Source organism: Rhodococcus kronopolitis, from assembly GCF_042654025.1.
GTDB lineage: Bacteria > Actinomycetota > Actinomycetes > Mycobacteriales > Mycobacteriaceae > Rhodococcus_G > Rhodococcus_G kronopolitis.
Map to the genome: position 1 here is coordinate 627,469 of NZ_JBHSFO010000001.1, position 56,379 is coordinate 683,847.

Consider the following 56,379-nt stretch of genomic DNA (forward strand, 5'->3'; position numbering starts at 1 on the left):
TCGTAGGTCAGGCCCGCGGCGTCGAACTCCGCCTTGAACTCTTCCTCGTAGATCCGCTGGAACTCATCCTTGAACATGCCGTCGTAGGCCTTGAGGATGGTGTTCTTCGTGGAGAGGTACACCGGGTAGTTCTGCTGCAGGCCGTAGGCCAGCGAGGCCCGGGCGAAGTCCTGGATCGACTTCTTGTAGTTGTACATGCCCATCACGACGCCGCCGTCTTCCGGCATCTGGCACACCTCGTGCTGGATCGGCTCGCTGCCGTCCTCCGGGGTGAAGGTGATGGTGACGGTGCCCGGTCCGCCGACCTTGAAGTCGGTGGCGCGGTACTGGTCGCCGAAGGCGTGACGCCCGACGATCACCGGCTTGGTCCACCCGGGGACCAGACGCGGGACGTTCGAGATCAGGATCGGCGCCCGGAAGATGGTGCCGCCGAGGATGTTGCGGATGGTGCCGTTGGGCGACCGCCACATCTTCTTCAGGCCGAACTCCTCGACGCGCGCCTCGTCGGGGGTGATGGTCGCGCACTTGACGCCGACGCCGTGCTTCTTGATGGCGTTCGCGGAGTCGATGGTGACCTGGTCGTCGGTAGCGTCCCGGTGCTCGATGCCCAGGTCGTAGTACTCGAGGTTCACATCCAGGTACGGATGGATCAGCTTGTCCTTGATGAACTGCCAGATGATGCGGGTCATCTCGTCGCCGTCAAGTTCGACGACGGTTCCCTCAACCTTGATCTTGGACATGTGGTGTTCGCGTCCTCCTAGGAAGTATTCCCTGGTCACACGGCGCGAGGCCCGCTTCGTGAGCGAGGCCCCGGGCGACTAAATCAGTAAACCAATTACACGGCGCGCCTACTCGACTCGGCCCGCCAAACATGACAAGCGTACTGCTAGCGCACCGAAGCGCAACCCCCGGGCCCGCCCGCGCGAAACCCTACTGGCGAGTAACTTTCCGCTGGTCAGCACCGATCTCACCGGACCAGCCGACCGACCGTGCGGTGCAGCGCCCAGGACACCGGCACCGAGATTGCGACCGTCACCGCGAACACCAGCAGCGTCGATCCCTCGAAGGTCCGGTAGCCGAGCGCCGCGAACACCAGCTCCAGCACCAGCAGGTGCACCAGGAACAGCTCGTAGGAGATCTCACCGAGCCAGACCACCGGCGCCGACGCGCACAGGCGCCCCAGCGGCCCGGCGTCGTCGCCGACCACCAACGGCGCCACCAGGCACACCGCCGCCAGCAGGTACAGCATCGACTTGGCCACCGCGTCACTCGCGGCAGCCGGCACGATCGTCGCCTCGCCTGCCAGCGGCGTGCAGGCCAGCGCGAAGAAGTAGAGGGCCAACGCGCCCGCCGCGTACGGGTTGCACCGGCGCACCGTCACCGCCGCGAGGGCGAGCAGCATGCCACCCGCGAACCACGCCACGAAGCCCGGCAGCCACAGCCTCGCGACATAGGGCAGACCGGCGTCGCCGTGCGTGAACACCGTCCACAGCGGGGTGACCGCGACGATCCCCGTCAGCGCCGCCGCGATCCGCCCCGGCCGCCACTGGCCCCGGCAGATCACCGAGACGATCAGCCAGCCGAGGACCGGCAGCACCAGGTAGAAGCTGACCTCCACGGCCAGGCTCCACATCTGGGTCAGACCGACGTGCAGGTCCCCGGCCCGGTAGATCTGGGTGAGCGTCAGGTTGCGCGCGAACCCCGACCAGCCGAGCCCGGTGACACCCGGGTCACGGAACAGGTACACCGCGTAGACCGCGATCACCGCGATCCAGTACGCGGGCAGGATCCGGCGGGCCCGGTGCCACAGGTAGTCCCGCGTCGTCGGGAGCTCGCGCTCCCCCGCGGCCGCCCGAAGCCAGGGCCGGAACAGCAGGAAGCCGGAGAGCACGAAGAAGACCGTGACCCCGATCTCGAGCCGCGCGTAGACCGCCCCGATCAGGTCGTCGGTGTAGCGACCGGTCCAGAACCCGACGTGGGTACCCACCACCAGCAGCGCCGCCACGGCTCGCAGCCCGGTCAGCGCGCCGATTCGCGTCACCGGCCGCGGGGCCGCGACCAGGTCCACACTCACTGCCACCGCGTCACTCCCGGATCCGACGGACCCGCGCGTCGTCGGGCCGGCCGAAGGGTTCTCGACCGGGCGAGAACACTAGCCGCACCGCCGTCGGCCCGGCACTGGCCCCGGCGCCGCCGACGGGGTGTGATGGTGAGGATGCGCAGCGCCTCAGCGGAGAAGGAGCCGACGATGACCGATCTCCCGCCATCGGCCCGGGTCGGTCCCCGCGGCGCCCGACCGGAGGGCACGCCATGGCGCCGAAACGCATCCTGATCCTCGGCGGCGGCTTCGCCGGCCTCTGGAGCGCGGCGGGCGCCGTCCGCAAGCTCGACAAACTCGGCCTCGGTCCCGACGTGGCCAGGGTGACCCTGGTCAACCGCGACGGATTCCACGGCATCCGGGTCCGCAACTACGAGCCCGACATCGCGTCGGCCCGCGTCCCGCTCGCCGGGGTACTGGACCCGATCGGTGTCGATCTGGTGCAGGGCGAGGTGACCGCGATCGACACGTCCGGGCGGTGCGTCACGGTCGCGTCGGCGTCGGGGCCCCGGATCCTGACCTACGACCGGATGGTCTTCGCGCTCGGCAGCGAACTCGCCCGCCCGCCCGTCCCCGGGCTCGCCGAGCACGCCTTCGACGTCGACACCTACGACCACGCCGTCCGGCTGACCGCGCACCTCGACTCGCTGGCCGACGCGGAGCGGTACCCGGGTCAGTTCACCGCAGTGGTGGTCGGCGCCGGGTTGACGGGTATCGAGACCGCGACCGAACTGCCCGGCCGGCTCCGGCGGGTCCTGGACCGGGCGGGGCGGACCGACCCCGTCCGGGTGATCCTGGCGGACCACAACCCCCGACTCGGCTCGGACATGGGCGAGTCGGCACGGCCGGCCATCGACGGCGCGCTGGCCGAACTCGGGATCGAGGCGTGGCCGGGCACCGAGATCACCTCGATCGGTCCGACCGGCGTCCGGCTCGGCACCGGCACCGTGGTGCCCGCGGGCACGGTGATCTGGTGTGCGGGCATGCGCGCCAGCCCGCTCACGCGGTTGTTCGCGGTCGAACTGGACAGCGTGGGACGCCTGCCCGTCGACGAGTTCCTCCGACTACCCGGGCGGCCCGGCGTCCTCGCGGCGGGCGACGCGGCACGCGCGACGGTCGACGCAGGCAGGCCCTCGGTGATGTCGTGCCAGCACGGGCGGCCGATGGGACGCATCGCCGGGCACAACGTGGTGGCCGACCTGTTCGGAGTGCCGATGATCGCCCTGCGCATCGCGTGGTACGTCACGGTTCTGGACCTGGGACCCGCAGGCGCCGTCTACACCGAGGGCTGGGATCGGCGGGTGGTGACCACCGGCGCGGCCGCCAAGGCGACGAAACAGACCATCAACCGCAGGCGCATCTATCCGCCGCCCGGCGGTGACCGCGCCGCGATCCTCGCGGCCGCCGCGCCGCTCGTTCAGGAACCACCCACCGCCTGAGCGCCTCGGCTTGCGGTCAGGGCAGTGGGGCCGACTCCGGCGCCGGTTCCACGGCCGGCCGTCGCGCCACGAACACCCGGTAGGCGATCGTGAGCAGCACCAGCCACACCAGCCCGACGACCAGTGCCACCCGGGTGTCCGCGACCACGGCCAGCACCACGATGACGAACACCAGGAAGCCGAACGCCACCAGCTGCCCGTACGGCCAGAACGGCACCGGGAAGCGCAACTCGGCCACCTCGTCGGCACTCATCTGCCGCCGCGACGCGTACTGCGAGAGCAGGATCATCAGCCACACGAAGATCGTCGCGAACGTCGCGATCGACGCGATGACCAGGAACACCCGGTCCGGGATCAGGTAGTTCAGCACCACCGCGAGCAGCAACGCGGCGGTCATCACCACCACCGTCATCCAGGGCACGCCGCTGCGCGAGACCCGCTTCATCACGGCCGGCGCCTGCCCCCGCTGGGCCATCCCGTACATCATCCGGCCCGCGCCGAAGACGTCGCTGTTGATCGCGGACAGCGCCGCGGTGATCACCACGACGTTGAGCACCGTCGCCGCCGGACCGATGCCGAGCCCGGCGAAGATCTGCACGAACGGGCTGCCCTCTGAGCCGATCTCCTGCCAGGGGTTCAGCGCCATGATCACCGCGAGGGTGAGCACGTAGAACAGCACGATCCGGACCGGCACGGTGTTGACCGCGCGCGGGATGGTGCGCGCGGGGTCCTCCGCCTCGCCCGCGGTGATGCCGATGATCTCGGTGCCCCCGAAGGCGAACATCACGATCGCGAAGCAGGCGATGAAGCCGCCGAACCCGGTGGCGAAGAAGCCTCCGTCGGTCCACAGGTTGCTCACCCCGACGTCGGTGTCGTGGATCCCGAACCCGAAGATCAGAATGGCCGCCCCACCGACGATCATCGCGATGATGGCGGTGACCTTCACCAGCGTGAACCAGAACTCCATCTCGCCGAACACCTTGACGCTGAGCAGGTTCACCGCACCGATGAAGAACACGATGGACAGCACCCAGATCCACCGCGGCACGTCCGGGAACCAGAAGCCCATGTAGACGCCGAACGCGGTGACGTCCGCCAGGCAGACCACGACCATCTCGAAGGTGTAAGTCCAGCCGGTCATGAATCCGGCCAGCGGGCCCAGGTGCTTGCTGGCGTACTCGCCGAACGACCCGGACACCGGGTTGCTCACCGCCATCTCGCCGAGCGCACGCAACACGATGTACACCGCCGCGCCACCGATCAGGTAGGCGAGCAGTACGGACGGTCCGGCACGGTGGATCGCCTCGGCCGAGCCGTAGAACAGTCCGGTGCCGATGGCCGAGCCCAGGGCGATGAACCTGATGTGGCGGGCGGTCAGACCCCGGGTCAGCGCCGTGGCGGCGTCTTTCACTGTGGGTCTCCCAGCCGGGTGATCGAACGTTCGAGGTGCGCCGAGCAGTTTAGCCCTGTAACGCAGGTCACCCGAGGTCGCGCGGCATGTCGGCGTCTCACGGGGGTTCGACGCCGGGACCAGATTGCCTCCCGTGTGACGGGTGCCGCTAAGATCGGCGACAGGTCAAGAGTGCCAGCAGAAAGCCCCGGCTCGCTGGTCGGCAACCCTCCATCCGCGGCGGGGTGCCCCGGGTGATGACCTGGTTTTTCGACGAAGGTGTCGAACGACAAGCGCGGGTCCGTCGGGACGGACCCACAGACCGGGCCACGACCCACCGGAGGTTCACCGTGTGTTGCTCTCGCTGACAGTCCCCGTGTGCCCTCCGGCGCGCTGACCGTGCCACGCCCGCGGCACGCAGCCTGCGCCGGTCTTCCCTCAGATCTTCCTTGGAGACCCACATGAGCGAGAACACCCCCGCACTCGACCCGACCGCAGCCTGGAGCTTCGAGACCAAGCAGATCCATGCCGGCGCGTCGGCCGACGGCTCCACCAACGCCCGCGCCCTGCCGATCTACCAGACCACGTCGTTCACCTTCGACAGCACCGACCACGCCGCCGCCCTCTTCGGACTCGCGGAACCGGGAAACATCTACACCCGGATCATGAACCCCACGCAGGACGCCGTCGAGCAGCGGATCGCCGCGCTCGAGGGTGGAGTGGCCGCGCTGCTGCTGTCCTCGGGCCAGGCCGCCTCCACCACCGCCGTGCTGAACATCGCCGAGTCCGGTGACCACATCGTGTCCAGCCCGCGGCTCTACGGCGGCACCTACAACCTGTTCCGCTACACGCTCGCGAAGCTCGGTGTCACCGTCAGCTTCGTCGACGACCCCGACGACCTCGACCAGTGGCGCGCGGCAATCCGGCCGAACACGAAGGCGTTCTTCGGCGAGACCATCTCCAACCCGATGAACGACGTGCTCGACCTTCCGGGCATCTCGGCGGTCGCGCACGAGAACGGCCTGCCGCTGATCGTCGACAACACGGTCGCGTCCCCGTACCTGCTGCAGCCGCTCGCGCACGGCGCCGACATCGTCGTGCACTCGGCGACGAAGTACCTCGGCGGCCACGGCACCGCGATCGCCGGCGTCATCGTCGACGGCGGCACCTTCGACTGGACCCAGGGCCGGCACACCAACTTCACCACCGCGGACCCCAGCTATCACGGCGTGGTGTTCGCCGACCTCGGCGCGCCGGCCTACGCGCTCAAGGCGCGGGTGCAGTTGCTGCGCGACATGGGTCCGGCGGTGTCTCCGTTCAACGCGTTCCTGATCGGCCAGGGCCTCGAGACGCTGAGCCTGCGGATGGAACGGCACGTGGCCAATGCGCAGCGGGTCGCCGAGTTCCTGCAGGCCAGGCCCGAGGTCACCGCTGTCGCCTATGCCGGCCTGCCGTCCTCTGCCTGGCACGAGCGCGCGCGGCAGCTCACCCCGCGGGGCCCCGGCGCCATCGTCGCGTTCGAGCTGGCCGGCGGTGTCGATGCGGGCAAGAAGTTCGTCAATGCCCTCTCCCTGCACAGCCACGTAGCTAACATCGGTGACGTGCGATCCCTCGTCATCCACCCCGCGTCCACCACCCACTCGCAGCTCAGCGAGGCGGAGAGGTTGGCAGCCGGGGTGACTCCGGGCCTGGTCCGGCTCGCGGTCGGCATCGAGGGCATCGAGGACATCCTGGCCGACCTCGAGACCGGATTCGCGGCGGTGGCGTCTTGACAGTCAGCTCCGTTTCGGGTGCCCGTCCCGACACCCAGTCCCCCACATCGCCGCGGCTCGACTTCCCGCCGTCGGACGGTCGGCTCACGCGCATCGACATCGGCGAGCTCGCGCTCGAGAGCGGGGCCGTCCTGCCCGCGGTCACCCTCGCCGTGCAGGCCTGGGGCATGCCCAACGCCGCGCTCGACAACGTGGTGCTGGTCGAGCACGCACTGACCGGCGACTCGCACGTCACCGGGCCCGTCGACGACGAGCATCCGTCGCCCGGGTGGTGGGACGGCATGGTCGGCCCCGGTGCGCCGATCGACACCGACGAGTGGTGCGTACTGGCCACCAACGTCCTCGGCGGCTGCCGCGGCACCACCGGACCGACGACGGTGGCCCCGGACGGCCGCCCGTGGGGCTCACGCTTCCCCGGAACCTCCATCCGCGACCAGGTGGCAGCGGAGGCGGCGCTCGCGGACCTCCTCGGCATCGAGCGGTTCGCGGCGGTGCTGGGCGGATCGATGGGCGGTATGCGCGCCCTCGAATGGACCGTCGGACACCCCGACCGGGTGGCGTCCGCGCTGATCCTGGCCGTCGGAGCCCGGACCAGCGCCGACCAGATCGGTACCCAGACCACCCAGATCGCCGCGATCACCGCGGACCCGGACTGGCAGGGCGGCGACTACCACGGGACCGGCCGGGCGCCACGCGCCGGGCTCGCCATCGCCCGCCGAATCGCGCATCTCACCTACCGCACCGAGCACGAGCTCGACACCCGGTTCGGCAATGCCCCGCAACCCGGCGAGGACCCGTGGCACGGCGGCCGCTACTCGGTGCAGAGCTACCTCGAGCACCAGGCCGCGAAGCTGGTCAATCGATTCGATCCCGGCACCTACGTGACGCTCACCGACGCGATGAACCGGCACGACGTGGGCCGCGGACGGGGCGGCATCGAGGCCGCACTGGCTGGCTGTACCGTCCCGGTCATCGTGGGCGGCGTCGACTCCGACCGGCTCTACCCGCTGCGTCAGCAGGAGGAACTCGCCGAGCACCTGGGCGGGTGCGAGGGGCTTCGGGTGGTGAACTCCAAGGACGGTCACGACGGCTTCCTCACCGAGGCCGAGTGGGTCACCGAACTGCTCGGCGAGACCATGGCGCTGGCGCGGGCCGGTCGCACAGACCGGGCGTCCGGGTAGCACCCGACCAAACTTGCCGCACTCGTCACACAGTGTTTAGCGGAGAACGGTTCGAAACTCCTCATCCCGTGTGCCAGATCACTAACATGAATCCGTGCGCTCATCTGTGATTCCCTCCCTCTCCACGCCCGACTCACCGCCCGCCGGGTTTGTGGTGTTTCCACCGTCGGACGGACGACTGACCAGTGTCGACATCGGTCCGCTGCAGCTCGAGAGCGGTGCGGTGCTGCCGGACGTGACAGTTGCACTGCAGTGCTGGGGAACCCCGAGCCCGGAACTCGACAACATCGTGCTGATCGAGCACGCGCTGACCGGCGACTCACACGTCACCGGCCCGGCCGGTCCCGACCACATCACCCCCGGCTGGTGGAACGGCATGGTCGGCCCGGGAGCGCCGATCGACACCGACGAGTGGTGCGTGCTCGTCACCAACGTGCTCGGCAGCTGCCGCGGTACCACCGGACCCGGCTCGACGGCCCCGGACGGCAAGGCCTGGGGCTCACGCTTCCCCGCAATCTCCGTCCGCGACCAGGTCGAAGCGGAGCGCGCGCTGGCGGACGTCCTGGGGATCGCGCAGTTCGCCACCGTCATCGGTGGTTCGTTGGGGGGCATGCGCGCCCTCGAATGGATGATCGGCCACCCCGATCGGATCCGCTCGGCCCTGCTCCTCGCGGTCAGCCCCCGAGCGACCGCAGACCAGATCGGCGGGCACACCGCCCAGATCGACGTCATCGCCGCAGACCCACACTGGCACGGCGGCGACTACTACGGCACCGGCACCTCGCCGGACAACGGCCTGAACATCGCCCGCCGGTTCGCTCACCTGACGTACCGCGGCGCGGCGGCCCTGGACGACCAGTTCGCGAATTCCTCGCAGGACGGCGAGGACATCTGGAACGGCGGCCGCTACGCCGTCCACAGCTATCTCGACTACTGCGCGAACAAGCTGGTGGCGACCTTCGACGCCGGCTCCTTCGTCGCCCTCACGCACTGCGCCAACAAGCACGATGTCGGTCGGGGTCGCGGTGGCATCGAGGCTGCCCTGACCTCCACCCCGGTTCCGGTGGTCGTCGGCGCCATCGACTCGGACCGGATCATGCCGCTGCACCAGATCGAGGCGATGGCGGAAATGCTGCCGGGTTGTGACGGCATTCGAGTGGTGCACTCACCGGCCGGGCACGACGGCTTCCTGACCGAGGTCGAATGGGTTACCGGGCTGGTCGGTGAGACTTTGGCGCTGGCCAAGGCCGGTCGCAGCGGCCCCGATTCTGCCCTGCGCTGACCGGAACCACACCATTTTCCGGATTCTCGCGATTGCCCTCGTCGGGCATCTCATATCGATAACATCGCCGCTGTGAGTGCGACGGCGATCAACCCAGCGACCCCCGTCGAGCAGCTTCCGACCGAGGCCTTCACGATCGTCGTGCCGGAGCAGGACCTGCGCGGGGCCGCCGCATTTCCCCCTACCGACGGGCGGCTGACCCGGATCAGCATCGGTTCGCTTCAGCTCGAGTGCGGTGACGTCCTACCGGACGTCACCGTCGCCGTGCAGTGCTGGGGTACGCCGAGCCCGACCATGGACAACATCGTGCTCGTCGAGCACGCCCTGACCGGCGACTCACACGTCACCGGCCCGGCAGACGACGAACACGTCACGCCCGGCTGGTGGAACGGCATGGTTGGCCCGGGAGCCCCGCTCGACACCGGCGAGTGGTGCGTGCTGGCCACCAACGTGCTCGGCGGCTGCGCAGGCACCACCGGACCGAGCTCGCCGGCCCCGGACGGCAACGCCTGGGGCTCGCGGTTCCCGCTGATCTCGGTCCGCGACCAGGTCGAGGCTGAACGCGCGGTGGCCGACGCGCTGGGAATCAGCCGGTTCGCATCCGTCGTCGGCGGTTCGATGGGCGGAATGCGCGTCCTCGAGTGGATGGTCAGCCATCCGGGCCGGGTCGACTCAGCCCTGGTCCTGGCGGTCGGACCCCGTACCACCGCAGATCAGATCGGCGGCCAGACCACCCAGATCGACGCCATCGCCTCCGATCCGAACTGGCAGGGCGGGGACTACTACGGCACCGGCAGGACACCGAGCATGGGATTGAGCATCGCCCGCAGGTTCGCGCACCTGTCGTACCGCGGCGAGGCCGCGCTGGACGACCAGTTCTCGAACGCCGGACAGGACGGCGAGGACATCTGGCGCGACGGCCGCTTCGCGGTGCAGAGCTACCTCGAGTACTGCGCGGACAAGCTGATCGCGATCTTCGATCCCGGCAGCTACGTGGCCCTGAGCAAGGCCGTCAACCGATTCGACGTCGGCCGCGGCCGCGGCGGGATCGAGGCCGCGCTGCAGGCGACGCACGTCCCGGTGATCGTCGGCGCCATCGACTCGGACCGGATCATGCCGCTGCGCCAGCTCCAGCACATGGCCGAGCATCTGCCGGGCTGTGACGGCCTGCGGGTGGCGCACTCACCGGCAGGTCACGACGGCTTCCTCACCGAGGTCGAGTGGGTCACCGGGCTGGTCGGCGAGACGCTGGCGCTGGCCAGGGCGGGGCGGGGCGACTCCTAGCCGAGCCGAGACGGGTGCTGCCGCCGTCGCCGGCGGCAGCACCCAGTAGCTCACCTCGAGAACCGGTGGCCGAAGGCGCTCAGCCGGTCCCGAGCGGATCGATGGACACCGACAGCCAGACGATTGCGACGCCCACCGCGGTCATCGCGGCCACGTCGAACCCCTGGCCGCGAACGGCGAGCACACCGACGTCCTCGGGGTCCAGGCACAGCCGGAAGCCCGCGGCCAGCAGGGTCGCGATGCCGAACACGAAGGTGCCGCGCCGCCACCGGTCGGCCAGCACGAAGCCGATGGCAACGAGCACCACGGCCAGCACCACCAGCAGCGGCGCGTTCCGTCGGGCCGTCCGCAGCCAGCGGTTCGTGGTCGACATCGGGGCGGCAGTCACCGGGGCTACGCCGTACCGGCGGCGAGCTGCTCGGCGCGCTCGACGACGTTGCTCAGCAGGAACGCCCGGGTCAGCGGACCGACACCACCCGGGTTCGGGGAGATGAATCCGGCGACCTCGCGGACGTCGTCGGCGACGTCCCCGCGCAGGCCGTCGGCGGTGCGGCTGACGCCGACGTCGAGCACCGCGGCGCCCGGCTTGACCATGTCCGCGGTGATCAGGCCCGCGACGCCGGCGGCGGCGACGACGATGTCCGCGCGGCGGACCTCGGCGGCCAGGTCCTTGGTGCCGGTGTGGCACAGGGTGACGGTCGCGTTCTCGCTGCGACGGGTCAGCAGCAGCCCGATCGGGCGGCCGATGGTGACGCCGCGGCCGACGACGGTGACGTGGGCGCCGTCGATCGGCACGTCGTAGCGACGCAGCAGGTGCACCACGCCGCGCGGGGTGCAGGGCAGGGTGGCCTCCTTGCCCAGCACGAGGCGGCCGAGGTTCACCGGGTGCAGGCCGTCGGCATCCTTGTCCGGGTCGATCCGCTCGAGCGCGGCGTTCTCGTCCAGGTGCTTGGGCAGCGGCAGCTGCACGATGTACCCGGTGCACTCGGGGTTGGCGTTGAGCTCGTCGATGGTGGCCTCGAGCTCGGCCTGGGTGACGTCCGCGGGCAGGTCGCGTCGGATCGAGGTGATCCCGACCTTCGCGCAGTCGCTGTGCTTGCCGCGCACGTAGGACGCCGATCCGGGATCGTCACCCACCAACACGGTGCCCAGGCCGGGGGTGATACCCCGCGCCCGCAGGGCGTCGACCCTGGCCTTCAGGTCGATGAAGATCTCGTCTCGGGTTGCCTTGCCATCCAGGATCGTCGCAGTCACGGACGCCATTGTTTCAGGTAATACTGAGAGCATGGCATCGACTCCTGAAGTTGCCCCCGAACTCCGCGGACCGCGGGTCGTCTTGACGCCGGTGCGACCCGAGCACCGCGACCGACTGCGCGAGATCCACCGGCTGCCCGAGGTACGCAAGTGGTGGCAGATGCCCGACGACGACTGGCCCGAGGCGCAGGTCCCGAACACCGTCAAGTACACGGTGCTCGAGGACGATCGGGTCGTCGGGTTCGCCCAGTGGTACTTCGAACCGGACCCGGACTACCGGCACGCCGGCCTGGACCTGTTCCTCGACCCTGCGACCCAGGGCCGCGGCCTCGGCACGGAAGTGGTGCGGGTGCTGTGTGCGCACCTGATCGACGACCACCGCTACCACCGGCTGGTCATCGACCCGAAGGTCGCCAACACCCCCGCGATCGCCTGCTATCGCAAGGTCGGATTCAAGGACGTCGGGGTGATGCGCGAGTACGAGATGAACCACGACGGCAGCTGGGCCGACGGCCTGCTGATGGACCTGCTGGCGCGTGAGTTCGTGCGCTGACCGGCCCCGTCACGGCTCGACGACCAGGCCGAGCGCGGTCGCCATCGCGATCGCCTGGGTGAGCTCGATCCGCGCCTGCTCCAGCTTGGCGCTGGTCCACAGGGCCGCGTCGACGCGCGCGCCGCGCAGGTCCGCCCCCTCGAGCCGCAGGCCCGCGGTGCGGGCGCCGTTCAGGTCAGCCGACGCCAGCACCGCCTTGCGCAGGTCCGCCTCGACCAGGTTCGCCTCCCGCAGGCGGCAGTCGGTCAGATCCACCCCACGCAGGTCCGCACGGCCGAGCGAGGCCAGCGTGAAGTCCACGTCCTGGAACACGATGGGCCGCAGCCGGCAGTCCACGAAGGTGGACCCGAGCAGGGTCGAGGACCGGAAGGTGCTGTGCCAGAGCCTGGTCCGGGTGAAGGCGCAGGACCGGAAGGCGCTCGACTCGTGGTGTGAGCCGGTCAGGTCGGCGCCGGTGAAATCGCAGTCGGTGAAGACCACCCGCTCGGTACGCAGCTCGCTCAGGTCGGCGTCGCGGAAGTTGCAACCGGTGTAGTGCCGGTCCTGCCAGTGCTGGCGCGGCAACCGCGCGTCCGAGTAGTCCTCGCCGACGATCTGCTCGGGTTCCTGTGCCATGCCCCGATCCTCCCCTGGGCCCCGGCCGGGTGTGTGCCTGGGAGGTGCCCCGGGGCCCGGCAACCATCTGCTACTCGGGGCCGGTCGACCAGGCCCCGAACGGACTCAGCCCTGGACGATTGCGCAGAGGATCCACACCGGCAGCCAGAGCCCGCAGGTCACCAGGGTGAGAATCAGATGCAGCGTGTGGTTGCATCCCGACTTGGCGTTGTTCACCACCACCGTCTGATTCACCACCGGCACCGGCTGCTGGTACATCGGGTATGCCTGCTGCGGAGGCGGCGGGTATCCCTGGGACTCCTGGCGCGCATAGTGGTCAGCCCAGGCCTGCTGCCTACGCTGCTCCTCCAACATTGCCTCGTGTTGAATCTGCTCGGGAGTGGGCTGAGGTACCGGCTCGATCGGGTACTCCTGCGGGCCGTACACGGGTGGCATTGCGCACCTTTCGGTTCTGAGGTCTGGGGAAGGTTACCGCTCGTGTCAGACAGCGAGCCGGGTTCGCCGACATCACATCCGGCCTGTGTCGATACCGCCGGGCGGCCCTGGCAAGCTGGCCCGTGTGTTCCGAGTGATGTTCCACGAGCCCAAGATCCCGCCCAACACCGGCAATGCCATCCGGATGGTGGCCGGCACCGGTTGTGAGCTGCACCTGGTCGGCCCGCTCGGCTTCGACCTGTCCGAGCCGAAACTGCGTCGAGCCGGGCTCGACTACCACGACCTGGCCTCGGTGACGGTGCACGAGAACCTGGAGGCCGCGTGGACCGCACTGGCTCCGGAGCGGGTGTACGCGTTCACCGCGCACGGGCAGACCTCGTTCGCGGACGTCGCCTACCAGCCGGGCGACGTGCTGCTGTTCGGCCCCGAGCCGACCGGCCTGTCCGAGGAGGTCCTCGCCGACCCGCACGTCACGGCGCAGGTCCGGATCCCGATGGTCCCGGGCCGGCGGTCGCTGAACCTCTCCAACGCCGCCGCCGTCGTGGTCTACGAGGCGTGGCGCCAACACGGGTTCGCGGGCGGCAGCTAGCCGGTCCCTACCGCGGCGGCGCGCTCACCCCACCGCGATGTCGAGGAACTCGCGGGCCGCGCCGCGCAGCTCCCGGCCGACCGGCCACACCGCCAGCAGACGCCGCGGCAACCGCAGACCCTCGACCTCCACGGACACCAGCCGGCCGTCGGTCAGGTCGGCCGCCACCGCGAGCGAGGACACCACCGCCGGCGCGTTGCCGGCCACCACGGCCGCCTTGACTGCCGTGCAGGAGGTGAGCTCGAGCAGCGGGTCGACGCAGCCGGGTACCGCCTTCTCCAGCGTCGTGCGGGTGCCGGAGCCGAATTCGCGCTGGATCAGCGGGGTACGCGCCAGCTCGGCTCGGGCGATCGGCCCGGCACTCGACCACCGGTGTCCGGGCGGCACGATCACCACCAGCTCGTCGCGGGCCACCTCGCGGGCGTGCAGCCCGTCCGGGACCTCCGGCCCCTCGACGAACCCGAGGTCCGCCTCCCCCGCGAGCACCCGGGCCGCCACGTCGGTGGAGTTCAGCAGCCGCACCGAGGTGACCACCGTCGGGTTCTTGCGGCGCATGGTCACCGTCCAGCCCGGCACCAGATACTCGGCGATGGTCATGCTCGCCGCGACGGTGAGGTTGGCCTCGCGTTCGTCGCGCAGCGCCGAGATGCCCGATGCCAGCTCCTCGGCTGCGGCCAGCGTGCCGCTCGCCCACTCGAGCACCAGCCCGCCCTCGTAGGTCGGCGTGACGCCGGTGGGTGCCCGGTCGAACACCCGGATGCCGAGCTGGCGTTCGGCGGAGCGCACCCGGGCGCTGACGGCCTGCTGGCTGAGTCCGTGCTCGCGGCCCGCCGCCCCCATGCTGCCCAGGCGCGCGACGGAGACCAGCACATCGAGGGCGGCCAGTTCGGGGACACGGGGCGAGAGCGGCATGCCCTCAACAGTAGTGCGTCACAAGTATCCGTTGTGGCCAGTCAAGGAGAAGCCGTCTACCAGCAGCGACCGGGTTCGCGCACGCTGGATGCATGGCCACCACCACCCTCACCGCGGTTCGCGTCCCCACCGTCGCGACCGACTCGACCCCGTTCCTGGCTCGGCTCACCCCGAACTGGTTCGCCGTGGTGATGGGCACCGGGATCGTCGCGGTGGGCGCGGCGGCGCTGCCGGTGCACCTGCCCGGCCATCTGGTGGTCGCCCGCACCTTCTGGCTGCTGGCCGCCGCGGCGCTGCTGGTCCTCTCCGTCGCGACGGGCGCGCTGTGGCTGCTGCACCGCGAACACGCACTCGCGCACGCCCGCAACGCCGCCACCGCCCCGTTCTTCGGTGCCGTCGCGATGGGGATCCTCACCGTCGGCGCGGGCACCCTGGCGGCCGGTGCCGACCTGATCGGGGACCGGCCCGCCGCCGCGATCGCGATGACCCTGTGGCTGATCGGGACGGCCGTCGGCGTGGTGGTGGCGGCGGTGATCCCGGCGCGCATGGTGACGGGCACCCCGACCCCCGCGTGGCTGATGCCGGTGGTGGCCCCGATGGTCTCCGCCTCGACCGGCGCCGCACTGCTCTCGCACCTGCCCTCCGGCCCGGCCCGGCTCGCCCTGCTCGTCGCCTGCTACGCGCTGTTCGTCTTCGCCCTGACCGCGGCGAGCGCGGTACTGGTCACGGTGATCGGACACACCCGCTCGCACGGGCTGCCCGCGCTCGCCGCCATGCCGACGGTGTGGATCCCGCTCGGGGTCATCGGCCAGTCCGTCGCCGCGGCGAACCTGCTGGGCCGCTACGCCGGCGACGCCGTGGGCCCCGCCGTCGCCGCCGACCTGCACGCGTTCGGCGTCGGCTACGGCCGAGTGGTCGGCGGCCTCGGGGTCCTGGCGTTCGGCCTCGCCTGCGTGCTGACGGTCCACGCCGCAAACCGCGGACTGCGCTTCACCATGAGCTGGTGGAGCTTCACCTTCCCGATCGGCACCTGCGCGGTCGGCGCAGGCGCGCTCAGTGTGGCCACCGGTTCGATGGCCACCGCATGGTTGTCGGCCGCCCTGCTCGCCCTGCTGGTCACCGTCTGGTGCCTGGTCGCCGCGCAAACCGCGCGGGGGCTGTGGACGGGAACCCTGCTCGGGTCGGCGAGCGTGCCGCCGGTCCCGCCGCGCTAGAGCAACAGCACCGCGGCGCCGACGAGGGCGAGCAACACGATCACCACGAGGGCAACGACGAGGACCCGTGTCCGGCCACCCGCGGCAGGCGCGGGCTCGGCCGGGTCACCGCCCGAGTTCGCGCCACCGCGGCGCTCGGGGTCGGCCGCCTCCTCGTCGGCCGCCACCATCGCCGCGGCCACCGACCGCTCCCCGACGACAGCCAGCTCGCCGCTCGGGTGGCTGGGGATCGTGGCGAACACCTCCGTCACGTCGTAGGACGGGGGCAGGCCGATCGGCCGCTTGGGCTGGACTGCGGGGCTGAAGCCGGCCGCGAGCACCGCGGCGCCCAGCGCGGCTGCCTGTTCGGGACCGGGACCGACGACGCAGTGCACACCGAACTTCTGGGCCATTGCGGTGGCCACGCCGCGCAACGCGTCGGCGTCGCGGGCCACCAGTCCGTCGCCGGTCACCACCACGGCGTCGAGGTTCGACGGGAGCCAGCCGAACGCGCCCAGCGCGGTGGAGAGCTGCGCCGTCGGCGAGGATCCGCTGCCGGCCGGGAAGCGGAACGAACGCCCGACGACGCTGCCCGCGCGCACCAGCGTCAGCGTGGAACCGCCGTCGTCGACGTGATAGGTACCGATGAGTTGGCCGGGACGCTCGGCGACCTCGGACGCGAACCAGGCACTGGTCGCCTCGGCATCACACACCAACGAGACCTGTTGCATCCCCGCGTAGTCCAGGGCCTCCCGCAGCTCTGCGACGATCTCGGCGTCCCATCGCGACGGGTAGGCCGCCACCACCTCCGGGGGCCCGCCTGCGCGGCCGCCGTGGGACGGCAGCGGCTCGCACTCGCGAAGCAGGCTCCGCAACGCACTGGCTACGACGTCCTCGGCCCGGTACCTGGTCCCGTCACTGCCCGAGACACCGGCCGAGTCCCCAACCCGCGCCAGGAAGCCCGACACCGTGCTGGTGTGCTCGACGTCCTCGTCGTGCGCCTCCGCGCCGCCCAGGACCGTGCCGCCGTCCGGATACACGTAGAGCACGGTGTCACGGGCGATGACCACCGGGTCGGGAGTGCCCGCGTCGTTCGACGCGACCACCGTCGTCGACACGATGCTGCCTACCCTGAGCCCAATTCCCACGGACATGCACTTAACCCCGTTCGGTGACAACCACATTGAGACAACCGCGGCCGAACCGATCACGCCCCGCCACGGTGTTGCATACTGCTACCCGCTACATACTGCTCCCCGGGCTTCCGAGCCCGCAGGTCAGCCCGCGAGAGCGGCAATCGCCGAGCGCAACAGAGCGGTCGCGTCGTCGGCCACCGCCCGCAGCCCCGGATCACCGGAGACCTGAACCATCAGTTCCGGATTCATCGCCTCCACCACCACGTCGCCGCCGCCGTCCTCGCGAACCACGACGTTACAGGGCAGCAGCAGTCCGATCTGACGGTTGGCACCGACCGCGCGGTGGGCGAGTTTCGGGTTGCAGGCGCCGAGGATCAGGTACCGGCCGATGTCCTCGCCGATCTTCGCCTGCAGTGTGGCCTGCATGTCGATCTCCGTCAGCACCCCGAAACCCTGCTCCTGCAGTGCTTTGCGGGTGCGCTCCACCACGTCCTCGAAGGGTGCGGCCAGTCGGGTTCCGATGCCGAGTTCCATGATGTCCGTCCTCTGTGTCTGTTGATGTGGTTGAGGTTCTGGTCGATCCGGTTCGCGGTTGCCGCGACTTGTCATCGGGGTGGCGACAATTCACCGGTGCCGCGGGGGCTCCCACCGGGAGGCCTCGAGCAGGATGTCGATCGCGACGGCGTCGCCCACCTGCCTGCACACGTGCTCGAGCGCATGCACCCGCAGTCCGTCCGCGGCCCGCGCCAGGTCACCGATGTCCGGCAGGATCGCCGGGTCCGGCGGTCCGCCGACCCCGCGGTGGTAGTTCTCCAGGGAGTGGCCGAGGTAGAGCAGCCGACCACCGGGTGCGAGCCACCGCGCGGCCCGTGCCACCTGTTCGACCAGTTCGGCGACGGGCAGGTGCAGGAAGCTCATCAGCACCAGGTCCACCGGGCCGGCGGGCGCCCACCGCGTGACGTCGCCGACCTGCCAGTCGATCCCGCCGTCGGGGTCCGTGGCGCGGGCCGCCTCGATCGCGACGGCCGAGTAGTCCACGCCGGTGACCGTCCAGCCCGACCGGTGCAGCCAGCGGGCGTGCCGGCCGTCCCCGCAGGCCAGGTCGACGGCGTGACCGGGGATCCGACCGGCGAGCCGCTCCGTGATCGTCGCGGCCGGGTCCTGACCCCACGGGTCGGGACTGTCCCGGTATCGGGCGTCCCAGTCGACGGCGTCCATCCCGGCGCTCACGCCAACGCGAGGAAGAGCTTCTCGAGCTCCGCCTCCGTCATCGGCTCCTGGTTCTCCCTGCTGGTGCCGTTCATGCAGTCCCGCAGCCCGGTCGCGACAATCTTGAAGCCCGCCCGGTCGAGCGCCCGCGAGACCGCGGCGAGCTGGGTCACCACGTCCTTGCAGTCGCGGCCGGCCTCGATCATCGAGATGACCCCGGCGAGCTGGCCCTGAGCCCTCCGCAGCCTGTTGAGCACCAGGGCGATGCTCTCCTCGTCTCCGGTCATGCCGACACCTCCACTACTCGTGTTCCCGTCGAATCCAACGCCTCGAGAGTACCCCTCGGGGTATCTTGCGGGGCATCTCCCGGAGCCCTTCACGGCGAGGGCTACATACCCTATGGGGTATAGCGCGCCGCATCGGATCTGTGTTCCCGATGTGACGGGCCTCGCGTCGACGGCTCTCGTGCCGGTCACCGGAAGTCCCTCGACCTGCCCGCCGTCCGCAGGTCCATCCGCTGCAACCGGTCCGCGACCACCGTCACCGCCCCCTCCGCGTTCTGCACCCTCCCACGCACCAACAGCGCCGGCGCGGAGTGCGCGAGGGTGCGGTAGCGCGCCCACAGCCCCACCGAACAGACCACGTTGACCATCCCGGTCTCGTCCTCGAGGTTGAGGAAGGTGACGCCGGCCGCGGTCGCCGGGCGCTGCCGGTGGGTCACCGCGCCGCCGACCAGCACCCGGTCGCCGTCGGGGACGGCCAGCAGCCCGGCCGCAGGCACCACGCCCAGTGCGTCGAGCTGGGGTCGCAGGAACTGGGTGGGGTACGAGTCCGGGGAGACCCCGGTCGCCCACACATCCGCGGCCGCGAGTTCGACGTCGCTCAGCCCGGGCAGCGTCGGCGCGGTGACCGCAGCCCCGATCCCCGGCAGTCGGTCCGGCCGCTCCCCCGCCGCCGCGCCCGCCTCCCACAGCGCCTGCCGACGCGAGCCGGCAAAGCAGCCCAGCGCACCCGCGGCGGCCAGCGACTCCGCCTGCGCGGTGGTCAGTTCCACCCGCCCCGTCAGGTCGAGCAGTGAGGCGAACGGTCCGCCCGCCTGCCGCGCGGCGACCATCTTCGCCGCGAGCGCCGACCCGATGTGCCGCACCTCGCCCAGGCCCAGTCGCACCTCGGCGCCCCCACCCTCGAGACCCGCGTGGGCCAGGGAGGCGTTCACGTCCGGCCCGTGCACCCGCACCCCGTGCCTGCGGGCGTCGGCGACCAGCGACTGCGGCGAGTAGAAGCCCATCGGCTGGGCCCGCAGCAGCCCCGCGCAGAATGCCGCCGGATGGTGCAGCTTGAACCAGGCGGAGTAGAACACCAGCGAGGCGAAGGACTGCGAATGGCTCTCGGGGAAGCCGAAGTTGGCGAAGGCGTACAGCTTCTCGTAGATCCGGTCGGCCACCTCACCGGTGATGCCGTGCAGCTCGCGCATGCCGTCGTAGAGCCGGCCCCGCAGCCGCTCCATCCGCTCCGGCGACCGCTTCGATCCCATCGCCCGGCGCAACTGGTCCGCCTCGGCGGCGGTGAACCCGGCCACGTCCACCGCCATCTGCATCAGCTGCTCCTGAAACAGCGGGATCCCGAGGGTGCGTTCGAGCGAGTTCTCCAGCGAGGGATGGTCGTAGGTGACGGGCTCGAGCTTGTTGCGCCGCCGAATGTACGGGTGCACCGAGCCGCCCTGGATGGGGCCGGGCCGGATCAGCGCGACCTCCACCACCAGGTCGTAGAAGGTGCGGGGCTTGAGCCTCGGCAGGGTGGCCATCTGGGCGCGGGACTCCACCTGGAACACGCCGACCGAGTCGGCCCGGCACAGCATCTCGTAGACCGCGTCCTCGGACAGGTCCAGCTTCGCCAGGTCCACCGCGACGGACTCGTGCTCGGCGACCAGGTCGATCATGTAGTGCAGGGCGGAGAGCATGCCGAGACCGAGCAGGTCGAACTTGACCAGCCCCACCGCGGCGCAGTCGTCCTTGTCCCACTGCAGGACGCTGCGGCCGGCCATCCGGGCCCACTCGACCGGGCACACGTCGGCGATCGGCCGGTCGCAGATCACCATGCCACCGGAGTGGATGCCCAGGTGCCGCGGCAGGCCCTCGAGCTCGCCGGCGAGCTCGAGCACCGCAGGCGGGATGTCGGTGTCGGTCTCGTCCCTCACCCCGGTCCACCGGCTGACCTGTTTGCTCCAGGCGTCCTGCTGGCCCTGCGAGTACCCCAGCGCCCGGGCGGTGTCCCGCACCGCCATCTTGCCGCGGTAGGTGATCACGTTCGCCACCTGCGCGGCGTAGTCGCGGCCGTACCTGCCGTAGACGTACTGGATGGCCTCCTCCCGCCGGTCCGACTCGATGTCCACGTCGATGTCCGGCGGACCGTCCCGCTCCGGCGAGAGGAACCGTTCGAACAGCAGCCGGTTGCCCACCGGGTCGACGTTGGTGATCCCGATGGCGTAGCAGACCGCGGAGTTGGCCGCCGAGCCCCGGCCCTGACAGAGGATGTCGTTGCGGCGACAGAAGGACACGATGTCGTGGACGACCAGGAAGTAGCCCGGAAACGTCAGCTGCGCAACGATGGCCAGTTCGTGTTCGAGCTGCCGGTAGGCATCGGGACGCTGCTCGGGGGTGCCGTAGCGGCGGCGCGCGCCTGCCATCGTCAGCTCCCGCAGCCAGCTGTCCTCGGTGTGCCCGTCCGGGACGTCGAACGGCGGCAGTCGCGGCGCGATCAGCCGCAGGTCGAAGGCGCACTCGCGACCGAGTTCCGCCGCGCCCGGCACCGCGGCGGGGTGGGCGGCGAACAACCGGGCCATCTCCGCACCGGAGCGCAGGTGCGCACCCCCGGTCGGGGCCAGCCAGCCTGCGGCCTCGTCCAGGCTCCGCCGGGACCGCACCGCCGCCATCGCCATGGCCAGCCTTCGCCGCGACGGACCGGCAAAATGCGCTGCGGTGGAGGCGATCACGGGAAGACCGCAACGGCCCGCGAGCTCGGCCAGCGCCGCGTTGCGCTCGTCGTCCTCGGCGATGCCGTGATGGGTGAGTTCGACGGTGACCCGATCGGGCCCGAATCTCTCCACCAGGCCGCGCAACTCGACCTCGGCGGCAGCCGCTCCCCCGCTCGCCAACGCGCCCCGCACGTGCCCCTTGCGGCAGCCGGTCAGGATCTGCCAGTGCCCACCCGCCGCGGCGGTCAGCGCGTCGAGGTCGTAGCGCGGCCTGCCCTTCTCGCCCCCGGACAGGTGCGCGGCGGCGAGCTGCCGGGACAGCCGGCGGTAGCCCTCCTGCCCACGAGCCAGCACCAGCAGGTGGGTGCCGTCCGGATCCGGCGCGCCGACCCGCGGCTCGGCGGAGTCCGAATTCCCGGACGGCAGGGCCATCTCCGCCCCGAAGACGGTGCGCATCCCCCACTCCTTGGCGGCCTCCGCGAACCGGACCACCCCGTAGAGCCCGTCGTGGTCGGTCAGCGCGATCGCCTCGAGTCCCAGCCGGACGGCCTCCTCGACCAGCTCCTCGGGCTGGCTGGCGCCGTCGAGGAAGCTGAACGCCGAGTGCGCGTGCAGCTCCGCGTAGGGCACCGCCGGTTCCCGACTCCGAGCGAGGTCACCGGCGCGGTACTCGTCCCGCTTGCGGGACCAGGCCGGGCTGTCGCTGCCGTCGCCGGGGTACATCGCCTCCGGCGGGTTCCGCCCGGGACGCCCCGAGAGCACCCGCTCCATCTCCGACCACGTCGGCGGCCCGTTGCCCCAGCCCATTACCGCTCCTTCCCGTCCGCATCCGCGGCAGAGAGCTCTGCCCGCGGTGCCCGAGCGGGGAAGTCGCATCGAACGTGCGTTCTATTTTGCGACGCGGGGTGGTGGGGTGTCAACCGGCGGGGTCGGCCCGGCGCCCCGCCACGTCACACGACGAGCACGGCGGCGCCGGCAACCCGGCCCTCCCGCAGGTCCGTGAGCGCGCGGTCCGCCTCGTCGAACGAGTAGGCGTTGGCGGTGACGAGGAGCCGGTGCGCGCCCGCGAAGTCGAGGAACTCCCGGGCGTCCGCGCGGGTGTTCGCGGTGACCGACCGCAGCCGGCGCTCCTCGAACAGGTGCCGTCGGTAGTTCAGCCGCGGGATGTCCGACAGGTGGATGCCCGCGACCGCCAGCGTGCCGCCGCGGTCCAGCGCCTCGAGCGCCGGCGGAACGAGCGTGCCGACCGGGGCGAACAGGATCGCCGAGTCCAGCGGCACCGGCGGCGGGTCCGCCGCACCCTGCACCGACGACGCCCCGAGGTCGAGCGCCAGGGCCCGTGCCCGCGCCCCGCGGGTCATCACGTGCACCTCGGCGCCCCGGGCGAGGGCAACCTGCACGGCGAGGTGTGCGCTGCCGCCGAACCCGTAGATGCCCAGCCGGCCGCCCTCCGGGAGCTCGGCGCAGGCCAGGGCCCGGTACCCGATGATCCCGGCGCACAGCAGCGGCGCCAGTTCCTCGTCGAGGTAGCCGTCGGGCAGCCGGTGCGCGAACGCGGCCGGCACGAGGGCGTACTCCGCGTAGCCGCCGTCGACGTCCCAGCCGGTGTACCGAGAACCGGGACACAGGTTCTCCCGACCGGCGAGGCAGTACCGGCACGACCCGCAGGTCTGCCGGAGCCAGCCGATCCCGATCCGGTCGCCGAGGCCGAATCCCGGACCCACCTCCCCACCCCAGTCCACGACCTCGCCGACCACCTCGTGACCGGGCACCACGTCCGGCCGGTGCACCGGGAGCTCGCCCTCGGTCACGTGCAGGTCCGTCCGGCACACGCCGCACACCCGGACCCGCACCAGCAACTCGTCCGGCGCCGGCGTCGGCACAGGCATCGACACCTGGTCCAGCGGTCTGCCGCGGATCGGCCCGGGCCGGCGAACCTGCCACCCGGTCATGACGCCGGGAACGTCCATGCGGACAACTCTGCACCCCCGCGCCGCCCGGCACCAGAGCCTTCGGACGTGACCGACCGAAACCCCGGACGCCCCTCGGTAGAGTCGTGGCGCCGTCCCGCCCCCACCTGAAGAGAGCAGCAACATCATGACGCGCTGGGCCTCGTTCGTCGTCTCCCGAAAATGGTGGGTCCTGGCCCTCGCGGTCCTCACCGTCGTGATCAGCGGGCTGTGGGGACTCGGCGTCTTCGCCAAGCTCAGCCAGGGCGGGTACATCGACCCGAACAGCGAGGCGGCCCGGGTCAGTTCGCTCGTCCAGGACCGCCTCGGGTCGCAGTCCCCCGACATCGTGGCGATCTACACCGCACCCGAGGGCCGGACGCTCGCCGACATCGGACCCGAGGTCCAGCAGACGCTCGCCGCGTTCAAGGAGCAGGTGCCGACGCGGTCCGTCGTCTCGTACTGGTCCGTGGACCCCGCCTCCGCGACAGAGCTGACCTCCAACGACGGCACCAAGGCCGTGGCGACCGTCTCGATCGACTGGGACGCCGGGCCGCAGCTCGCCGACCTCGACGAGATGACCCGCGCGCTGAGCCCACCGGGGATCGACGTCCAGTTCGGCGGCGGCACCGTGGTCGGGAACTCGTTCACCCAGCACCTGCAGCAGGACCTGGTGCGCGCCGAGGCGATCGCGCTGCCCATCACCCTGCTGCTGCTGGTGCTGGTCTTCGGCACCGTGGTGGCCGCCGCCGTCCCGGTGTTCGTCGGCATGCTCACCGTCTTCAGCGCGTTCGCCACGCTCCGCATCCTGACCATGTTCACCGAGGTCAGCTCGTTCGCGCTGAACGTGGCCTCGCTGCTGGGCCTGGGCCTGGCCATCGACTACGGCCTGTTCGTCGTCAGCCGGTACCGGGAGGAACTCGCCGCGGGCAGCGAACCGGGCGAGGCGGTGCGCCGGACCGTCACCACCGCGGGCCGGACGGTGCTGTTCTCCGGCCTGCTGCTGGTGTGCGCCTTCGCCGGCATGCTCGTCTTCCCGCAGGCGGTCATCCGCTCGCTCGGCTTCGGCGCCATCGCCGCGGTGATCAGCGCGGCGCTGCTCTCGCTCACCGCGGTGCCCGCCCTGCTCGCCGTCCTCGGCCACCGGATCAACTCGCTGGCCTGGCGACGCGGCGCAGTCGAGCGCGGTGAGGAGCGGGCGACCCGGTTCTGGGGCGGCGTCGTCACCCGGGTGATGCGTCGGCCGGTCACCGTCGCGGTCACCATCGTCGCGGGCCTGCTGCTGCTGGCGTCCCCGCTGCTCGGCGCCTCCCTCGGCGAGATCACCTACACCGCGCTGCCCCCGGACGATCCGGCCCGGGCGGCCTCGCAGACCCTCGCCACCGAGTTCCCGACCACCGGCGAGGCGGCCAGCGTCCTGGTGCGCGGCGAGGACGGGGCACCGCCGACCACCGCGCAGCTCGCCGACGTCGTCGCGCAGGCCCGCACCCTGGACGGGGTCAGCCAGGTGCGGATGGTCGCGGCCGCCGACGACTTCGCGCTGCTGCAGGCCACCTATGCCGAGGGCACCGCGCCCGCCGACACCGTGCAGGACCTGCGTGCCATCGACGCGCCGGCCGGCACCGACGTGAAGGTCGGCGGCGGGGCGGCGCTCACCCTCGACGGCAACACCTCCATCGCCGACAACCTGCCCCTGATGATCGCCATCATGGTCGGCTCCACCCTGGTGCTGCTGTTCCTGGCCTTCGGGTCGGTGGTGCTGCCGGTCAAGGCCGTCGCGATGGCGGGGCTCAGCCTGGCGGCCACCTTCGGCGTGCTCACCTGGGTGTTCCAGGAGGGCCACGGGGCCGCGATGCTGGGGGTGACCCCGAACCCGCTGGAACCGACGTTCGTGGTGCTGATCCTGGCGGTGGTCTTCGGCCTGTCCACCGACTACGAGGTGTTCCTGATGTCCCGGATGGTCGAGGCCCGGGAGAACGGCGCGAGTACCGAGGACGCCGTCCGGATCGGCACGCAGCGGACCGGCCGGATCGTCACGGCCGCGGCCGCGCTGCTGATCATCGTGACCGGGGCCTTCACCCTGTCCGGGCTCTCGATCATGCGGTTCCTGGGAGTCGGCATGATCGTCGCGTTGATCATCGACGCCACCGTGGTGCGGATGCTGCTGGTGCCGTCGCTGGTCAAGCTGATGGGCGACGCCAACTGGTGGGCACCGGCCTGGATGCGGCGGGTGTACGAGAAGGTCGGCATCGGGCACTAGTCACGACCGCCCGGCGCGGACCGCGCGCCGGGTGGGCCGGAGTGCAGCGGCGTCAGGAGTGCTGCGGCGTGACCGCGGCGGCGACGACTGCGGTCACCGACTTCGCGAGTGCGCCGCAGCTCGGCGGTCGCGCCTCGAGTTCGACGCGGGTGGTCTCGACCTCCCAGGACCGGCCGTCCCGGTGCCGCACCAATGCCCCGGCCGCCCGGCCGTCCACCACGACGTCCTCGACGACCAGGTCCGTGTCGGACGCCGAGACCCGTTCGCGCACCGCGATTTCCGCAACCTGACCATCCGGACTCCAGCAACTTCGACCACGCAGACCCGGCAGGTACACCTCGCCCTCGCGCGCCGCGAGCACCGACTCGACGCTGGCCTCCGCCCCCAGCCGACCGTAGGTCAGTCCGCTCGGCAACAGGATCATCGACGGCGCGAACCGGTGCCCGCCGGTGTGCGAGCACTCCCACACCGCGTCGCCGAACCGGTCCGCCAGCGTCGCCGCGACCGGGCGGCCGAGCACCGCGCAGCACTGGTCGCGCTTGCCGTGCGCACAGACGAGCGCCACCGGCTCGGTCACCGACGTCCCGAGACCCGGCGGGGCGACGGTCGGCGTCAGGTCGAGGTCGAGCAGCTCGGCCGGGGCGCCGACCTCGAACCGCTCGCACCACGCGGCCGACGGGTCCGAGCGCGAGAACAGCACCGTGCGCCGCGCCGGCGCCGCCACGGCCCGTCCGGGCCGACGGATCAGCAGCAACCGCACCCCGGCCGCCTCGGTGTGGCGTTGCAGCGCCGCCGACAGCTCCGGGTCGAAGGCCTCGCCGGCGAACACGTCGCGGCCCCAGGCGCCCGGGTGTTCGAGGCACAGCCAACCGGTGACCTGGGCCGCGGTGCCGGGCAACGGCTCGTCGACGGCGGACAGCGCCGAACAGGTCTGTGGGACCGGGCCGGGCTGCGGGGCCGAGCCGGTCTGGAGGGACGTCACGGCACCATTGTGCCCGCGGCGGCCGTCAGTGCAGCGGGGTGCCCTCGGCGAACATCTGCACGAACTTCTCGATCCGTCGGGCCCGGGTCTCCGGCCTCTTCGCGTCCTGCAGGCGGTAGATCACCGCGAACCGGTTGGACTTGTTCAACGTCGCGAAGTACTCCTCCGCCGCCGGCACCCGTGCCAACGCGTCGAGGAAGTCCTGCGGCACGGTCGCGGTCGACTGCCCCTCGTAGGCCCGGTCCCAGCGCCCGTCCGCGCGGGCCGCCTCGATCGCGGCCTGCCCGGCGGGCTGCATCAGCCCGTCGGCGATCAGCCGCTCCGTCTTCTCCCGGTTGCGCTTCGACCAGGGGCTGCGCGCCCGGCGTGGGGTGAACCCCCGCAACCAGAACTCGTCGTCGAGGGGTCGGGCCTGGCCGTCGATCCAGCCGAAGCACAGGGAGATGTCCAGCGCCTCGTCGTAGCTGACGCTGGTGTGTCCCGAGTCCTTCTTGGCGAACTTGAGCCAGATCCCGGGCGAGCTGTCGTGGTGTTCGGCCAGCCAGGCGCGAAACGCGTCCGGATCGGGGAAGTACTCGATGCTGCGTTCGACGACCATGCCCTCACCGTAGGCGGACCTCGGGGCCGGCGCGATCACATCCGCCGACGACCGGCCGCCATGCCCGCCCACACCCGCACGAACCCCTGCGTCAGGTAGGCGAGCGTGCCGATGCTCAGCACCCACTTGGTGATGCTGACGGAGGAGATCGCCCGCACCCGGGCGTCGGTGATCGCCTCCCGGTGGTCGAGCAGGTGCAGGTCCACCACGTTCTCCAGGTAGTCCGCCGCCGCGGCCGCCACCGGTGCGACGGCCAACGCGCGCCGGGTGGCCGGCGACAGGTCGGTCAGCTGCCCGAGCCGCCGCCCGCCGGCGGACAGGGCGACGGCGTAGATCACCGGGTGGACCATGTCCGGTGCGAAATGGCTGCGGAACCGGGCCGTCTCGGCCGCGTCCATGCTGTCGAGCGCCGCCCGGTAGGACCGCGCGGACAGCGCCGTCTGGGTCTGCAGGAGCTTCGGCGCGGTCGGGCCGAGCAGTCGCGCAATGTTGGCCTGCGACAGCACGTATGCCGCCGACCATCCGATGAGTTTGCCGTCGAGGGCCGTCAGTGCCATTCGGCGACACTAGCCCCGATGAGCGGGCGCACCCAGGATCGCCTCGGGACGCAGGTCGAGTCGTCGGAGCAGCTGGGCGTTGAGCGCCACCACCACCGTCGACGCGGACATCAACAGGGCACCGACCTCCATGGGGAGGGTGAAACCCCAGGGCGCCAGGACGCCCGCGGCGAGCGGCACCGAGATCACGTTGTACCCGGCCGCCCAGGTGAGGTTCTGGATCATCTTGCGGTAGGTGGCGCGGGAGAGCTCGATCACCGACAGCACCGAACGCGGGTCGTCGCTGGCCAGCACCACCCCGGCGGATGCGATGGCCACGTCGGTGCCGGCGCCGATGGCGATCCCGACGTCCGCCTGGGCCAGCGCGGGGGCGTCGTTGACGCCGTCACCGACCATGGCCACCCTGCGGCCCGCGGACTGCAGCTCCTTGACCTTCGCGCCCTTGTCCTGCGGCAGCACGCCTGCGAACACCTCGTCGATTCCCAGCCGACGCGCGACCGACTGCGCCACCGCCTCCGCGTCGCCGGTGATCATCACGACGTGCACGCCACGGTGGTGCAGGGCCTCGATGGCCTGCTCCGACTCCGGGCGGATCTCGTCGGCCAGCGCCACCGCCCCGACGACGCCGCCGTCGCGGATCACGTGCAGCACCGTCGACCCCTGCGCCGCCCAGTCCCGGGTCTCGGGCAGCGCGTCCAGCCCGCGGTCGGCGAGCATCTTCGGTCCGCCGACGCCGACCTCTACCCCGGCGACGGTGCCGGTGACGCCCACGCCGTTGTGCGCGCGGAACGCGTCGACGACGGGCACCGCGAGGCCGCGGCGTTCGGCGGCCGCCACGATGGCCCGGCCGAGCGGGTGCTCGCTGTCCCGTTCGACGGAGGCGGCCAGGGCGACCGCCTCGTCCTCGTCCACCGCGCCGGCGCCGGCCGCGGCGACGAGGGCGGGGCTGCCCTTGGTGAGGGTGCCCGTCTTGTCGAAGAGCACCGCGTCGACGGTGCGCATCGACTCGAGCGCCCGGCGGTCGGTGATCAGCACCCCGGCCCGGGCCGCCCGCTCGGTCGCGATGGACACCACCAGCGGGATGGCCAGGCCCAGTGCGTGCGGGCAGGCGATGACGAGGACGGTGATGGTGCGGGTGACCGCGTCCTCGGGGGTGCCGAGGACCAGCCAGGCCGCCGCGGTGATCAGCGCCGCCCCGAGGGCGAACCAGAACAGCCAGGCCGCGGCGCGGTCGGCGAGCACCTGGGCCCGCGAGGAGGAGTTCTGGGCCTCGCTGACCAGACGGCGGATGCCGGCGAGCGCGGTGTCGTCGCCGACCGCGGTGACGCGGACCCGCAGCGCCGAGTCGGTGCTGACGGTGCCGGCGACCACGCGGTCCCCCGCCGCGCGCCGCACGGCCAGCGACTCCCCCGTGATCATCGACTCGTCCACGTCGGCGGCGCCGTCGACGACGGTGCCGTCCGCGGGGATCCGGCCGCCGGGACGGACGACGACCAGGTCGCCCGCGGCCAGGTCGGCGGTCGACACGGTTACCGTCTCGTCGCCCTCGATCCGTTCGGCCTCGTCCGGCAGCAGTGCGGCGAGGGACTCGAGCGCGCTCGACGCCTGGCCGAGGGATCGCATCTCGATCCAGTGCCCGAGCAGCATGATCACGATGAGAAGCGCGAGTTCCCACCAGAAGTCGAGGTCGTGGGCGAGCAGGCCCAGGCTGGCGCCCCAGGAGGCGACGAACGCGACGGTGATGGCCAGCGCGATCAGCAGCATCATGCCGGGCTGGCGGGCCCGGATCTCGGCGACGGCGCCGGACAGGAACGGCCGGCCGCCCCACAGGTACATGACCGTGCCGAGCAGCGGCGAGACCCAGGTGATCGCGGCGCCGCCGGGCAGCGAGTAGCCGACCAGATCCGCAAACATCGCGTTGGCCAGGACCACCGGCACCGCGAGCGCCAGCATGATCCAGAACAGCCGCCGGAACTGGGCGACGTGGTCGCCGTGCCCGGAGTGTCCGCCGCCGTGCTGGTCGTGACCGCCGTGCTGGTCGTGACCGGACGGGTGCGTGCCGTGGTCGGCCCCGTGGGGCGCGCCGTCCGGGTGGTCCGTGTGCTTTCCGCGCTCGGTGTCCATGCCCGCAAACTTACCCCCTAGGGGTATAAATTGCAGGACGTGGAGCCGCGGGCGACCCCCTCACTCGTACACCCCCTCGACTCGCCACTGCCCGCCGACGAAGATCAACAGCAGCGCCTTCGGCTCGTCCAGCAGCACCTGCGCACGGGCCGAGCGCCGCGACTGCGCCGGGTCCCACCACCGCTCGTCCAGCAGCCACGGACCCGCCCGGCCCCGTAGCCGCCAGCTCCGTCGACCCCACCGCAACAGGGCGGGATCCGAGCTGAATGACCCCCGCTCGGTGACCCACACCGCGACGCCGGCCGCGTCCTCGAGTGTCACCGCCGGACGGCCCGCCAGCACCGCGGAGGGCGCGGGTTCGGGCAGCCGACCGGGCCACGGCGCCGCGGGATCCGCCGCGGGCACCAGCTCGTCCCCCAGCGGCAGCAGGGTCACCCGCTCCCCCGGACCCCGGCCGCCGCTGAGCACCCCCACCTGCACCGCGTCGCCGCCGAGCAGCCCCTGCACCCGGACCAGCGCCCGCCGGGCCCGCTCGTCCTCGGCGCCGACACCGCCCCACAGCCCCAGCTGCAGCGCCCCGGCCGTCACCACCTCCACCGGCTCGAGTCGCAGCACCTCTATTCCCGCGGTCGGCCGGGACTCGCTGCGTCCACTGAGCCAGCCGTCCAGCTGCCAGCGCACCCGATCGGCCGTGGCCTCGGGGGTCAACGGCTCCGCGCAGCGCCAGGTCCGCGAAAGGTGTTCTCCGTTACCGGTACTCGCATGCACCAGCAGCCGGGTGCAGGCCACCGCCGCGGCCGCCAGCTGCGTGTGCAGCCGCTGCGCCAGCGCCCGCGCCGCGAAGGCCGCCGCATCCACCCGCTCGATCGGCGGATCCGGGCGAAGCTCGACAGCGAGGTCCGGCGGCAACCGCCGCGGCGAGGGCGGCCGCTCCGGTTCGCCGCGGGCACTGCGGTGGGCCAGGACCGCGTCGGTGCCGAACCGGGACGCCACCGACACCGGCGGCAGCGCCGCGAAGTCGCCGACGGTGCGCAGGCCCAGCCGGCGCAGAAGGCCCACCAGGTCGCCCCGCTCGGGAGCTGCCAGCGCGGGCTCGGCGGCCAGTTCGGCCACCGGCAACGGCGCCAGGAACCCGGCGCCCCCGCCGGGCGGGACCAGCGTTCCCCGGCGCGCCGCGATCACCGCGACGGAGAGCTCGTCCGCCACCCCCACCTGACACTCCACCCCGACGGCCGCGACCTCGTCGACCAGCCGTTCCGCGGCGGCCTCCTCCGAGCCGAAGTAGCGGCTCACCCCGGACGCGGCGAGCACCAGCAGCCCGGGACGCAGCACCTCCACCCCGGGCGCCGCCGCGTCGACGGCCGCGGTCACCGGCTCGAACAGCCGGGCATCGCGGTCTGCGTCCGCGGCGAACACATGCAGTGCGGGGCAACGACCCTGCGCCTCCCGCCGGCGCAGCCCCCGGCGGACCCCCTCAGCGCGGGCGGTCGCCGAGCATGCGGTCACCCGGTTGCCGGACAGCACCGCGACGGGCTCGGTCGGCGCCAGGTCCGCCGTCGCGGCGGCGGCAATCGCCGGCCAGTCCGGACACCACAGCGCCACCACCCGGGCCGTCGCGGCGCATGCCATCAGGCGACACCGCTCCCGGACACCCGGCCCGGTCGCGTGCCGTCGTCGAATTCGGCGGCGGCCCTTGCCGGTTCCGAGTTCCACTCCATCCGGCCCCGGACGGGGCACAGGTGCAACGCGGCGGTGCGGGCCTGAAAGGCCCGGCCCTCCGCGGTGACCGTCAGCCGCAGCCCGCGCAGCCGCCCGAGCCCGGACTCACCCAGCCCCTCGTATCCGCGCACCGCGGCCGTCAGGCGCACCTCGGCGCCGCCCCAGTGACCGTCCGTCACCAGCAGGGTGGCGCCCTTGCTCCGTGCCCGCGCCACCACCGACCGCGCCCGCGAGGGCGGCACCGCCAACCCACCGAGTCCCAGCACCACCAGGTCCATGCCGTCGAGCAGCACCGCCGCCACCTCGACCGGGTCCGGCCCCGGCGCCGGGACCACCGCCAGCCGGCCAAGCTCGGCGCCCATCTCGACGGCGGACAGCAGGCCCAGCCGGGGCAGCCCGATCACCGCCGCATGCCCACCCGACTCCGTCACCGACGCCAACAGTCCCAGCAGCAGCGAGCCCGCACCGGACACCGAGACCACGCTTCCGCGCGCGAGTCCGCCCTGCGGCAGCAGCCGGGCAAGTGCGGGCGGCACCGGCAGCACCGGCCGGCCGTGCTCCGCGCCCCGCCCGAGCCGAACCGGCCTGACCACCGACTCGCCCCGCGAGGGCACCGCGGCGATGTGCCGACGAAGCTGCGCGAGTCGCTCCGGCCGGGACAGCCCGGCCCCCGGCTCGCCCACCCCGCGCCGCGCCGCCACCACACCCGGCCCGATCGCCGCATCAGACACAACCACCACAGACTCCCTCCGCCGACGTCACAGCCGGACGACACCCACGGGGAAGACGCGGTCATCGAACACTCTTTCGATATATTCAAGTAGAACTCACCCTCCCCGCCGACGTCAAGGCGAGGAGAGATCGAGCTCACGTCGCTGGCGGGACACGCCCTCGACGGCGTCCTCTACCCTCACGGTGTGGCGGAGCAGGAACGAATGCAGCGGATTGTCGGACCGGACTACCTGGTGGCCGGCCGCTACCGCCTGAGCTCCAAGCTCGGCAGCGGCGGCATGGGCTCGGTGTGGCTGGCCCGCGACACCCTGCTCGACCGCGAAGTGGCCATCAAGCAGGTCATCTCCACCGCCGGGATGAGCGAGGCCGCCGCCAACGACGTCCGGTCCCGGGCGATGCGCGAGGGCCGGATCGCGGCCCGGCTCTCCCACGACCACTCCATCGCCATGTACGACGTCGCCCTCGAGGGCGGCGAGCCCTGGCTGGTCATGGAGTACCTGCCCTCACGCAGCCTGGCGCAGGCACTCAACGTCACCGAGGCGCTGCCGCCGCGGCAGGTCGCGCAGATCGGCGCGCAGGTTGCCGACGCCCTCACCCAGGCGCACGCGTCCGGCATCGTGCACCGCGACATCAAGCCCGGCAACATCCTGATCGCCGACCGCGGCCGGGCCGCCGGCACCGTGAAGATCAGCGACTTCGGCATCTCCCGCGCCAAGGGCGACCCGCACAGGACCCAGACCGGCGTGATCACCGGCACGCCCGCCTACTTCGCGCCGGAGGTCGCCCGCGGCGACGATCCCACCGAGGCCTCCGACGTGTTCTCGCTCGGCGCCACGCTGTACACCGCCACCGAGGGCCAGCCCCCGTTCGGGATCGACGAGAACTCGATCGCCCTGCTGCACAAGGTCGCCAAGGCCGAGATCATGCGACCGGTGCACAGCGGCGACCTCACCGACGCCCTGCTGGTGATGCTCGAGCCCGACCCGGCCCGACGGCCCACCATGGCGCAGGCCCGAGACCTGCTCGCGAACATCGCGGCCGGCTCCGGCGGCAGCATCGACTACGTCCTCGACGCCCCGCTGCTCGAGTCGGACGGCACGGTGCCGTTCTGGGCCCGACGCGGAGCGGCCACGGGACCGGCCCGGCGCGCGAACCGCCTGCCGTCGAGCACCGTCACCGGACTGCCCGCCGCACACCAGAGCGTCCCGCTGGACCGGGTGCCCCGCCCCGGACCCCACGTGCCCGCCGCCCCGGACACCGCAGCGCCCGGTGCCACGGCACCCGGACCCGCGGCACCCGGGCCCGCCGCGCCCGGCTTCCCGCACGCCGCGCCCGGCTTCCCGCCCGTGGCACCCCCGCCGACCGGGCCCGCGTCCGCGGTCCCGATGGCCGTCGCCATCGTGCTGCTGTGCGTCGCGCTCGCCGTCGTCGCCGTCGTCGTCCTCGCGCTGACCCGGATGTGACGGCCGCGGCCTACCGCGTGACGGTCACTCGATGCGCCGCCGGTGCGCCCATCTGGTGAGCGCATTCCGGTTGGACTGCTGCGTCTTTCGCAGCACGTTGGACGCATGCGTCTCCACCGTCTTGATCGAGATCACCAGGGTCTCGGCGATCTCCCGGTAGGTGTACCCGCGGGCCAGCAGCCGCAGCACCTCGAGCTCCCGCGGGGTCAACGAGTCCAGCTCCGGGTCCAGCGGCGGCTCCGGCACCGCCGACCTGCCGGTGAACGAGTCGAGCACGAAGCCCGCCAGGCGCGGACCGAACACCGCGTCGCCGCCGGCCACCCGACGCACCCCGTCCGCGAGCTCGGCGCCCGAGATCGTCTTGGTGACGTAGCCGCGGGCACCGGCTCGGATCACCGCGATGACGTCCTCCGCGGCGTCGGACACGCTGAGCGCCAGGCACACCGGACCCGACGCGATCCCGCCGAGCACCGCGATCCCACCGCCGTCGGGCATGTGCACGTCGAGGAGCACCACGTCGGGCGCGGACGCGTTGATCCCCGCGATCGCCTCGGCGACCGCCCCCGCCTCGCCGATCACCTCGATGTCCGGCTCCGAGGCGAGCTCGGCGCGCACCCCGGACCGGAACACGGCGTGGTCGTCGACCAGGAAGACTCGGTAGACGGGTCCGGCGGATGTCACCTGGGTTGCTCCTCGTTGTCGGGTTGGGTGCGATGGACGGGATCGGCCGGGGGCCGCGGCACCTGCTGCGCCCACTCTAGGACGGCCGCCCCGTCCACCGGGACCGGCGTGGCGGCGTTCTCGGTCACCTCGTCATCGGCGGCTCCGGACCCGGTGCGGGGCATCCGAATTCGGATCTCCGTTCCGCGCCCAGGGGTCGAGTGCACCTCCACCTGCCCACCCCGGCGCTCCACCCGTGCCCGGATCGACTTCGCCAGGCCCTGTCGGTCCGCAGGCACCGCGGACGGGTCGAACCCGGTGCCGCGGTCACGGACGAACACGTTCACCTCGTCGGCCTCCGCCTCGGCGAACAGGTCGACATTGGTCTCGCCGGAGTGCTTGGCCGCGTTGACCAGCGCCTCGCGGGTGGCACCGAGCAGCGCGGTGAAGCTCTCCTTGGACAGACCCGACTCGGCCTCGTCCACGTCGAGACGCACGTCGCCCACCGTCACCGGCCGCACCGTCACACCGTGCTGGTCCTCGACCTCGCCCGCGATGGTGCGCAACGCCTCGGCCAGGCTGGCGTGCGCGGCGTCCCCGCCGTCGAAGAGCCACTTGCGCAGCTCCCGTTCCTGGCCGCGGGCCAACCGCATGACCTCCTGTGGGCGGTCCGCCTGCTTCTGGATCAGCGCGAGGGTCTGCAGCACCGAGTCGTGCAGGTGCGAGGCGATCTCCTCGCGCTCCTCGTTCCGGATCCGGGCGCCGCGTTCCTCGCTCAGAGCCCGCCACATCCGCAGCCACAGCGGCACGGTCAGCAGCCCCGCACCGATCAGCGTGACCACCACCGCCAGCAGCGACGAGCGCAACGACTCGAGGTCGACGCGAGCGAGCACCACCACGCCCAGCCCGAACACGATGAGGGTCGCACCGCCGAGCACCCGCGCCCAGGTGAGCACCGTGGGCCGCTGCGGCAGCCCGATCGCCGACCTCGGACCGTCGGAGTCGAACTCGCGCCACACGAAGGCCGCGCCGATCGCGACCACGATCACCGGCGCGATCACCGAGGCGGCGGTGCCGCTCAGCAGCCAGGTCAACCCCGCGGACAGGGCGAGGCCGATGACCGCCAGCCCCAGTGCCCGCCTGCGCTCGGCGGGACTGGGACGCTCGGTGTCCGTGCCCGCGGGGGTGAAGATCCACAGCAGCCCGTACGCGACGATGCCCGCACCGGCGAGCACGCCCAGGAACACGAACGCCACCCGCACCTTGAGCACGTCGACGCCGAGGTGGTCGGCGAGACCGCCCGCGACGCCGCCGACCACCCGACCACCCACCCGGCGCTCGAGCCGTGGAGCGAGGGCCGGGTCCGGTGGGTAGGCACGGAAGGGTGGCTGCACACCGTCGATGGTGACACGCCGCGCCGGTCGGGCGCATCAGGGCAGACCCTGACCCCACCGGCCCCGCGGCACGACGCAAAGATCAGGGTTTGTCCCGATGCGCCCACCGCCCCGGGCCCGCCACGATGGTGGGCATGAGCAATCCCAGCTTCCCCGAACAACTGCAGCAGTTGTGGCGCACCCGGCCGGTGCGCCTGCCGAGCCGGGGCCCGATCGCAGGCGTCGCGGCGGGGATCGGACACCGCTACGGAGTGGACCCGGTGCTGGTGCGGGTCGCGTTCGCGGTCTCGACGATCTTCGGCGGCGTCGGCATCGCGCTCTACCTCGCCTGCTGGCTGCTGCTGCCGCGGGCCGGCGACCAGGCCTCGGCCGCGGAGTCGCTGGTCGGCCGGGGCCACAGCTCCGAGTCCGGAACCCGGACGGTGGTGTTGGCGGTGGCACTGGTCATCGCGCTGAGCACCCTCGGCCCGGTCGGCGTCGGCCTCGGCGGTTCCGGGCTGATCAGCCTGGCGCTGATGCTCGGGGGGCTCTGGCTGCTGCACCAGCGCAGGCCGGTGCCGCCGCCGCTGCCGGCAGGAGTGGTCCCGGACGGCCTCGACGCCGCGTCGAGCAGTGGCTATCCCGGCACCAGGCATCCGTACGCCCACGGCGGGTACACCGCACCCGGGGCGTACGCGACCCTGCCCAAGACCTACGAGCCGACCCCGGGCTTCCAGGCCGCTCCCCGACCGAGCGATCCCGCACCGATCGGCGAGTGGCCCGGTCCCGACGCGGTCGAGCCGACGACGCCACCGACCACGCCGCACCTGTCTGCGTCACCGCCGCCCGCCGCGGCGCAGGCGACCCCGTTCGGTCCGGCGCCGACACCGCCGGACTGGGACCCGCTCGGCGTCGCCCCCTTCGCCTGGGACCTGCCCGAGCCGACCCCCGCGGCGCCGCCCGCGGCGCCGAAGCCGCCGAAGTCGCGGCTGACGTCCACGGTGCTCGGCCTCGCCATCCTCGTCACCGCCGCCGCCTGGGCGGTCGGCTCCGCGACCGGCACCCAGTGGCTCTCCGCCGGCCAGCTCGGCGCGGTGGCGCTCGCGGTGATCGGCGTCGGCCTCGTCGTCGGCGCGTTCCTGCGCCGCGGCTACGGTCTGCTCGTGGTCACCGGGCCGCTGATCGGCTTCGTGGTGCTGGCATCGCTGATCGGCCCGGTCGACTGGGACAACCGGCACCTCGGCGACCAGACCTGGACGCCGACCGACGCGGCACAGCTCGAGGACCACTACGCCGGCCAGGTCGGCGACTTCGTCCTCGACCTCCGACAGGTCGCGCTCACCGGCGACAAGGAGATCGAGATCGACTCGGGCATCGGAGAATTCACCGTTCTGGTACCCGCGAACATGGACGTCCGCAACCACTGCAGCATCGCGGTGGGAGAGCTGATGTGCCTGCCCGAGGGCGTGGACGGCGGCGCCGACGGGATCGGCGGACCGGTCCTGACCCTGAACATGACCGGCAAGGTCGGAGAGTTGACGGTGGATCGTGGCTGAGTACCGGAACGTGGACGACCATTCCACCGACAACGGCCGGACGGGGCAGGCGAAATCCCGACGCCCCGCCGCGGGTCTGCTGTTCGCAGGTCTGATCGCGCTGCTGGTCAGCGTGTGGTCGCTGATCGGGCCGGAGCACTTCCAGTCCCTCGACGGAGGTCCGTCCAAGTGGATCGTCGTGGCCGCGGCCGTGGCGGTCGGCCTGGTGCTGGTCTTCGCACCGGGACGCCGCAAGTAGTGCTCGCCATCCCCGACGGCTACCGCACGAACGTGCGCGAGTACGCGACCGACGCCGACGACTGGCTCGGTGGGCTGCCGGGCCTCGCCGACCGCTACCTCGCCGCCTGGGATCTGGTCCGGGACGGCGAGGACGTCTGGCACGGGTACGTCGGGATCGTGGTCCCCGTCCGGATGCCCGACGGCACCGCTGCTGCGTTGAAGATCTCCTACCCGTCCCCCGAGTCCGCGCACGAGGCGGCGGCGCTTGCCGAATGGGCGGGCCGCGGCGCGGTTCGGGTACTGCGGGCCGACCCGGCCCACCAGGTGCTGCTGCTCGAACGCCTGGACAACACCCGCTCACTGCGGGATGTGCCGGTGCCGCAGGCTGTCTCGATCTGGGGTGCGTTGATGCGTGAGCTGTCCGCCCCGCTCCCCCCGGGGCCGCAACCGTTCGAGTCCCTGGCCGAGCTGTCCCGTCGCTGGCTCTGCGAACTGCCGGACCGGTGGGAGCGTCTCGGCCGGCCCGGCCCGGCCTGGCTGCTCGACGAGGCGCTCGCGGTGTGCCGGGACGCGGCGGTCGAATCGACACTCGGGCAGGGCAACTCGCTACTGGTGCACAGCAGTTCGGTGCTGGTGCACACCGACCTGCACTTCGAGAACGTCCTCGCCACCCCCGACGGCGCGCGGTGGCGGGCCATCGACCCCAAGCCACTGCTCGGGGTCGCCGAGTTCGCCGTGGCACCGATGCTGTGGAACCGGCTCGGCGAACTGGACGGCGGCGCCGAGGCGCTGCGGGCCCGCTGCCACGCGCTGTCCGAGGCCGCCGGGCTCGACCGGGAACTGGCCCGGCGCTGGTCGGTCGCGCGCGAGGTCGAGAACCACCTCGAGTACCTCGAATCCGGCCTGCCGGGCGATGCGACACGCTCGCTGTGGGTGGCCACCGCGCTGTGCGGGCGGGCCGATCCCGGTGTCGACCCGGCCGGCCTGGCCTCGCTCTGACCGGCACCCCGAGACGGCACCCCGAGATGCGGGAGGCAAAGACCCGGGTGCTTCCCGATGGCGCCGGGCACCTCCCGCCGACGAGCATGGACTTCATGAGCGAGAACCAGATCCCCGTCACCGAATTCGGACCCAGCGCCGCGAAAAGCTCTTTCCTCCAGAACCTTCCGCAGCGACTGCCCGCCGAGGGCATGATCGCCGGCGTGTGTGTCGGCGTCGCCCGCCGGCTGGGCGTGAACGCGTGGGCGGTCCGGCTGGCGTTCCTCGCATCGCTGCTGCTCGCCGGCGCAGGCGTCCCGGTCTACCTGGCCGCCTGGCTGCTGATGCGCTCCCCCGACGAGACCCGTTCGATGGGCGAGAGCCTGCTCGGCGACGGCGCGGACGGCGAGTCCAGGACCGCGGCGTTGGTGCTCGCCGCCGCGACCGTGATCACCGCGATCGCGTGTGCCGCGCCGGTGGGCGCCGGACTGGTCGGGATGGCATTGCTGGTCGGCGGCTACCTCTACCTCGACAGCCGCGGACCCGCCACACGCTGACCGTCACCCGCGGCGGGGCTTACGGGCACTGGGCCCGGATCCGGGAAGACCGGAAACCCGGCGAGACGCCTATGCGCCCCGCCGGGTTCGGCGGATCACTCCCACTCGATGGTTCCCGGCGGCTTGCTCGTCACGTCGAGCACCACTCGGTTGACATCCGGGACCTCGTTGGTGATCCGGGTGGAGATGCGCTCGAGCACCTCGTAGGGCAGCCGGGTCCAGTCCGCCGTCATGGCGTCCTCGCTCGAGACCGGCCGCAGCACGATCGGGTGGCCGTAGGTGCGGCCGTCGCCCTGCACGCCCACGCTGCGCACGTCGGCGAGCAGCACCACCGGGCACTGCCAGATCTGGCCGTCCAGACCCGCCGCCGTGAGCTCCTCACGGACGATGGAGTCGGCGTGGCGCAGCAGGGTGAGCCGCTCCTGGTTGACGCTGCCGACGATCCGGATCGCCAGTCCCGGGCCGGGGAACGGCTGACGCGCGACGATCTCCTCGGGCAGCCCCAGCGCGCGGCCAACGGCGCGGACCTCGTCCTTGAACAGCAGGCGCAGCGGCTCGACCAGTTTGAACTGCAGGTCCTCCGGAAGTCCGCCGACGTTGTGGTGGCTCTTGATGTTCGCGGTGCCGGTGCCGCCACCGGACTCCACGACGTCCGGGTACAGGGTGCCCTGGACCAGGAAGTCGACGGCCCCGCCGTGCTCGGCGGCCTCGCCGAGCACCTCGGAGACCGCACCCTCGAAGCTGCGGATGAACTCGCGCCCGATGATCTTGCGCTTGGTCTCGGGGTCCGAGACGCCGTCCAGTTCGCCGAGGAAGGTGTCAACCGCGTCGACGGTGATCAGCCGCGCTCCGGTGGAGGCGACGAAGTCCTGCTGAACCTGCTCGCGCTCGCCCGCCCGCAGCAGACCGTGGTCGACGAACACACAGGTGAGCTTGTCGCCGATGGCACGCTGCACGAGTGCCGCCGCCACCGCCGAGTCGACGCCACCGGACAGTCCGCAGATGGCCTGTCCGTCGCCGACCTGGGTGCGGACCTGTTCGATCAGGTCCTCGGCGATGTTCGCCGCGGTCCACGTCGGCGCGATGCCCGCGATGTCGCGGAGGAACCGGCTGAGCACCTGCTGGCCGTGCGGGGAGTGCAGCACCTCGGGGTGGTACTGGACGCCGGCGAGGCGTCGGGCCCGGTCCTCGAAGGCGGCGACGGGCGCGCCCGCGCTGGTGGCGGTCACCTCGAAGCCGGCCGGGGCGTCGGTCACCGCGTCACCGTGGCTCATCCACACCGGCTGGGTGGCGGGCAGGCCCTCGTGCAGGACGCCGCCGTCCACGCTGAGCTGGGTGCGGCCGTACTCACGGGTGCCGGTGTGCGTGACGGTGCCGCCGAGCGCACCGGCCATCGCCTGGAATCCGTAGCAGATTCCGAAGACCGGGATGCCGTGGTCGAACAGGCGGGCGTCGAGTTGCGGTGCGCCGTCGGCGTACACGCTCGACGGGCCGCCGGAGAGGATGACCGCGGCGGGCTGGCGGGCCACGATCTCCTCGACGGTCGCCGTGTGCGGCACCACCTCGGAGTAGACGTTGGCCTCGCGCACCCGGCGAGCGATCAGCTGCGCGTACTGCGCCCCGAAGTCGACGACGAGAACGGGATGCTGCTGGGACGAGCCGGAATGCTGGGTGTCTGCCACGTGGTCAGTCTAGTCAGCGCGGGAACTCCCCCGCCCACACCCCCGTGACTCGGCTCCGACTCGCCCCCGCGGGCTCAGCGGACCCCGGGAGAGTCGCCCTCCACCTCGGATGCGGACTCGCCGGTTCCCCCCTCGGCGATCGGCTCCACCGGGCGGGCGGACTTGCCGGTCCGCACCTCGACGATCGGCAGCACCAGGGCCGCGGGCGCCGACGCCGGCACCACCGGGTTCCTCGGTGCCACCGGGCTGATCCGGCGGTAGGCCTCGCCCTGGTCGGGTCGGGTGTCCTTCTCGCCCTTGTTCGGCCACAGCGACGCGGCCCGCTCGGCCTGCGCGCTGATGGTCAGCGACGGGTTCACACCCAGGTTCGCCGACACCGAGGCGCCGTCGACCACGCTCAGCGTCGGATAGCCGTACACCCGGTGGTAGGGGTCGATGACGCCGCGGCTCGCGTCGGCGCCGATTGCGCAGCCGCCGAGGAAGTGCGCGGTGAGCGGGATGTTGAAGATCTCTCCCCAGGTACCCCCCGCCACGCCGTCGATCTTCTCCGCGATCCGTCGGGTCGCGTCGTTGCCGGCCGGGATCCAGGTGGGGTTCGGCTCGCCGTGCCCCTGCCTGCTGGTGACCTTGCGTCGACCGAGCAGGCCGCGCTTGGTGTAGGTGGTGATCGAGTTGTCGAGGTTCTGCATGACCAGGGCGATGATGGTGCGCTCGCTCCAGTTCCGCACCGTGAGCATGCGCAGCATCTGCACCGGGTTCTTCGCGACGACGCCGAGGAACTTCACCCAGCGGGGGGTGGTGCCGCCGCCGTCGGTCATCAGGGTCTGCAGCAGGCCCATCGCGTTGGAGCCCTTGCCGTAGCGGACCGGCTCGATGTGCGTGTCCGGGGTCGGGTGGAACGACGAGGTGATCGCCACGCCCCGGGTCAGGTCCATGGTCGGGTCGACCTTGTACTTGCCCGCGCCGACGATGGACTCGGAGTTGGTGCGGGTGAGCTCGCCGAGGTTGTCGGAGAGCCGCGGCAGGGCGCCGGTGTCCTTCATCTTGTGCAGCAGGTGCTGGGTGCCCCAGGTGCCGGCGGCGACCACGACGTGCTGCGCGGTGTAGGTCTTGTTGTTCTTGCGCACCTTGGCGCCGGTGCGGCGGGTGGCCACGTCCCAGGTGCCGTCCGAGGCCTCGAACAGCCCGGTCACGGTGGTCATCGGGACGATCTGGGCGCCGGCCTTCTCGGCCAGGCCGAGGTAGTTCTTGAGCAGGGTGTTCTTGGCGCCGTGCCGGCAGCCGGTCATGCACTCACCGCACTCGATGCAGCCGGTCCGCGCGGGGCCGACGCCGCCGAAGTACGGGTCCTCGACGGTCTTGCCGGGCTCGCCGAAGAACACGCCGACCGGGGTCTGGATGAAGGTGTCGCCGACGCCCATGTCCTCGGCGACCGACTTGATCACCTCGTCGGCGGGGGTCATGTGCGGGTTCTGGACCACACCGAGCATCTTGCGGGCCTGGTCGTAGAACGGGGTCAGCTCGTCGTGCCAGTCGGTGATCTCACGCCACTGCGGGTCCTCGAAGAACGACGCGGGCGGCTTGTAGAGCGTGTTGGCGTAGTTCAGCGAGCCGCCGCCGACCCCCGCTCCCGCGAGGATCAGGACGTCGCGAAGCAGGTGCACGCGCTGGATGCCGTAGCAGCCGAGCGCGGGCGCCCAGAGGAACCGCTTGAGGTCCCAACTGGTCTTCGCGAAGTCGGCGTCGGCGTACCGGCGACCGGCCTCGAGGATGCCGACCCGGTACCCCTTCTCCACCAGCCGGAGCGCGGTGACGCTGCCGCCGAACCCGGAACCGATGACCAGGACGTCGAAGTCGGTTGCACGCTTGCCCATCAGGAACCTCCACCACGAGACCGAACTAGTTACCCGCCAGTATGCACTCCGACCCTGTGACCGGAGCCACAGGGTCGGAGTTGAATGTAACGACGGGTACCAGTTTCGCCCCGCCATCGACCGAATATGCCGTTCATTCGATCAGATCGACTGAACGGAAGCGTTCATTCGATTGGATCGAGTGAATGTGCCGTTCAGTCGATGGGCGGCGGGGCCGACCGGGGGCGGTTCAGGCCCGGACTGTCAGCCCGACCTTCTGGAACTCCTTGAGGTCCGAGTACCCGGACTTCGCCATCGACCGGCGCAGGCCGCCGACCAGGTTCAGCGAACCGTACGGATCGTCGGACGGTCCGGTGAGCACCCGGTCCAGGCTCGGCCGTTCGCCGAAGGAGACCGGCAGCATGGAGCCGCGCGGCATCGACGGGTGCGCGGCGGCGGACGGCCAGTACCAGCCGCCGCCCGGCGCCTCGGCGGCCACGGCCAGCGGTGCGCCGAGCACCGCGGCGTCGGCGCCGCAGGCGATGGCCTTGGCCAGGTCGCCCGAGCTGCTGATGTCGCCGTCCGCGATCACGTGGACGTAGCGTCCGCCGGTCTCGTCGAGGTAGTCGCGGCGCGCGGCCGCGGCGTCCGCGATCGCCGTCGCCATCGGGACGCCGATGCCCAGCACCTCGCCGGTGGTGGTGGCGCCCTCGGTCGAGCCGTACCCGACGATGACGCCTGCCGCGCCGGTGCGCATCAGGTGCAGCGCCGTGCGATGGTCGCTCACGCCGCCGGCCACCACCGGGACGTCCAGCTCGGAGATGAAGGTCTTCAGGTTCAGCGGCTCGCCGCCGCCGGTGACGACGTGCTCGGCGGAGATGATCGTGCCGTGGATGACCAGCAGGTCGATGCCCGCCTTCAGCAGTGCCGGCGTCAGGGCCCGGGCGTTCTGCGGGCTCACCCGGACCGCGACCGTCACTCCGGCGTCGCGCACCTGCGCCACCGCGGCGGCCAGCAGCTCCGGCTGGATCGGGGCCGCGTGGAGCTGCTGCAGCTTGGCGATCGGGGCATCGGCGTCGGAGTCCGACTCGGCGATCCGCACCAGCTCGGCGATCTGGGCCTCGACGTCGGCGTGCCGACCCCACAGCCCCTCGCCGTTGATCACGCCGAGGCCGCCGCGCTTGCCCAGCTCGATCGCGAACGACGGCGACACCAGCGCGTCGGTCGGGTGACCGAGCACCGGGATGTCGAAGCGGTACGCGTCGAGCTGCCAGGAGGTCGACACCTCCTTGGACGAACGCGTCCGGCGGGAGGGAACGATGTCGATGTCGTCCAGCTCATAGGTGCGACGGGCCGTGCGGCCCATGCCGATCTCAACGAGGTCGCGCACGCGCGCCCCTTTCTTCGATGTGGCTGATGGGTTGCCTGCGATCAGGCGGGAACTTACGCGTCCGCGGTCAGCGGGCGACGTAGTTCGGCGCCTCGACCGTCATGGTGATGTCGTGGGGGTGGCTCTCCTTGAGCCCAGCCGCGGTGATCTGCACGAACTGGGCCTCCTGGAGCTCCTCGATGGTGGCGGCACCGGCGTAGCCCATCGCCGCGCGGAGGCCGCCGGTGAGCTGGTGGGTGACCTGCGCGAGCGGGCCGCGGAACGGCACCCGGCCCTCGATGCCCTCCGGCACCAGCTTGTCCTCGGAGAGCACGTCGTCCTGGAAGTAGCGGTCCTTGGAGAACGACTTGGCCTGGCCGCGACCCTGCATCGCGCCGAGCGAACCCATGCCGCGGTAGCTCTTGTACTGCTTGCCACCGACCAGCACCATCTCGCCCGGCGACTCGGCGGTGCCGGCCAGCAGCGAGCCGAGCATCGCGGTGGACGCGCCTGCCGCGAGGGCCTTGGCGATGTCGCCGGAGAACTGCAGGCCACCGTCGGCGATGACCGGCACGCCATGCGGCTTGCACGCGGCGGTCGCCTCGAGGATCGCGGTGATCTGCGGGGCACCGACGCCGGCGATGACGCGGGTGGTGCAGATCGAGCCCGGCCCGACGCCCACCTTGACCGCGTCGACCCCGGCCTCGACCAGTGCCAGTGCGCCGCTGCGGGTGGCGACGTTGCCGCCAATGATCTGCACGCGGTCGCCGACCTCGGCCTTGATCTTGGCGATCATGCCGAGGACTCCCGCGGAGTGGCCGTGCGCGCTGTCGACCACCAGCACGTCGGCACCCGCCTCGGTCAGCAGCATCGCGCGGACCCAGGAGTCGTCGCCGACGCCCACCGCGGCACCGACCAGCAGTCGGCCGTCGCGGTCCTTGGTGGCGTTCGGGTGCTGCTCGGTCTTGACGAAGTCCTTGACCGTGATCAGGCCGGTCAGCTTGCCCTGCCCGTCCACGATCGGCAGCTTCTCGAGCTTGTGCCGACGCAGCAGGCCGAGTGCGGCCTCCGCGGTGACGCCCTCGCGGGCGGTGATCAGCGGCGCCTGGGTCATGACCTCGGAGACCTTGCGGTTCTGGTCGACCTCGAAGCGCATGTCGCGATTGGTGATGATGCCGACCAGCTGGCCCTCGTCGTCGGTGACCGGCAGCCCCGAGATCCGGAAGCGCGCGCACTGGGCGTCGACCTCGGCGATGGTGTCGGTGGGCTTGCAGGTGACCGGGTCGGTGATCATGCCGGCGTCGGACCGCTTGACGGTCTCGATCTGGCCGGCCTGAGCCTCGGCCGAGAGGTTGCGGTGCAACACGCCCATGCCGCCGGCCCGGGCCATCGCGATGGCCATCCGGGCCTCGGTGACGGTGTCCATCGCGGAACTGACCAGCGGCACCCGCAGCCGGATCTCACGGGTCAGCTGGCTCGAGGTGTCGACCTGGCTCGGGATGACGTCCGAGGCGGCGGGCAGCAGCAGCACGTCGTCGAACGTGAGCCCCAGCATCGCCACCTTGTCCGGGCGGTCTCCGCCGGTGCGTACGTGTCCTCCGGAAGTACTCATGCGGCTGGGACCTTTCCTGGAACTGTGGGGCGGCACCGGTCGTCGGGCGGTGACCCGTCGGAGGCGCGAATGCAGGGGGCGGGGACGAGAGGAGGAACGCTCGGCTGGGGGCGAAATCTTCCCGCAGCCCGGACACCATGGTATCGGCTGCACTCGGGTGGGTGCGAACGCGGTGAGTGTGACGGGTGGCGCAGACCCACCCGGCCTGCGTACCGTGGTAGCTGTGCGTGATCAACTGCCCCCCGGTCTGCCGCCGGACCCGTTCGCCGGTGACCCCGCCGACCCCTCCGCCGCGCTCGACGCGATCGAGCCCGGTCAGCCCCTCGACGCCCACGAGCGAGTCGCCGTCGAGGAGGACCTCGCCGACCTCGCCGTCTACGAGGCGCTGCTCGGCCACCGCGGCATCCGCGGGCTCGTGGTGTGCTGCGACGACTGTCAGCTCGACCACTACCACGACTGGGACATGCTGCGCGCGAACCTGCTGCAGCTGCTCGTCGACGGCACGGTCCGACCGCACGAGCCGGCCTACGACCCGGTCCCCGAGGCCTACGTCACCTGGGACTACTGCCGCGGCTACGCGGACGCGTCGATGAACGAGGCGTTGCACGGCGACGGCTTCGACCTCTAGGGGTCCGCGCCGCAGGGCCGAGCACGCCCCGCCACCCAGACAGCAGAACGGCCCGACAGCTACCTGTCGGGCCGTTCTGCTGTTCGCTGCGCGCTAGCCGGGCACCACCGGAGACAGGTCCGTCGGCTCGACCGTCCCGTCCCCCGTCCCCGGCTCCGGGGACGGCGTCGTGGTCGCGGGGGTGGTCGTCGGCTGGGACGCCGGCGAGGTGGTCGGCGACGGCGACGGCGACGGCGGCGTGCTCGACGCCGGGGGCATGGTCGGCGCCGTGGTCGCGGACGGCGACGGCGGGATCACCGGCAGCTGGGAGGGCACCTGGGGCACCGTTGTGACCGGCGCGCCGGTCACCGTGGCGATCGGGGTCATCGGCGGGGCCGTGCTGATCGCGGACGGCGACGGCGCTCCCGGCGTGGTGGTCATCCCGGCGGCCGGCGGCGCGCCCTTGGCCGCGTCGGCCATCAGCTGGTCCAGCCGGGCGTTGAGCGCGGCCCGCTTGTCGGGCTCGTTCACGTCGGTGACCCGTTTGACCGCGGACTGCAGCTTCGCCGCCGCGGCCGCCGGATCGCCGGACTGGAGCAGTCGCTCGGCTTCCTCGAGGTTCGTGGCGGTGTCGATGCTGGCCACGGTCGAGTTGGCGCGCTCGGTGAACACGACCTCCTTGACCTTCCACAGCGGGTCACCGGGGACGGCGTTGTACGAGAAGACGGTCAGCCCGGCCATCACCACGGCGACCGCCGCCGCGGCGCCCGCGATCGGGCGCAACAGCCGGAGTCCACCGCGACCATGCGCCGACCCGGAAATCTGGCTGTCGACGGCCGCCACGACCTGGTCGAGCGTCGGCTCGGCGGGCATCGGGGGTGCCAGGATCTCGGCTCGCCAGCTCGCGAGCAGTGCGGCCAGTTCGGCTTCTTCCGGGCTGTCGACGCGTGCGACGTTCCCGGTGGCGAGCGCGTCGATCAGCGCGTTGTCGTGCTGAACCGCCGCAAGATCGAAGGCTGCCGCGGCCGGATCGTCGCCGGCCTGGCTTCGGGAGAGATCGGCGTCGGACATGGATCCCTGCTCCACATGCCGGTCGTCATCGCCCCGCTTGCGTCCCCTAGCCATACATCTCACCCGCTTTCGCTACTTCGGTCTTCAGCTTCGTGAGTGCCCGGTGCTGGGCGACTCTGACGGCACCCGCGGTACTCCCCACCGCGGCGGCCGTCTCTTCGGCCGACAGTCCGACGACCAACCGGAGGATGATGATCTCGCGATGCTTCTCGGAAAGCGTGGCCAGCAGGGTCTTCATCTGCCGTCCGGTCTCCGAGTCCAGCGCGAGCTTCTCCGGTCCTTCGTCTGTCGAGACGACGTCGGGCACCTCCGCCATCGACTCCGCCTTGTTCCGTCCGGCGTTCCGATGGGCGTCGGCGACCTTGTGTGCGGCAATGCCGTACACAAAGGCCATGAAGGGCCTGCCCTGATCGCGGTAGCGCGGCAACGCGGTCATCACAGCCAGACACACCTCTTGGGCCACGTCGTCTGCGGAGAGCTGTCCTCTCTCCGCAGCTCCGACCCGTGACCGGCAGTAACGCACGACCATGGGTCGGACTGTCTCCAACACTCGAGCCAAGGCAACCCGGTCGCCCTGCGCTGCCGCAGCGACTGCCGAGTCCAATACCTCGCTCGTATTAGTCATCGTGAGAGCTCGTCCTGGCGTTACAGTGACGCTCCCCTCAGGAGCGCTCCCACCTGACAGGCGGAACTCTCGAAGGATAGCGACAGTGGCTCACAGATTTCTGAATCGCCCTCCCCAGTCACGGATCTGGCGTTCGCACTCGTCGCGCACCGCGGCCGCCTCCGCGCTCGGCCGGACCCCGTTGAGCAGCATCGCCGCCGCCCACCGCAGCGGGACCAGCCCCAGTCCGGCGCAACTGTCGACAATCTCCGCGGCGGGCGCGGCGGCTGCCGCGGCGTCCGGTCCGGCACTGACCGCGGCGGCCAACAGCAACCTGGACTTCACCTGGTGGCGCACCGAGTCCGTGTCCCGCGCCAGCTCCACCGCCAACCCGGCATGCCGGTGCCCGCGGGCCGCGTCGCCGGCGGCCAGCGACATCTCCGCGGTGACCCAGTTCAGCCGGATCCGCTGTCGCCACAACCCGGGGTCGGGGGCATCGAGCAGGCCCTCGCACCGTGCCAACAGCCGGAATCCCAGGTCCAGCCGGCCGCAGCCGAGCGCGTCGGCCGCCAGCCCCGTCAACGCGTCACCCCGGGCCGCCCGGACGTCCACACCGGCGGCGGGCGCCGACTCGAGCAGCACCAGCGCGCGGCCGTCGTATCCCGCGGCCTGCCGATGCCAGCCGAGCTGACGCAGCAGCGACGCCTCGGTGCTCGACGCCAGGGATGCGAGCACCGGGTGCGGCCGGGTCCGCGCAATCCGGGCGAGCTCGGTGCGCGCCGCGGCGTAACGCCCCTGCCCGCCGAGCGCCACCGCCCGCAGCCAGCGACCGTCCGGCGTCGACGGGGCAGGCAGTTCCCGGGCACCGGGGTCCGGGCCGAATGCCACCCGGGCCAGGGCGGCATCGGACTGGTCGGCGGCGCGGGGAGCGGGGAGACGAGGCACGGCGTAAGGGTAGGTGCCGGCGCCGGCACCCACCCCACCCGGCACGTCGGCCGACGAATTCCCCGCCCCCTCGACTCCTCACCGCCGCATTCAACCGGGCCCGGCATGGATTTTTCCTGCCTTTTACATTCAGTACACCGATTGTCCGCATCTCCCGGATTCGATCCGGTACCCATTGCGCCAATCGGCATACACCGATCGAGACACAGGCGTAGGTTCACCATCGTGACCAGCGAACACGTCGCCGGAAGGGCCGAATCCACCCGGTACCGAAATCACAATTCGGTGTCGATGTCGATGAACGGAAAGTTAATTTCCTGATTTCGCGCTATGGAAATCACCACTGGTCAAACCATTGACTCCATTTCGGCCACACCTCTAATGTTGCGTTCGGAATTGAATACGCGACCCCTAGGAGATGACATGCCGCAGCCGAATCACCTCCCCGGCCCCAACGCCGATATCTGGGACTGGCAGATGCACGGACTCTGCCGCGGAGTCGACTCCTCGGTGTTCTTCCACCCCGACGGGGAGCGTGGGCGTGCCCGTGCGCAGCGCGAGGTCCGCGCCAAGGAGATGTGCCACCGGTGCCCCGTCCTCGACCAGTGCCGCCGCCATGCCCTCAGCGTCGCCGAGCCCTACGGGATCTGGGGCGGCATGTCCGAGGCCGAGCGCGAGATGCACTCCCGTCGTGGCCGTCATCGCGTTGCGGTGTAGCCGCCCCCGCCGCCGACACGACGAAGGCCCCCGGACCAGTGCGGTCCGGGGGCCTTCGTGTGGGTCACGCGTTCGCGACCGTCACACCCTTCGGCGTGACTAGTGGCTGTGCCCGTGCCCGTGGTTCTCGATCGCCTCGGCCGGCTTCTCCACGATGGCACTCTCGGTGGTGAGCACCATGCGGGCAACCGAGACCGCATTGACCACTGCCGAGCGGGTGACCTTCACCGGGTCCACGACGCCGTCGGCGAGCAGGTCGCCGTAGGTCAGGGTGGCGGCGTTGAAGCCGTGCCCCTTGGCCGCCTCGGCAACCTTGCTGACCACGACCGAGCCGTCGATGCCGGCGTTGGTGGCGATCCAGAACAGCGGCGCGCTCAGCGCGACCCGCAGCACCTCGACGCCCGTCGCCTCGTCACCGGTCAGCGACGCGGCCAGGGCGCTCAGACCCTGCCCGGCCTGCACCAGCGCGGAACCGCCGCCGGGCACGATGCCCTCCTCGACCGCAGCCTTGGCCGCGTTGACCGCGTCCTCGACCCGGAACTTGCGCTCCTTGAGGTCGGTCTCGGTGGCCGCGCCGACCTTGATCACCGCGACGCCGCCGGCCAACTTGGCCAGGCGCTCCTCGAGCTTCTCGCGATCCCAGTCGGAGTCGGAGTTCTCGATCTCGCGGCGCAGCTGACCGACCCGGGCGGTGATGTCCGCCTCGGTGCCGGCGCCGTCGACGATGGTGGTCTCGTCCTTGGTGACGACGACGCGACGGGCGCTGCCCAGCAGCTCCAGTCCCGCCTCCTTCAGGCTCAGGCCCACGTCGGTGTTGATGACGGTGCCCGCGGTCACGACCGCGAGATCGTCGAGGAACGCCTTGCGACGGTCACCGAAGAACGGGGCCTTGACCGCCACCGCCTTGATCGTCTTGCGGATGGCGTTGACCACCAGCGTGGAGAGCACCTCGCCCTCGACGTCCTCGGCGATGATCAGCAGCGGCTTGCCCGCCTCGGCGACCTTCTCGAGCAGCGGCAGCACGTCGGGCAGCGAGCTGATCTTCTCGCGGTAGAGCAGGATCAGCGCGTCCTCGAGGATCGCCTTCTGGGCGTCGATGTCGGTGACGAAGTACGGCGAGAGGTAGCCCTTGTCGAACTGCACCCCCTCGGTGACGACGAGCTCGGTCTGGGTGGTGGAGGACTCCTCGACCGTGACGACGCCGTCGACCCCGACCCGGGTCATGGCCTCGCCGACCAGGTCGCCGATCTCGGTGTCCCGCGAGGAGACGGTGGCGACCTGCGCGATGGCGGACTTGCCCTCCACCGGGGTGGCCGCGGCGAGCAGCGCCTCGACGACGAGGTCCGAACCCTTGGCGATGCCGGCCCCGAGCGAGATGGGGTTGGCACCGGCCGCGACGTTCTTCATCCCGCCGCGGATCAGCGCCTGCGCGAGCACGGTGGCCGTGGTCGTGCCGTCGCCCGCGACGTCGTTGGTCTTGGTGGCGACGCTCTTGACGAGCTGGGCGCCGAGGTTCTCGAAGGGATCCTCGAGCTCGATCTCCCGTGCGATGGAGACGCCGTCGTTGGTGACGGTCGGTCCGCCGAACGCCTTGGCGAGCACGACGTGCCTGCCGCGGGGGCCGAGGGTGACCTTGACCGCGTCGGCCAGCTGGTCCACGCCCCGCTCGAGGGCGCGGCGGGCATTCTCGTTGAATTCAATCTGCTTGGGCATGGTGTGTAGCTGCTCCTGGCTCTGGAGGGTCCGTCAACGCGATCCGCCCCGGGTCTCCACGAGGAACGGGGACGCCGGGGCGGAAAGCGAGTGGCTTACTTGGAGATGACAGCCAGCACGTCACGTGCCGACAGGATCAGGTACTCCTGACCGGCGTACTTGATCTCGGTTCCGCCGTACTTGCTGTAGATGACGGTGTCGCCTTCCTTGACATCGACCGGGATGCGGTTTCCCTTGTCGGTCACGCGACCTTCGCCAACGGCGACGACGGTGCCCTCCTGGGGCTTCTCCTTGGCCGTGTCGGGGATGACCAGGCCTGAGGCAGTCGTCGTCTCGGCCTCGTTGGCCTGGACGAGGATCTTGTCCTCGAGCGGCTTGATGTTCACGCTCGCCACGATGAGCCCTCCACTTTCAGGGGTTTTGCGCCCGGGGCTGTTCCCCGGACGGGTTTGTTGTTCTTCACGCAGATGGCCCCTCACCTAGCCCCGTCGTCGCGGGTGCCGAGGCCGGGTCAGCGCCAACTAGCACTCTATACATGCGAGTGCCAGCACTCAAGGGCAGGAGCCGCCACCGGACCACCCGCGTCGCACCGGCGCGGTGCCGATAGCGCACATGGGTGACGGGAAGGTGACCTAGAGTCGTCGCCGTGGCAAACATCAGCAGACGTGGATTTCTCGGACTTGCCGGAATGGGTGCCGCGGGCGCCGTCGGCCTCGGAGCGTTCGGCCGGGCCCCGTGGGGGACCTGGTACGCGGCCGCCGACGCGCTCCCCGAGTACCTGGCAGGCACGACCCTCGAGGCCGTCGCCACTCCGCTCGGCGGGTCCGGCTACCGCACCCTGACCGCGGGTCCGGGTTGGCCGATGGTCGTGCGCGGCGAACTGGCCGGCGCCCAGTCCGGACGTGAGGAGCGCCGCCGGGTGCTGGCCTCCTTCGTCCAGCTGACCGACCTGCACATCCTCGACGCCCAGTCGCCGATGCGGTTCGAGTACGTGCACCCGTTCACCGGATCGGCGTTCCGCCCGCACGAGACGCTCACCACCCAGGGGCTGGTGTCCCTGGTGTCCCGGATCAACTCCCTGCGGGGCGGCCCGCACACCGGGCGCGCGTTCGACGCGGTCGTGACCACCGGCGACAACACCGACAACAAGGAGCACGCCGAGCTCGGCTGGCTGCTCACCGCGCTCAACGGCGGCACCTTCATCCCCAACACCGGTGCCGCGGACCGCTACGAGGGCGTGCAGAACTCCGGCGCGGACCTGTACTGGAACCCCGAGTCGTCGATCCAGGACATGTACAAGAAGGCCGGCTTCCCGGAGATGCCCGGACTGCTCGGCGCGGCCCTGCGACCGGTCACCAGCCCGGGTCTGCGCACCCCCTGGTACAGCGTGTTCGGCAACCACGACGACGCGGTCTCCGGCACCCTCCCCAACGGGATCCCGCTGCTCGAGAACATGTACACGGGTTCGCTCAAGATCGAGGCACCGAACTCCGAGCAGGCTCGCGCCATCGGCAGCGCCGCCAGCTCCGATCCGTCCGCCATCCCGGCCCTGCTCAGCGCGCTCACCACCCCGCCCCGCGTGGTCACCCCCGACGCCAGCCGGGCACCGTTCACGCCCCGGCAGTACATCGCGGCGCACCTCGACCCGGCCAACACCGGCCCCGGACCGGTCGGCCACGGCTTCGCTCCCGACGCCGGCGAGTCCGGCATCGGCTACTACTCCTTCGAGATCGCGCCCGGCGTCGTCGGCATCAGCATGGACTCCACCAGCCGCGCGGGAGGCGTCGACGGCGCGCTCGGCGAGGCCCAGTTCCGCTGGATCGAGCAGACCCTGCAGGCAGGCAGCAGCCGTTACTTCGACGACGGCGGCCGACCGGTCACCCAGTCCCGCACGGACACCTACTTCCTGCTCTTCAGCCACCACACCAGCGACACCATGGCCGACCTCACGCCCGACCCGGAGAACCCGGGCGAGCGCCGGTACACGGGCGCCCAGCTGGTCCAGCTGCTCAACCGGTTCCCGAACGTGCTGGCCTGGGTCAACGGCCACACCCACGAGAACCGGATCGCCCCGCGCCCCGGAGCGACGCCGGCGCAGGGCTTCTGGGAGATCAACACCGCCTCGCACATCGACTTCCCGCAGCACGCCCGGATCATCGAGGTGGTCGACAACGCCGACGGGACGGTGTCGCTGCTCACCACGCTGATCGAGTCGGACGCCCCCTACTCGGTCCCGCACGGCGACTTCTCGGCAACCGGGCTGGCGTCGCTCTACCGCGAGCTGTCCTTCAACGACATCCACATGGAGCCGGAGGAGATGGGCGTCTCGGGCGACCACAACACCGAACTGGTGCTGCCGTCGCCGCGCGCCTGACCAGTACGGACGCCGAAGTGCCCGCCGATTGCGCGGGTATTTCGCGTTCGGTACGGTCGGTGCCGTGCAACTGACTCGATTCACAGACCTCGGCCTGCGAGTCGTCATGCGGCTCGCCGTCGCCCCCGGCGGCGGCGGGCTGACCACCAGCCAGGTCGCGGAGGACCTGTCCATCCCCTACACCCACACCGCCAAGGTGGTCGCGCGGCTGAGTGAGCTCGGCATGGTTCAGGCCCGCCGCGGACGCGGCGGCGGGCTCTCCATCACCGACACGGCCCGGCGTACCACGGCCGGCTGGCTGGCGCGGGCGCTGGAGGGCGAGGGTGAGGTCGTCACCTGCGAGGGCGACCGCCCGTGTCCGCTGCGCAACGGGTGCCTCCTGCGGACCGCACTGCGGCGCGCCCAGGACGCGTTCTACGCCACGCTCGACACCGTCACCATCGACGACCTGTCCGCGACGCCCACGCCGTTCACCCCGCTGACCCTCGCCCCGCCCGCACCCGCCGGGACGCCGACCGCCTAGCCCCGCAACTCCCGGCGGCTGCGCCCCAGGCGCACCGCGGCCGCGATGACCCGGACACCGACCGCGAGCAGCAGCAGGTTCCCCACCATCACCGCGGAGACGACGGCCCGGGCCGTCTCGCTGTGGGCGGCGATGTCCCCGAAACCGACCGTCGCGAAGCAGGCCAGGGTGAAGTACAGCGAGTCGATCCTCGACAGCGGCTCGTTGAACGCGCCCGGCGTCACCACCGACATCAGGTAGAAGAGCACGGCGGACGAGAGCAGGTAGGCGGGCACCGTCAGCGCGAGCGCCTCCACCGCCTGCAGCCCCGGATTCGGCACCTGGACGATCCGCCAGATCTGCCACACGCACAGCGCCGCCACGGCCGACCCGCCGAGCAGCAGTCCGAGCCACGCCGCCCCGGACTCCAGCTGCATCGGCAGGGCGAAGTACGCGACGACCAGGCCGACGGCGGTCACCATCGGACGCAGCACGGCCCGACGGATCAGCTTGCGCCGCTCCGCTTTCGGCAGGGTGTCGAAGCGCTCAGCCTGCATCGCCCCGGTCCCTGGACTGGCTCACGGTCACCGAGAGTCCGGGGTCGGTGGCAACGTTGAGCGGGGACGGCAGCGCGCCGCCGGCGATGACGTGCGCACCCAGGGCTGCGATCATCACCCCATTATCCGTGCACAGCCGAGGTTTCGGGATGCGAAGCGTCAGACCCGCGGCCGCACACCGCTCCTGCGCCATCGAGCGAATCCGGGAGTTCGCCGTCGCGCCCCCGCCCAGGACCAGGGTGTCGACCCCGACGTCGGCGGCCGCGCGGACCGCCTTCAGGGTGAGCACGTCGGCCACCGCCTCCTGGAAGCTGGCCGCGATGTCCGGGATGGAGATCGGTTCGCCTGCGCGCTCACGGGACTCGACGTACCGCGCGACCGCGGTCTTGAGCCCCGAGAAGGAGAAGTCGTAGCGGGCGTCGCGCGGGCCGGTCATCCCCCGCGGGAACGCGATTGCCTTCGGATCACCCGTCTGTGCGGCCTCGTCCAGGGCCGGTCCGCCGGGGAACCCGAGACCGAGCAGTCGGGCCACCTTGTCGAAGGCCTCCCCCGCCGCGTCGTCGACGGTGGTGCCGAGTTCGGTGATGGGCCGGCCCAGGTCCTCGACGTGCAGCAGGTGGGTGTGCCCGCCGGAGACCAGCAGCGCCACACACGGCGGCATCGGCCCGTGTTCGAGGGTGTCGACGGCGACGTGCCCGCCGAGGTGGTTGAGCGCGTAGAACGGCACGTCCCACGCCGCGGCGTACGCCTTGGCGGCGGCGGCGCCGACCAGCAGCGCCCCGGCCAGTCCGGGCCCGATGGTGACGGCCAGCGCGTCCGGCTTGGCGATCCCCGCCGCCGCCAGCGCCCGTCGCATGGTCGGCACGATCGCCTCGAGGTGGGCGCGCGAGGCCACCTCGGGAACCACTCCGCCGTACCGCGCATGCTGGTCGACGCTGGAGGCCACCTCGTCCGCGAGCTGCTCGCAGGTGCCGTCCGGGTGCCAACGGACGATGCCGACGCCCGTTTCGTCGCAGGAACTCTCGATGCCCATCACGATCATGGCTGCTGACCCTCCGGCTGTCCGTGCTCAGGCATCCGCCGCATGGTGTACGCGTCGGCGCCGCTGGGCTGGTAGTAGTTTCGGCGTATCCCGGCGGTCTCGAAGCCCTCGCGTCGGTACAGCGCGATCGCGGGTTCGTTGTCGGTGCGCACCTCGAGGAACACCGGCCCGCCGTGGGCGTCGGCCTCGCGCAGCAACGCGTCGAGCAGCAGGGAGCCGGTCCCGCGGCCCTGCAGTGCGGGGTCGACACCGATGGTGTGTACCTCCGACTCCGGGTCCGATGCCGTTCCCAGCAGGGCGATCCCGGCGTACCCGACGGTCGCACCGTGCTCGTCGCGGGCCACGAAGTAGCGGTTGTGCGGCTGTGCCAGCTCGTTCCGGAACGCCTCGGCGCTCCACGGCCCGTCACCGGCGAAGAGCAACTCCTCGAGTTCGGCGCAGCGACCGGCCTCCGCCGCGGTCATCACGACGATCCGCGTGCTCATTTCTTGCGGTCCGCCATCTCCACCGCGTCGGGGCGGCGAAGGTAAAGCGGCACAAGCGGTTCCGGATCGGCGCCGGAATTCAACGCGGCCGCGGCAACCCGGACCAGCGCGGCCGGCGAGGGCGTCTCCACCGGCTCGACGGGCAGGTCGAACAGGTCCACGTGTCCGGCCGAACCTGCCACCGCCACAGAGGGATTCGGGTC

The 56,379-nt window shown here is 71.5% G+C and carries 53 protein-coding genes and 1 riboswitch (2 of these 54 cut by a window edge); of the genes, 18 read left to right on the forward strand and 35 right to left on the reverse strand.

The window, feature by feature from the left end; all coding sequences use genetic code 11:
• Positions 1 to 740, reverse strand: partial view of an NADP-dependent isocitrate dehydrogenase gene (locus tag ACFO6S_RS02795; protein ID WP_378413891.1) — the 5' portion only. 484 nt of this gene lie to the left of the window's left edge; only the first 740 of its 1,224 coding nucleotides appear in the window; the start codon lies at positions 738 to 740; its stop codon lies beyond the left edge, outside the window.
• Positions 741 to 967: 227 nt separating this feature from the next.
• Positions 968 to 2,080 carry an acyltransferase family protein gene (locus ACFO6S_RS02800; protein ID WP_378413892.1) on the reverse strand — a complete coding sequence of 371 codons (1,113 nt, stop codon included), beginning with the start codon at positions 2,078 to 2,080 and terminating at the stop codon, positions 968 to 970.
• Positions 2,081 to 2,310: 230 nt separating this feature from the next.
• Here ACFO6S_RS02800 and ACFO6S_RS02805 point away from each other — a divergent pair, with 230 nt between their 5' ends.
• On the forward strand, positions 2,311 to 3,537 hold the full coding sequence (locus ACFO6S_RS02805; RefSeq protein ID WP_378413894.1) for an NAD(P)/FAD-dependent oxidoreductase: 1,227 nt from the start codon (positions 2,311 to 2,313) through the stop codon (positions 3,535 to 3,537).
• A gap of 16 nt (positions 3,538 to 3,553) precedes the next feature.
• On the opposite strand, the gene ACFO6S_RS02810 is transcribed toward ACFO6S_RS02805, so the two are convergent.
• The gene (locus ACFO6S_RS02810) at positions 3,554 to 4,948 is read right to left on the reverse strand and encodes an amino acid permease (protein WP_378413896.1); all 1,395 of its coding nucleotides are present in this window, start codon (positions 4,946 to 4,948) and stop codon (positions 3,554 to 3,556) included.
• A gap of 163 nt (positions 4,949 to 5,111) precedes the next feature.
• Positions 5,112 to 5,229, forward strand: a riboswitch (SAM riboswitch).
• A gap of 159 nt (positions 5,230 to 5,388) precedes the next feature.
• On the opposite strand from ACFO6S_RS02810, the gene ACFO6S_RS02815 reads away from it, so the two are divergent.
• The 4 genes from ACFO6S_RS02815 (at position 5,389) to metX (ACFO6S_RS02830) (ending at position 10,446) form a co-directional block, all read left to right on the forward strand.
• Positions 5,389 to 6,699, forward strand: a complete 1,311-nt coding sequence (locus ACFO6S_RS02815) for a bifunctional o-acetylhomoserine/o-acetylserine sulfhydrylase (RefSeq protein WP_378413897.1) — start codon at positions 5,389 to 5,391, stop codon at positions 6,697 to 6,699.
• Positions 6,696 to 7,880: a homoserine O-acetyltransferase MetX gene (gene metX, locus ACFO6S_RS02820; protein WP_417714992.1), complete on the forward strand. Its 1,185-nt coding sequence runs from the start codon at positions 6,696 to 6,698 to the stop codon at positions 7,878 to 7,880. Before ACFO6S_RS02815 ends, metX (ACFO6S_RS02820) begins: the two co-directional genes overlap by 4 nt.
• A 151-nt stretch (positions 7,881 to 8,031) precedes the next feature.
• The gene (gene metX / locus ACFO6S_RS02825) at positions 8,032 to 9,162 is read left to right on the forward strand and encodes a homoserine O-acetyltransferase MetX (RefSeq protein ID WP_378414076.1); all 1,131 of its coding nucleotides are present in this window, start codon (positions 8,032 to 8,034) and stop codon (positions 9,160 to 9,162) included.
• Between the two features lie 156 nt (positions 9,163 to 9,318).
• Positions 9,319 to 10,446, forward strand: a complete 1,128-nt coding sequence (metX, locus tag ACFO6S_RS02830) for a homoserine O-acetyltransferase MetX (protein ID WP_378414078.1) — start codon at positions 9,319 to 9,321, stop codon at positions 10,444 to 10,446.
• 79 nt (positions 10,447 to 10,525) lie between these two features.
• Here metX (ACFO6S_RS02830) and ACFO6S_RS02835 read toward each other — a convergent pair whose 3' ends face one another.
• Both ACFO6S_RS02835 and ACFO6S_RS02840 read right to left on the reverse strand, forming a co-directional pair.
• Positions 10,526 to 10,819, reverse strand: coding sequence for a DUF3017 domain-containing protein (locus ACFO6S_RS02835; RefSeq protein WP_378413899.1), 294 nt, complete (start codon positions 10,817 to 10,819; stop codon positions 10,526 to 10,528).
• Positions 10,820 to 10,839: 20 nt separating this feature from the next.
• Entirely contained in the window at positions 10,840 to 11,700 is an 861-nt protein-coding gene (locus ACFO6S_RS02840) for a bifunctional methylenetetrahydrofolate dehydrogenase/methenyltetrahydrofolate cyclohydrolase (RefSeq protein ID WP_378413901.1), read from the reverse strand.
• A gap of 31 nt (positions 11,701 to 11,731) precedes the next feature.
• Here ACFO6S_RS02840 and ACFO6S_RS02845 point away from each other — a divergent pair, with 31 nt between their 5' ends.
• On the forward strand, positions 11,732 to 12,253 hold the full coding sequence (locus ACFO6S_RS02845) for a GNAT family N-acetyltransferase (protein WP_378413903.1): 522 nt from the start codon (positions 11,732 to 11,734) through the stop codon (positions 12,251 to 12,253).
• A gap of 9 nt (positions 12,254 to 12,262) precedes the next feature.
• Here the strand turns inward: ACFO6S_RS02845 and ACFO6S_RS02850 are convergent, their stop codons facing one another.
• Together ACFO6S_RS02850 and ACFO6S_RS02855 are read right to left on the reverse strand one after the other, a co-directional pair.
• Complete coding sequence (locus tag ACFO6S_RS02850) at positions 12,263 to 12,868, reverse strand: pentapeptide repeat-containing protein (protein ID WP_378413905.1); 606 nt, start codon at positions 12,866 to 12,868, stop codon at positions 12,263 to 12,265.
• A gap of 105 nt (positions 12,869 to 12,973) precedes the next feature.
• On the reverse strand, positions 12,974 to 13,303 hold the full coding sequence (locus tag ACFO6S_RS02855; RefSeq protein WP_378413907.1) for a hypothetical protein: 330 nt from the start codon (positions 13,301 to 13,303) through the stop codon (positions 12,974 to 12,976).
• A 124-nt stretch (positions 13,304 to 13,427) separates the two neighbouring features.
• Between ACFO6S_RS02855 and ACFO6S_RS02860 the strand changes: the two genes are divergently transcribed.
• Positions 13,428 to 13,892, forward strand: a complete 465-nt coding sequence (locus tag ACFO6S_RS02860; protein ID WP_378413909.1) for a tRNA (cytidine(34)-2'-O)-methyltransferase — start codon at positions 13,428 to 13,430, stop codon at positions 13,890 to 13,892.
• Between the two features lie 24 nt (positions 13,893 to 13,916).
• On the opposite strand, the gene ACFO6S_RS02865 is transcribed toward ACFO6S_RS02860, so the two are convergent.
• Positions 13,917 to 14,804, reverse strand: a complete 888-nt coding sequence (locus tag ACFO6S_RS02865; protein WP_378413910.1) for a LysR family transcriptional regulator — start codon at positions 14,802 to 14,804, stop codon at positions 13,917 to 13,919.
• Between the two features lie 92 nt (positions 14,805 to 14,896).
• On the opposite strand from ACFO6S_RS02865, the gene ACFO6S_RS02870 reads away from it, so the two are divergent.
• Positions 14,897 to 16,018 (forward strand): SLAC1 family transporter, encoded by a 1,122-nt coding sequence (locus ACFO6S_RS02870; RefSeq protein ID WP_378413912.1) that lies wholly within the window; start codon positions 14,897 to 14,899, stop codon positions 16,016 to 16,018.
• Here ACFO6S_RS02870 and ACFO6S_RS02875 read toward each other — a convergent pair.
• From ACFO6S_RS02875 to ACFO6S_RS02900, 6 genes are all read right to left on the reverse strand, one after another.
• Positions 16,015 to 17,151, reverse strand: coding sequence for a hypothetical protein (locus tag ACFO6S_RS02875; RefSeq protein WP_378413914.1), 1,137 nt, complete (start codon positions 17,149 to 17,151; stop codon positions 16,015 to 16,017). The genes ACFO6S_RS02870 and ACFO6S_RS02875 overlap by 4 nt on opposite strands.
• Before the next feature lie 123 nt (positions 17,152 to 17,274).
• Positions 17,275 to 17,667, reverse strand: a complete 393-nt coding sequence (locus ACFO6S_RS02880; protein ID WP_378413915.1) for a DUF302 domain-containing protein — start codon at positions 17,665 to 17,667, stop codon at positions 17,275 to 17,277.
• 90 nt (positions 17,668 to 17,757) lie between these two features.
• On the reverse strand, positions 17,758 to 18,363 hold the full coding sequence (locus ACFO6S_RS02885; protein ID WP_378413917.1) for a class I SAM-dependent methyltransferase: 606 nt from the start codon (positions 18,361 to 18,363) through the stop codon (positions 17,758 to 17,760).
• On the reverse strand, positions 18,360 to 18,629 hold the full coding sequence (locus ACFO6S_RS02890) for a metal-sensitive transcriptional regulator (protein WP_378413919.1): 270 nt from the start codon (positions 18,627 to 18,629) through the stop codon (positions 18,360 to 18,362). Before ACFO6S_RS02890 ends, ACFO6S_RS02885 begins: the two co-directional genes overlap by 4 nt.
• A gap of 185 nt (positions 18,630 to 18,814) precedes the next feature.
• Complete coding sequence (locus ACFO6S_RS02895; protein ID WP_378413920.1) at positions 18,815 to 22,123, reverse strand: error-prone DNA polymerase; 3,309 nt, start codon at positions 22,121 to 22,123, stop codon at positions 18,815 to 18,817.
• Positions 22,124 to 22,266: 143 nt separating this feature from the next.
• Entirely contained in the window at positions 22,267 to 23,268 is a 1,002-nt protein-coding gene (locus ACFO6S_RS02900) for a zinc-binding alcohol dehydrogenase family protein (RefSeq protein ID WP_378414080.1), read from the reverse strand.
• Positions 23,269 to 23,413: 145 nt separating this feature from the next.
• Between ACFO6S_RS02900 and ACFO6S_RS02905 the strand changes: the two genes are divergently transcribed.
• Complete coding sequence (locus ACFO6S_RS02905; RefSeq protein WP_378413922.1) at positions 23,414 to 25,525, forward strand: MMPL family transporter; 2,112 nt, start codon at positions 23,414 to 23,416, stop codon at positions 25,523 to 25,525.
• Positions 25,526 to 25,577: 52 nt separating this feature from the next.
• Here ACFO6S_RS02905 and ACFO6S_RS02910 read toward each other — a convergent pair whose 3' ends face one another.
• The 6 genes from ACFO6S_RS02910 to ACFO6S_RS02935 are packed head-to-tail and all read right to left on the reverse strand — an operon-like array spanning position 25,578 to position 32,209.
• Positions 25,578 to 26,507 carry a sucrase ferredoxin gene (locus ACFO6S_RS02910; RefSeq protein WP_378413924.1) on the reverse strand — a complete coding sequence of 310 codons (930 nt, stop codon included), beginning with the start codon at positions 26,505 to 26,507 and terminating at the stop codon, positions 25,578 to 25,580.
• 25 nt (positions 26,508 to 26,532) lie between these two features.
• A complete protein-coding gene (locus ACFO6S_RS02915) occupies positions 26,533 to 27,105 on the reverse strand; it encodes a YdeI/OmpD-associated family protein (protein ID WP_378413926.1) in 573 nt (190 codons plus the stop codon).
• A 35-nt stretch (positions 27,106 to 27,140) separates the two neighbouring features.
• Entirely contained in the window at positions 27,141 to 27,662 is a 522-nt protein-coding gene (locus tag ACFO6S_RS02920; RefSeq protein WP_378413928.1) for a hypothetical protein, read from the reverse strand.
• A 9-nt stretch (positions 27,663 to 27,671) separates the two neighbouring features.
• Positions 27,672 to 29,786, reverse strand: coding sequence for a heavy metal translocating P-type ATPase (locus ACFO6S_RS02925; RefSeq protein WP_378413930.1), 2,115 nt, complete (start codon positions 29,784 to 29,786; stop codon positions 27,672 to 27,674).
• A 60-nt stretch (positions 29,787 to 29,846) separates the two neighbouring features.
• Entirely contained in the window at positions 29,847 to 31,415 is a 1,569-nt protein-coding gene (locus tag ACFO6S_RS02930; protein WP_378413932.1) for a DNA polymerase Y family protein, read from the reverse strand.
• Positions 31,415 to 32,209 carry a hypothetical protein gene (locus ACFO6S_RS02935; RefSeq protein ID WP_378414082.1) on the reverse strand — a complete coding sequence of 265 codons (795 nt, stop codon included), beginning with the start codon at positions 32,207 to 32,209 and terminating at the stop codon, positions 31,415 to 31,417. Before ACFO6S_RS02935 ends, ACFO6S_RS02930 begins: the two co-directional genes overlap by 1 nt.
• Positions 32,210 to 32,422: 213 nt before the next feature.
• Here ACFO6S_RS02935 and ACFO6S_RS02940 point away from each other — a divergent pair, with 213 nt between their 5' ends.
• On the forward strand, positions 32,423 to 33,700 hold the full coding sequence (locus tag ACFO6S_RS02940) for a serine/threonine-protein kinase (RefSeq protein WP_465269183.1): 1,278 nt from the start codon (positions 32,423 to 32,425) through the stop codon (positions 33,698 to 33,700).
• A gap of 24 nt (positions 33,701 to 33,724) precedes the next feature.
• Here ACFO6S_RS02940 and ACFO6S_RS02945 read toward each other — a convergent pair whose 3' ends face one another.
• Both ACFO6S_RS02945 and ACFO6S_RS02950 read right to left on the reverse strand, forming a co-directional pair.
• On the reverse strand, positions 33,725 to 34,381 hold the full coding sequence (locus tag ACFO6S_RS02945; protein WP_378413934.1) for a response regulator: 657 nt from the start codon (positions 34,379 to 34,381) through the stop codon (positions 33,725 to 33,727).
• The gene (locus ACFO6S_RS02950; protein ID WP_378413936.1) at positions 34,378 to 35,754 is read right to left on the reverse strand and encodes a PspC domain-containing protein; all 1,377 of its coding nucleotides are present in this window, start codon (positions 35,752 to 35,754) and stop codon (positions 34,378 to 34,380) included. The genes ACFO6S_RS02945 and ACFO6S_RS02950 overlap by 4 nt, the downstream gene beginning before the upstream one ends.
• A 134-nt stretch (positions 35,755 to 35,888) precedes the next feature.
• Here ACFO6S_RS02950 and ACFO6S_RS02955 point away from each other — a divergent pair, with 134 nt between their 5' ends.
• From ACFO6S_RS02955 to ACFO6S_RS02970, 4 genes are all read left to right on the forward strand, one after another.
• Positions 35,889 to 37,289 (forward strand): PspC domain-containing protein, encoded by a 1,401-nt coding sequence (locus ACFO6S_RS02955; RefSeq protein WP_378413938.1) that lies wholly within the window; start codon positions 35,889 to 35,891, stop codon positions 37,287 to 37,289.
• Positions 37,282 to 37,527, forward strand: coding sequence for a hypothetical protein (locus tag ACFO6S_RS02960; protein ID WP_378413940.1), 246 nt, complete (start codon positions 37,282 to 37,284; stop codon positions 37,525 to 37,527). Before ACFO6S_RS02955 ends, ACFO6S_RS02960 begins: the two co-directional genes overlap by 8 nt.
• Positions 37,527 to 38,507, forward strand: a complete 981-nt coding sequence (locus ACFO6S_RS02965; protein WP_378413942.1) for an aminoglycoside phosphotransferase family protein — start codon at positions 37,527 to 37,529, stop codon at positions 38,505 to 38,507. Before ACFO6S_RS02960 ends, ACFO6S_RS02965 begins: the two co-directional genes overlap by 1 nt.
• 95 nt (positions 38,508 to 38,602) lie before the next feature.
• Entirely contained in the window at positions 38,603 to 39,043 is a 441-nt protein-coding gene (locus ACFO6S_RS02970) for a PspC domain-containing protein (RefSeq protein WP_378413944.1), read from the forward strand.
• A 95-nt stretch (positions 39,044 to 39,138) separates the two neighbouring features.
• Here ACFO6S_RS02970 and guaA read toward each other — a convergent pair whose 3' ends face one another.
• From guaA to guaB, 4 genes are all read right to left on the reverse strand, one after another.
• Entirely contained in the window at positions 39,139 to 40,725 is a 1,587-nt protein-coding gene (guaA, locus tag ACFO6S_RS02975) for a glutamine-hydrolyzing GMP synthase (protein WP_378413946.1), read from the reverse strand.
• A 74-nt stretch (positions 40,726 to 40,799) separates the two neighbouring features.
• A complete protein-coding gene (locus tag ACFO6S_RS02980) occupies positions 40,800 to 42,599 on the reverse strand; it encodes a GMC family oxidoreductase N-terminal domain-containing protein (protein WP_378413948.1) in 1,800 nt (599 codons plus the stop codon).
• Between the two features lie 229 nt (positions 42,600 to 42,828).
• Positions 42,829 to 43,968 carry a GuaB3 family IMP dehydrogenase-related protein gene (locus ACFO6S_RS02985; RefSeq protein WP_378413949.1) on the reverse strand — a complete coding sequence of 380 codons (1,140 nt, stop codon included), beginning with the start codon at positions 43,966 to 43,968 and terminating at the stop codon, positions 42,829 to 42,831.
• 67 nt (positions 43,969 to 44,035) lie between these two features.
• Complete coding sequence (gene guaB / locus ACFO6S_RS02990) at positions 44,036 to 45,559, reverse strand: IMP dehydrogenase (RefSeq protein ID WP_378413951.1); 1,524 nt, start codon at positions 45,557 to 45,559, stop codon at positions 44,036 to 44,038.
• 223 nt (positions 45,560 to 45,782) lie between these two features.
• On the opposite strand from guaB, the gene ACFO6S_RS02995 reads away from it, so the two are divergent.
• Positions 45,783 to 46,187 (forward strand): DUF5319 domain-containing protein, encoded by a 405-nt coding sequence (locus ACFO6S_RS02995; protein WP_378413953.1) that lies wholly within the window; start codon positions 45,783 to 45,785, stop codon positions 46,185 to 46,187.
• 93 nt (positions 46,188 to 46,280) lie between these two features.
• Here the strand turns inward: ACFO6S_RS02995 and ACFO6S_RS03000 are convergent, their stop codons facing one another.
• The 3 genes from ACFO6S_RS03000 to ACFO6S_RS03010 all read right to left on the reverse strand — a co-directional run bounded on the left by ACFO6S_RS03000 (position 46,281) and on the right by ACFO6S_RS03010 (position 48,786).
• A complete protein-coding gene (locus tag ACFO6S_RS03000; protein ID WP_378413955.1) occupies positions 46,281 to 47,237 on the reverse strand; it encodes an anti-sigma-D factor RsdA in 957 nt (318 codons plus the stop codon).
• A 46-nt stretch (positions 47,238 to 47,283) separates the two neighbouring features.
• Entirely contained in the window at positions 47,284 to 47,862 is a 579-nt protein-coding gene (locus ACFO6S_RS03005) for a sigma-70 family RNA polymerase sigma factor (RefSeq protein ID WP_378413957.1), read from the reverse strand.
• Positions 47,863 to 47,952: 90 nt separating this feature from the next.
• Positions 47,953 to 48,786 (reverse strand): hypothetical protein, encoded by an 834-nt coding sequence (locus tag ACFO6S_RS03010; protein WP_378413959.1) that lies wholly within the window; start codon positions 48,784 to 48,786, stop codon positions 47,953 to 47,955.
• A gap of 423 nt (positions 48,787 to 49,209) precedes the next feature.
• Here ACFO6S_RS03010 and ACFO6S_RS03015 point away from each other — a divergent pair, with 423 nt between their 5' ends.
• Positions 49,210 to 49,503, forward strand: a complete 294-nt coding sequence (locus ACFO6S_RS03015; RefSeq protein WP_378413961.1) for a WhiB family transcriptional regulator — start codon at positions 49,210 to 49,212, stop codon at positions 49,501 to 49,503.
• Between the two features lie 99 nt (positions 49,504 to 49,602).
• On the opposite strand, the gene groL is transcribed toward ACFO6S_RS03015, so the two are convergent.
• Together groL and groES are read right to left on the reverse strand one after the other, a co-directional pair.
• Positions 49,603 to 51,216 carry a chaperonin GroEL gene (gene groL, locus ACFO6S_RS03020; protein WP_378413963.1) on the reverse strand — a complete coding sequence of 538 codons (1,614 nt, stop codon included), beginning with the start codon at positions 51,214 to 51,216 and terminating at the stop codon, positions 49,603 to 49,605.
• Between the two features lie 95 nt (positions 51,217 to 51,311).
• Positions 51,312 to 51,611 carry a co-chaperone GroES gene (groES, locus tag ACFO6S_RS03025; protein WP_027501788.1) on the reverse strand — a complete coding sequence of 100 codons (300 nt, stop codon included), beginning with the start codon at positions 51,609 to 51,611 and terminating at the stop codon, positions 51,312 to 51,314.
• A gap of 251 nt (positions 51,612 to 51,862) precedes the next feature.
• On the opposite strand from groES, the gene ACFO6S_RS03030 reads away from it, so the two are divergent.
• Complete coding sequence (locus ACFO6S_RS03030) at positions 51,863 to 53,590, forward strand: TIGR03767 family metallophosphoesterase (RefSeq protein WP_378413965.1); 1,728 nt, start codon at positions 51,863 to 51,865, stop codon at positions 53,588 to 53,590.
• A 64-nt stretch (positions 53,591 to 53,654) separates the two neighbouring features.
• On the forward strand, positions 53,655 to 54,113 hold the full coding sequence (locus ACFO6S_RS03035; RefSeq protein ID WP_378413967.1) for an RrF2 family transcriptional regulator: 459 nt from the start codon (positions 53,655 to 53,657) through the stop codon (positions 54,111 to 54,113).
• On the opposite strand, the gene ACFO6S_RS03040 is transcribed toward ACFO6S_RS03035, so the two are convergent.
• The 4 genes in view from ACFO6S_RS03040 to tsaB are tightly spaced (each overlapping or abutting the next) and all read right to left on the reverse strand, a layout consistent with a single transcriptional unit that may run on beyond the window.
• Positions 54,110 to 54,649: a potassium channel family protein gene (locus ACFO6S_RS03040; RefSeq protein WP_378413969.1), complete on the reverse strand. Its 540-nt coding sequence runs from the start codon at positions 54,647 to 54,649 to the stop codon at positions 54,110 to 54,112. The two genes, ACFO6S_RS03035 and ACFO6S_RS03040, sit on opposite strands and share 4 nt — an antisense overlap.
• Complete coding sequence (tsaD, locus tag ACFO6S_RS03045; protein WP_378413971.1) at positions 54,639 to 55,691, reverse strand: tRNA (adenosine(37)-N6)-threonylcarbamoyltransferase complex transferase subunit TsaD; 1,053 nt, start codon at positions 55,689 to 55,691, stop codon at positions 54,639 to 54,641. Before tsaD ends, ACFO6S_RS03040 begins: the two co-directional genes overlap by 11 nt.
• The gene (gene rimI / locus ACFO6S_RS03050; protein ID WP_378413973.1) at positions 55,688 to 56,176 is read right to left on the reverse strand and encodes a ribosomal protein S18-alanine N-acetyltransferase; all 489 of its coding nucleotides are present in this window, start codon (positions 56,174 to 56,176) and stop codon (positions 55,688 to 55,690) included. The genes tsaD and rimI overlap by 4 nt, the downstream gene beginning before the upstream one ends.
• On the reverse strand, positions 56,173 to 56,379 hold the end of the coding sequence (gene tsaB / locus ACFO6S_RS03055; RefSeq protein ID WP_378414085.1) for a tRNA (adenosine(37)-N6)-threonylcarbamoyltransferase complex dimerization subunit type 1 TsaB. Its footprint extends 438 nt past the window's final position; only the last 207 of its 645 coding nucleotides appear in the window; the start codon falls outside the window, past its right edge; its stop codon occupies positions 56,173 to 56,175. Before tsaB ends, rimI begins: the two co-directional genes overlap by 4 nt.

What these genes read in the sequence shown, in the direction of transcription:
- ACFO6S_RS02905 (WP_378413922.1), top strand. Translation starts at nt 23,414, where the DNA reads ATGACGCGCTGGGCCTCGTTCGTCGTCTCCCGAAAATGGTGGGTCCTG.
- ACFO6S_RS03015 (WP_378413961.1), top strand. Translation starts at nt 49,210, where the DNA reads ATGCCGCAGCCGAATCACCTCCCCGGCCCCAACGCCGATATCTGGGAC.
- ACFO6S_RS02900 (WP_378414080.1), bottom strand. Translation starts at nt 23,268, where the DNA reads ATGACCGGGTGGCAGGTTCGCCGGCCCGGGCCGATCCGCGGCAGACCG.
- ACFO6S_RS02845 (WP_378413903.1), top strand. Translation starts at nt 11,732, where the DNA reads ATGGCATCGACTCCTGAAGTTGCCCCCGAACTCCGCGGACCGCGGGTC.
- ACFO6S_RS02970 (WP_378413944.1), top strand. Translation starts at nt 38,603, where the DNA reads ATGAGCGAGAACCAGATCCCCGTCACCGAATTCGGACCCAGCGCCGCG.
- ACFO6S_RS03040 (WP_378413969.1), bottom strand. Translation starts at nt 54,649, where the DNA reads ATGCAGGCTGAGCGCTTCGACACCCTGCCGAAAGCGGAGCGGCGCAAG.
- ACFO6S_RS02895 (WP_378413920.1), bottom strand. Translation starts at nt 22,123, where the DNA reads ATGGGCTGGGGCAACGGGCCGCCGACGTGGTCGGAGATGGAGCGGGTG.
- ACFO6S_RS02870 (WP_378413912.1), top strand. Translation starts at nt 14,897, where the DNA reads ATGGCCACCACCACCCTCACCGCGGTTCGCGTCCCCACCGTCGCGACC.
- ACFO6S_RS02850 (WP_378413905.1), bottom strand. Translation starts at nt 12,868, where the DNA reads ATGGCACAGGAACCCGAGCAGATCGTCGGCGAGGACTACTCGGACGCG.
- ACFO6S_RS02855 (WP_378413907.1), bottom strand. Translation starts at nt 13,303, where the DNA reads ATGCCACCCGTGTACGGCCCGCAGGAGTACCCGATCGAGCCGGTACCT.
- ACFO6S_RS02875 (WP_378413914.1), bottom strand. Translation starts at nt 17,151, where the DNA reads ATGTCCGTGGGAATTGGGCTCAGGGTAGGCAGCATCGTGTCGACGACG.
- ACFO6S_RS02925 (WP_378413930.1), bottom strand. Translation starts at nt 29,786, where the DNA reads ATGGACACCGAGCGCGGAAAGCACACGGACCACCCGGACGGCGCGCCC.
- groL (WP_378413963.1), bottom strand. Translation starts at nt 51,216, where the DNA reads ATGCCCAAGCAGATTGAATTCAACGAGAATGCCCGCCGCGCCCTCGAG.
- ACFO6S_RS02890 (WP_378413919.1), bottom strand. Translation starts at nt 18,629, where the DNA reads ATGACCGGAGACGAGGAGAGCATCGCCCTGGTGCTCAACAGGCTGCGG.
- ACFO6S_RS02815 (WP_378413897.1), top strand. Translation starts at nt 5,389, where the DNA reads ATGAGCGAGAACACCCCCGCACTCGACCCGACCGCAGCCTGGAGCTTC.
- ACFO6S_RS02865 (WP_378413910.1), bottom strand. Translation starts at nt 14,804, where the DNA reads ATGCCGCTCTCGCCCCGTGTCCCCGAACTGGCCGCCCTCGATGTGCTG.
- ACFO6S_RS02920 (WP_378413928.1), bottom strand. Translation starts at nt 27,662, where the DNA reads ATGGCACTGACGGCCCTCGACGGCAAACTCATCGGATGGTCGGCGGCA.
- ACFO6S_RS03005 (WP_378413957.1), bottom strand. Translation starts at nt 47,862, where the DNA reads ATGACTAATACGAGCGAGGTATTGGACTCGGCAGTCGCTGCGGCAGCG.
- ACFO6S_RS02930 (WP_378413932.1), bottom strand. Translation starts at nt 31,415, where the DNA reads ATGGCATGCGCCGCGACGGCCCGGGTGGTGGCGCTGTGGTGTCCGGAC.
- guaB (WP_378413951.1), bottom strand. Translation starts at nt 45,559, where the DNA reads ATGAGTACTTCCGGAGGACACGTACGCACCGGCGGAGACCGCCCGGAC.
- ACFO6S_RS02980 (WP_378413948.1), bottom strand. Translation starts at nt 42,599, where the DNA reads ATGGGCAAGCGTGCAACCGACTTCGACGTCCTGGTCATCGGTTCCGGG.
- ACFO6S_RS02915 (WP_378413926.1), bottom strand. Translation starts at nt 27,105, where the DNA reads ATGGTCGTCGAACGCAGCATCGAGTACTTCCCCGATCCGGACGCGTTT.
- ACFO6S_RS02955 (WP_378413938.1), top strand. Translation starts at nt 35,889, where the DNA reads ATGAGCAATCCCAGCTTCCCCGAACAACTGCAGCAGTTGTGGCGCACC.
- ACFO6S_RS02880 (WP_378413915.1), bottom strand. Translation starts at nt 17,667, where the DNA reads ATGGAACTCGGCATCGGAACCCGACTGGCCGCACCCTTCGAGGACGTG.
- rimI (WP_378413973.1), bottom strand. Translation starts at nt 56,176, where the DNA reads ATGAGCACGCGGATCGTCGTGATGACCGCGGCGGAGGCCGGTCGCTGC.
- ACFO6S_RS02835 (WP_378413899.1), bottom strand. Translation starts at nt 10,819, where the DNA reads ATGTCGACCACGAACCGCTGGCTGCGGACGGCCCGACGGAACGCGCCG.
- tsaD (WP_378413971.1), bottom strand. Translation starts at nt 55,691, where the DNA reads ATGATCGTGATGGGCATCGAGAGTTCCTGCGACGAAACGGGCGTCGGC.
- ACFO6S_RS03000 (WP_378413955.1), bottom strand. Translation starts at nt 47,237, where the DNA reads ATGTCCGACGCCGATCTCTCCCGAAGCCAGGCCGGCGACGATCCGGCC.
- ACFO6S_RS02805 (WP_378413894.1), top strand. Translation starts at nt 2,311, where the DNA reads ATGGCGCCGAAACGCATCCTGATCCTCGGCGGCGGCTTCGCCGGCCTC.